General features: G+C 72.2%; 51 protein-coding genes, 1 tRNA gene and 2 pseudogenes (2 of these 54 only partly in view). 33 read left to right on the plus strand and 21 right to left on the minus strand.

The features are described 5' to 3' along the window. Positions 1 to 323 carry the 5' end (the start) of a sugar phosphate isomerase/epimerase family protein gene (locus tag ACN28F_RS04680; RefSeq protein ID WP_421357082.1) on the minus strand. It extends 463 nt beyond the left edge of the window, so only the first 323 of its 786 coding nucleotides appear in the window; its start codon is at positions 321 to 323; its stop codon lies off the left edge, out of view. Between the two features lie 195 nt (positions 324 to 518). Between ACN28F_RS04680 and ACN28F_RS04685 the strand changes: the two genes are divergently transcribed. Together ACN28F_RS04685 and ACN28F_RS04690 are read left to right on the plus strand one after the other, a co-directional pair. Then, positions 519 to 887 (plus strand): DUF805 domain-containing protein, encoded by a 369-nt coding sequence (locus ACN28F_RS04685; RefSeq protein ID WP_289206873.1) that lies wholly within the window; start codon positions 519 to 521, stop codon positions 885 to 887. A gap of 152 nt (positions 888 to 1,039) precedes the next feature. Further along, complete coding sequence (locus ACN28F_RS04690) at positions 1,040 to 1,891, plus strand: hypothetical protein (protein WP_289206874.1); 852 nt, start codon at positions 1,040 to 1,042, stop codon at positions 1,889 to 1,891. A gap of 128 nt (positions 1,892 to 2,019) precedes the next feature. Here the strand turns inward: ACN28F_RS04690 and ACN28F_RS04695 are convergent, their stop codons facing one another. Further along, positions 2,020 to 2,598: a TetR/AcrR family transcriptional regulator gene (locus tag ACN28F_RS04695; RefSeq protein ID WP_289206875.1), complete on the minus strand. Its 579-nt coding sequence runs from the start codon at positions 2,596 to 2,598 to the stop codon at positions 2,020 to 2,022. Positions 2,599 to 2,659: 61 nt separating this feature from the next. On the opposite strand from ACN28F_RS04695, the gene ACN28F_RS04700 reads away from it, so the two are divergent. Both ACN28F_RS04700 and ACN28F_RS04705 read left to right on the plus strand, forming a co-directional pair. Next, entirely contained in the window at positions 2,660 to 4,654 is a 1,995-nt protein-coding gene (locus ACN28F_RS04700) for an SDR family NAD(P)-dependent oxidoreductase (RefSeq protein ID WP_289206876.1), read from the plus strand. An 86-nt stretch (positions 4,655 to 4,740) separates the two neighbouring features. Beyond that, the gene (locus tag ACN28F_RS04705) at positions 4,741 to 6,372 is read left to right on the plus strand and encodes a glycoside hydrolase family 43 protein (RefSeq protein ID WP_421357083.1); all 1,632 of its coding nucleotides are present in this window, start codon (positions 4,741 to 4,743) and stop codon (positions 6,370 to 6,372) included. Positions 6,373 to 6,526: 154 nt separating this feature from the next. Here ACN28F_RS04705 and ACN28F_RS04710 read toward each other — a convergent pair whose 3' ends face one another. The 4 genes from ACN28F_RS04710 to ACN28F_RS04725 all read right to left on the minus strand — a co-directional run bounded on the left by ACN28F_RS04710 (position 6,527) and on the right by ACN28F_RS04725 (position 8,458). Continuing rightward, positions 6,527 to 7,102, minus strand: a complete 576-nt coding sequence (locus ACN28F_RS04710; RefSeq protein WP_289206878.1) for a PIN domain-containing protein — start codon at positions 7,100 to 7,102, stop codon at positions 6,527 to 6,529. A 3-nt stretch (positions 7,103 to 7,105) separates the two neighbouring features. Continuing rightward, positions 7,106 to 7,564, minus strand: coding sequence for an excisionase family DNA-binding protein (locus ACN28F_RS04715; RefSeq protein ID WP_421357084.1), 459 nt, complete (start codon positions 7,562 to 7,564; stop codon positions 7,106 to 7,108). 327 nt (positions 7,565 to 7,891) lie between these two features. Next, positions 7,892 to 7,966, minus strand: a tRNA-Val gene (locus tag ACN28F_RS04720). A gap of 60 nt (positions 7,967 to 8,026) precedes the next feature. Continuing rightward, a complete protein-coding gene (locus ACN28F_RS04725; protein ID WP_289211017.1) occupies positions 8,027 to 8,458 on the minus strand; it encodes a TIGR02611 family protein in 432 nt (143 codons plus the stop codon). A gap of 451 nt (positions 8,459 to 8,909) precedes the next feature. Between ACN28F_RS04725 and ACN28F_RS04730 the strand changes: the two genes are divergently transcribed. From ACN28F_RS04730 to ACN28F_RS04750, 5 genes are all read left to right on the plus strand, one after another. Then, entirely contained in the window at positions 8,910 to 9,341 is a 432-nt protein-coding gene (locus ACN28F_RS04730) for an SsgA family sporulation/cell division regulator (protein ID WP_282226643.1), read from the plus strand. A gap of 297 nt (positions 9,342 to 9,638) precedes the next feature. Then, the gene (locus tag ACN28F_RS04735) at positions 9,639 to 10,475 is read left to right on the plus strand and encodes a helix-turn-helix transcriptional regulator (RefSeq protein ID WP_421357085.1); all 837 of its coding nucleotides are present in this window, start codon (positions 9,639 to 9,641) and stop codon (positions 10,473 to 10,475) included. Continuing rightward, positions 10,430 to 10,885, plus strand: coding sequence for an RrF2 family transcriptional regulator (locus ACN28F_RS04740; protein ID WP_289206881.1), 456 nt, complete (start codon positions 10,430 to 10,432; stop codon positions 10,883 to 10,885). Before ACN28F_RS04735 ends, ACN28F_RS04740 begins: the two co-directional genes overlap by 46 nt. Positions 10,886 to 11,006: 121 nt before the next feature. Beyond that, the gene (locus tag ACN28F_RS04745) at positions 11,007 to 11,186 is read left to right on the plus strand and encodes a DUF4236 domain-containing protein (RefSeq protein WP_282226640.1); all 180 of its coding nucleotides are present in this window, start codon (positions 11,007 to 11,009) and stop codon (positions 11,184 to 11,186) included. Between the two features lie 113 nt (positions 11,187 to 11,299). Next, positions 11,300 to 11,866 (plus strand): potassium channel family protein, encoded by a 567-nt coding sequence (locus ACN28F_RS04750; RefSeq protein ID WP_289206882.1) that lies wholly within the window; start codon positions 11,300 to 11,302, stop codon positions 11,864 to 11,866. Here the strand turns inward: ACN28F_RS04750 and ACN28F_RS04755 are convergent. Continuing rightward, positions 11,820 to 12,797 (minus strand): hypothetical protein, encoded by a 978-nt coding sequence (locus ACN28F_RS04755; RefSeq protein WP_289206883.1) that lies wholly within the window; start codon positions 12,795 to 12,797, stop codon positions 11,820 to 11,822. The two genes, ACN28F_RS04750 and ACN28F_RS04755, sit on opposite strands and share 47 nt — an antisense overlap. 47 nt (positions 12,798 to 12,844) lie before the next feature. Further along, positions 12,845 to 13,366, minus strand: a complete 522-nt coding sequence (locus ACN28F_RS04760) for a VOC family protein (protein WP_289206884.1) — start codon at positions 13,364 to 13,366, stop codon at positions 12,845 to 12,847. A 50-nt stretch (positions 13,367 to 13,416) separates the two neighbouring features. Here ACN28F_RS04760 and ACN28F_RS04765 point away from each other — a divergent pair, with 50 nt between their 5' ends. Together ACN28F_RS04765 and ACN28F_RS04770 are read left to right on the plus strand one after the other, a co-directional pair. Beyond that, a complete protein-coding gene (locus ACN28F_RS04765; protein ID WP_421361256.1) occupies positions 13,417 to 13,890 on the plus strand; it encodes a MarR family winged helix-turn-helix transcriptional regulator in 474 nt (157 codons plus the stop codon). A 58-nt stretch (positions 13,891 to 13,948) separates the two neighbouring features. After that, positions 13,949 to 14,788 (plus strand): annotated as a pseudogene (locus ACN28F_RS04770) (tetratricopeptide repeat protein); the annotation flags it as partial. A gap of 1,805 nt (positions 14,789 to 16,593) precedes the next feature. Here ACN28F_RS04770 and ACN28F_RS04775 read toward each other — a convergent pair. Both ACN28F_RS04775 and ACN28F_RS04780 read right to left on the minus strand, forming a co-directional pair. Further along, a complete protein-coding gene (locus tag ACN28F_RS04775) occupies positions 16,594 to 17,997 on the minus strand; it encodes a sensor histidine kinase (protein ID WP_421361258.1) in 1,404 nt (467 codons plus the stop codon). Positions 17,998 to 18,050: 53 nt separating this feature from the next. Next, positions 18,051 to 18,707 carry a response regulator transcription factor gene (locus ACN28F_RS04780; protein WP_282226635.1) on the minus strand — a complete coding sequence of 219 codons (657 nt, stop codon included), beginning with the start codon at positions 18,705 to 18,707 and terminating at the stop codon, positions 18,051 to 18,053. Positions 18,708 to 18,845: 138 nt separating this feature from the next. On the opposite strand from ACN28F_RS04780, the gene ACN28F_RS04785 reads away from it, so the two are divergent. The 3 genes from ACN28F_RS04785 to ACN28F_RS04795 all read left to right on the plus strand — a co-directional run bounded on the left by ACN28F_RS04785 (position 18,846) and on the right by ACN28F_RS04795 (position 22,249). After that, a complete protein-coding gene (locus ACN28F_RS04785; RefSeq protein WP_289206885.1) occupies positions 18,846 to 20,030 on the plus strand; it encodes a LolA family protein in 1,185 nt (394 codons plus the stop codon). Between the two features lie 262 nt (positions 20,031 to 20,292). After that, positions 20,293 to 21,681 carry a cellulase family glycosylhydrolase gene (locus tag ACN28F_RS04790; RefSeq protein WP_421357086.1) on the plus strand — a complete coding sequence of 463 codons (1,389 nt, stop codon included), beginning with the start codon at positions 20,293 to 20,295 and terminating at the stop codon, positions 21,679 to 21,681. A gap of 145 nt (positions 21,682 to 21,826) precedes the next feature. Next, positions 21,827 to 22,249, plus strand: coding sequence for an NUDIX hydrolase (locus ACN28F_RS04795; protein ID WP_421357087.1), 423 nt, complete (start codon positions 21,827 to 21,829; stop codon positions 22,247 to 22,249). On the opposite strand, the gene ACN28F_RS04800 is transcribed toward ACN28F_RS04795, so the two are convergent. The 5 genes from ACN28F_RS04800 to ACN28F_RS04820 form a co-directional block, all read right to left on the minus strand. Then, on the minus strand, positions 22,250 to 22,945 hold the full coding sequence (locus ACN28F_RS04800; protein WP_289206888.1) for a DedA family protein: 696 nt from the start codon (positions 22,943 to 22,945) through the stop codon (positions 22,250 to 22,252). A gap of 210 nt (positions 22,946 to 23,155) precedes the next feature. Beyond that, the gene (locus ACN28F_RS04805; protein ID WP_421357088.1) at positions 23,156 to 24,685 is read right to left on the minus strand and encodes an alpha-N-arabinofuranosidase; all 1,530 of its coding nucleotides are present in this window, start codon (positions 24,683 to 24,685) and stop codon (positions 23,156 to 23,158) included. Positions 24,686 to 24,900: 215 nt separating this feature from the next. Beyond that, on the minus strand, positions 24,901 to 25,728 hold the full coding sequence (locus ACN28F_RS04810) for an SAM-dependent methyltransferase (RefSeq protein ID WP_421357089.1): 828 nt from the start codon (positions 25,726 to 25,728) through the stop codon (positions 24,901 to 24,903). A 238-nt stretch (positions 25,729 to 25,966) separates the two neighbouring features. Further along, positions 25,967 to 26,473, minus strand: coding sequence for a hypothetical protein (locus tag ACN28F_RS04815; RefSeq protein ID WP_289206891.1), 507 nt, complete (start codon positions 26,471 to 26,473; stop codon positions 25,967 to 25,969). Positions 26,474 to 26,542: 69 nt separating this feature from the next. Then, positions 26,543 to 27,208, minus strand: a complete 666-nt coding sequence (locus ACN28F_RS04820; protein ID WP_289206892.1) for an HAD family hydrolase — start codon at positions 27,206 to 27,208, stop codon at positions 26,543 to 26,545. A gap of 145 nt (positions 27,209 to 27,353) precedes the next feature. On the opposite strand from ACN28F_RS04820, the gene ACN28F_RS04825 reads away from it, so the two are divergent. The 9 genes and pseudogenes from ACN28F_RS04825 to pflA all read left to right on the plus strand — a co-directional run bounded on the left by ACN28F_RS04825 (position 27,354) and on the right by pflA (position 37,254). Then, positions 27,354 to 28,214: a universal stress protein gene (locus ACN28F_RS04825; RefSeq protein ID WP_289206893.1), complete on the plus strand. Its 861-nt coding sequence runs from the start codon at positions 27,354 to 27,356 to the stop codon at positions 28,212 to 28,214. Positions 28,215 to 28,361: 147 nt separating this feature from the next. Next, positions 28,362 to 31,055, plus strand: coding sequence for a pyruvate, phosphate dikinase (gene ppdK / locus ACN28F_RS04830; protein WP_421357090.1), 2,694 nt, complete (start codon positions 28,362 to 28,364; stop codon positions 31,053 to 31,055). 64 nt (positions 31,056 to 31,119) lie between these two features. After that, positions 31,120 to 31,554, plus strand: coding sequence for a hypothetical protein (locus ACN28F_RS04835; RefSeq protein WP_289206895.1), 435 nt, complete (start codon positions 31,120 to 31,122; stop codon positions 31,552 to 31,554). Between the two features lie 75 nt (positions 31,555 to 31,629). Next, positions 31,630 to 31,923, plus strand: a pseudogene (locus ACN28F_RS04840) (helix-turn-helix transcriptional regulator); the annotation flags it as partial. Positions 31,924 to 32,288: 365 nt separating this feature from the next. After that, on the plus strand, positions 32,289 to 32,738 hold the full coding sequence (locus ACN28F_RS04845) for a universal stress protein (protein ID WP_421357091.1): 450 nt from the start codon (positions 32,289 to 32,291) through the stop codon (positions 32,736 to 32,738). Positions 32,739 to 32,753: 15 nt separating this feature from the next. Beyond that, complete coding sequence (locus ACN28F_RS04850; protein WP_421357092.1) at positions 32,754 to 33,629, plus strand: universal stress protein; 876 nt, start codon at positions 32,754 to 32,756, stop codon at positions 33,627 to 33,629. A 13-nt stretch (positions 33,630 to 33,642) separates the two neighbouring features. After that, positions 33,643 to 34,191 carry a universal stress protein gene (locus tag ACN28F_RS04855; RefSeq protein WP_421357093.1) on the plus strand — a complete coding sequence of 183 codons (549 nt, stop codon included), beginning with the start codon at positions 33,643 to 33,645 and terminating at the stop codon, positions 34,189 to 34,191. Between the two features lie 98 nt (positions 34,192 to 34,289). Then, positions 34,290 to 36,518, plus strand: a complete 2,229-nt coding sequence (pflB, locus tag ACN28F_RS04860) for a formate C-acetyltransferase (protein ID WP_421361260.1) — start codon at positions 34,290 to 34,292, stop codon at positions 36,516 to 36,518. A 1-nt stretch (position 36,519) separates the two neighbouring features. Next, positions 36,520 to 37,254, plus strand: coding sequence for a pyruvate formate-lyase-activating protein (pflA, locus tag ACN28F_RS04865; protein WP_421357094.1), 735 nt, complete (start codon positions 36,520 to 36,522; stop codon positions 37,252 to 37,254). Positions 37,255 to 37,258: 4 nt separating this feature from the next. Here pflA and ACN28F_RS04870 read toward each other — a convergent pair whose 3' ends face one another. After that, positions 37,259 to 38,587, minus strand: coding sequence for an FAD-dependent oxidoreductase (locus ACN28F_RS04870; protein ID WP_421357095.1), 1,329 nt, complete (start codon positions 38,585 to 38,587; stop codon positions 37,259 to 37,261). A gap of 197 nt (positions 38,588 to 38,784) precedes the next feature. Further along, positions 38,785 to 39,273 (minus strand): cyclic nucleotide-binding domain-containing protein, encoded by a 489-nt coding sequence (locus ACN28F_RS04875; RefSeq protein ID WP_421357096.1) that lies wholly within the window; start codon positions 39,271 to 39,273, stop codon positions 38,785 to 38,787. Between the two features lie 216 nt (positions 39,274 to 39,489). On the opposite strand from ACN28F_RS04875, the gene ACN28F_RS04880 reads away from it, so the two are divergent. From ACN28F_RS04880 to ACN28F_RS04900, 5 genes are all read left to right on the plus strand, one after another. Further along, entirely contained in the window at positions 39,490 to 40,512 is a 1,023-nt protein-coding gene (locus tag ACN28F_RS04880; protein WP_421357097.1) for an Acg family FMN-binding oxidoreductase, read from the plus strand. Further along, the gene (locus tag ACN28F_RS04885; protein WP_421357098.1) at positions 40,502 to 43,198 is read left to right on the plus strand and encodes a cation-translocating P-type ATPase; all 2,697 of its coding nucleotides are present in this window, start codon (positions 40,502 to 40,504) and stop codon (positions 43,196 to 43,198) included. Before ACN28F_RS04880 ends, ACN28F_RS04885 begins: the two co-directional genes overlap by 11 nt. A gap of 16 nt (positions 43,199 to 43,214) precedes the next feature. After that, positions 43,215 to 44,300, plus strand: a complete 1,086-nt coding sequence (locus ACN28F_RS04890) for an Acg family FMN-binding oxidoreductase (protein WP_421357099.1) — start codon at positions 43,215 to 43,217, stop codon at positions 44,298 to 44,300. 12 nt (positions 44,301 to 44,312) lie between these two features. After that, positions 44,313 to 45,197: a universal stress protein gene (locus ACN28F_RS04895; RefSeq protein WP_421357100.1), complete on the plus strand. Its 885-nt coding sequence runs from the start codon at positions 44,313 to 44,315 to the stop codon at positions 45,195 to 45,197. Between the two features lie 84 nt (positions 45,198 to 45,281). After that, on the plus strand, positions 45,282 to 46,955 hold the full coding sequence (locus ACN28F_RS04900) for a GAF domain-containing protein (RefSeq protein WP_421361262.1): 1,674 nt from the start codon (positions 45,282 to 45,284) through the stop codon (positions 46,953 to 46,955). A gap of 18 nt (positions 46,956 to 46,973) precedes the next feature. Here ACN28F_RS04900 and ACN28F_RS04905 read toward each other — a convergent pair whose 3' ends face one another. Then, a complete protein-coding gene (locus ACN28F_RS04905; RefSeq protein WP_282226610.1) occupies positions 46,974 to 47,612 on the minus strand; it encodes a response regulator in 639 nt (212 codons plus the stop codon). A gap of 137 nt (positions 47,613 to 47,749) precedes the next feature. Between ACN28F_RS04905 and ACN28F_RS04910 the strand changes: the two genes are divergently transcribed. Next, positions 47,750 to 48,727 carry an Acg family FMN-binding oxidoreductase gene (locus ACN28F_RS04910; RefSeq protein ID WP_421357101.1) on the plus strand — a complete coding sequence of 326 codons (978 nt, stop codon included), beginning with the start codon at positions 47,750 to 47,752 and terminating at the stop codon, positions 48,725 to 48,727. Beyond that, the gene (locus tag ACN28F_RS04915; protein ID WP_289206906.1) at positions 48,724 to 49,599 is read left to right on the plus strand and encodes a universal stress protein; all 876 of its coding nucleotides are present in this window, start codon (positions 48,724 to 48,726) and stop codon (positions 49,597 to 49,599) included. The genes ACN28F_RS04910 and ACN28F_RS04915 overlap by 4 nt, the downstream gene beginning before the upstream one ends. A gap of 38 nt (positions 49,600 to 49,637) precedes the next feature. Here the strand turns inward: ACN28F_RS04915 and ACN28F_RS04920 are convergent, their stop codons facing one another. From ACN28F_RS04920 to ACN28F_RS04930, 3 genes are all read right to left on the minus strand, one after another. Then, positions 49,638 to 50,741, minus strand: coding sequence for a Vms1/Ankzf1 family peptidyl-tRNA hydrolase (locus tag ACN28F_RS04920; protein ID WP_421357102.1), 1,104 nt, complete (start codon positions 50,739 to 50,741; stop codon positions 49,638 to 49,640). Positions 50,742 to 50,870: 129 nt separating this feature from the next. Next, positions 50,871 to 52,904 (minus strand): glycogen debranching N-terminal domain-containing protein, encoded by a 2,034-nt coding sequence (locus ACN28F_RS04925; protein ID WP_421357103.1) that lies wholly within the window; start codon positions 52,902 to 52,904, stop codon positions 50,871 to 50,873. After that, on the minus strand, positions 52,901 to 53,275 hold the full coding sequence (locus ACN28F_RS04930) for an SCP2 sterol-binding domain-containing protein (protein ID WP_289206909.1): 375 nt from the start codon (positions 53,273 to 53,275) through the stop codon (positions 52,901 to 52,903). The genes ACN28F_RS04925 and ACN28F_RS04930 overlap by 4 nt, the downstream gene beginning before the upstream one ends. Positions 53,276 to 53,685: 410 nt before the next feature. Here ACN28F_RS04930 and ACN28F_RS04935 point away from each other — a divergent pair, with 410 nt between their 5' ends. From ACN28F_RS04935 to hydA, 3 genes are all read left to right on the plus strand, one after another. Continuing rightward, the gene (locus ACN28F_RS04935) at positions 53,686 to 54,756 is read left to right on the plus strand and encodes a lytic polysaccharide monooxygenase auxiliary activity family 9 protein (RefSeq protein WP_289206910.1); all 1,071 of its coding nucleotides are present in this window, start codon (positions 53,686 to 53,688) and stop codon (positions 54,754 to 54,756) included. A 294-nt stretch (positions 54,757 to 55,050) separates the two neighbouring features. Next, entirely contained in the window at positions 55,051 to 55,893 is an 843-nt protein-coding gene (locus ACN28F_RS04940; RefSeq protein ID WP_421357104.1) for a nitrilase-related carbon-nitrogen hydrolase, read from the plus strand. A 16-nt stretch (positions 55,894 to 55,909) separates the two neighbouring features. Beyond that, positions 55,910 to 57,281 carry the 5' portion of a dihydropyrimidinase gene (gene hydA / locus ACN28F_RS04945; RefSeq protein WP_421357105.1) on the plus strand. The gene runs 35 nt beyond the window's last position, so 1,372 of the gene's 1,407 nt are visible here — the first part of the coding sequence; the start codon lies at positions 55,910 to 55,912; the stop codon falls past the right edge of the window.

A 57,281-nucleotide genomic window follows, 5' to 3' on the forward strand; every position in this document is an offset into this window, starting at 1 on the left:
GAGCCGAGGTCACCGGCCCAGATCCGGACACGGGGGGCGCCGAGCGCGACCGCGCTGGCGAGTACGGCCGGGAAGTCCTCGGCCGGGTCGGCACCGACCCGGTGGTAGGAGCCGTACGAGGCGACCGTGACACCCCGGTCCCGGCCGGCGTCGCGCACTTCGGTGGCGGCCCGAACCTCCCCCGGCGGTACGTGCACGTCGGCACCCCACTCGATGCGGTGCAGGCCGGCGCGGGCGGCGACATCGAGTACGGCGAGCGCCGACTCCTGCCGCAGGGTGACCGAACACATGCCACTGTGGATCTTCGGGCTCGTCGCCGGCACGCGCCCTCCTCGCTGGGTCGGGAAGCGCTTTCCGCGAGACCCTAGAGCAGCGGTTTGGGCGAACGCAACCACTACGGTCGACCGCCGCAGGCCCAGCTCGTCGAACGAGGTACGGGCGCACGGCTCTCAGCCTGACGCCACCTTCGCGTAGCCTGACGCCGCACTGCTCGACTTTTCCAAATATGGAGTCCCGATATGTCGTTCACCGCAGCTGTCCGCTCGGCGCTCACCCGGTACGTCGGGTTTCGCGGGCGAGCCCGCCGTGCGGAATACTGGTGGTTCGTCCTTTTCACGGCCATCGTTGCCGTCGTGGCGTCGATCCTCGACGTTACGCTGGGCACCGGCTTCGAAGGAGAGGGCATCGGCGTCTTCTACATGATCGCCATCCTGGGGATCGCGCTACCTTCGCTGGCGGTCGCCGTACGCCGCCTGCATGACACCGAACGATCCGGCTGGTGGGTGCTGATCTCGCCAGTCCCGCTGATCGGCCCCCTCACGATGTTGATCTTCACCGTTCAGGAGGGATCCCCCGGCCCCAACCGGTTCGGTCCCAGCCCGAAGTAGGCCGACGAGACCACCGAGCACCGACCTGAAGTCCGGTGGCCCAGCCACAGTGACGGGTTCGGCCGCCCATAAAGGATCTTGCGGAAAGTTGTTGGCGGCCGGGCCACGTCGTGCTCTCACCTGTGTCAGATCCCACGACAAGGGAGAACACAGTGAACAATCGACTGGTACGACTCACGCTGGCCGCGCTGGTGGTGGCCGCAAGCACCCTGGTCGGGGTGGCGGTGGCCGCTCCGGCGTCGGCGGTGCCCGGCCTGGTCTTCGTCAGCGGCGTCAGCGCCAACAACTCGACCAGCAGCAAGGAGGCACTCGCGGTCTGCCCGGCCGGCACCCGGATCCTCGGCGGCGGCGGCTTCATCAACGGTGGCGGGCGACAGGTCGGGTTCACCCGACTGCAGGCCCTCGGCAGCAGCGACCGGTTCGCCGCCGGTGCGGCGGAGAACGGCGGCTACGCCGGCAACTGGCAGGTGCACGCGTACGGCATCTGCGGCCAGGCCCCGGCCGGGCTGCAGTACGTCAGCTTCCAGACGGCCAGCAACTCCAACAGCTACAAGGCCGCGACGGCGAGCTGCCCGGCCGGCAAGCAGCTGATCAGCGTCGGTGCCCGCACCCTGAACGGTGCCGGCAACGTGGTGATCGACGACCTGCGGCCGAACGGGGCGCTGACCAGCGCCACGGTCACCGGCTACGAGGACGAGGCCGGCTACGCCGGCAACTGGAGCCTGTGGTCGTACGGCGTCTGCGCCAACCCGCTGCCCGGACTCCAACTGGTCACCACGACCTCGGCGGCGAACTCCACCGACAAGGTGGTCGGTGCCTCGTGCCCGGCCGGCAAGCGGCTGCACGGACTCGGTGCCGAGACCAACGGCGGGGTGGGCCAGGCCATCCACACCGGCACCTACCCGGACGCCACGCTGACCAGCGCCGTCGACATCTCGCTGGAGGACCCGACCGGCATCCCCGGCAACTGGTACACCCGCGCGTACGCGATCTGCGCGACCTGACCTGACCGGTCACTGTCGATGATCACCGGTGCGGCCGGCCCGTCGGGTCGGCCGCACCCTGTACGCCGCGGCTGATCCTGCACTGCCGCGTCGACGGGCACCGGATGCCGGCGAGCGCACCACCGTCGTCACTCGGGGAGATGGGCGACGGTCGCGGAGACGACGCGGGCGACGTACGTGTCGAGGTCCTCGCCGTCCCTGGGGTGCACGCTCCCCTCGACCAGCAGGGCGCTCAGCCCCTGGATCAGCGCCCACAGCCCGGTGTAGAACGCCTCCTCGGCGGCGGTGACCGGCTCGTCGCCGCGGCCGCGTACCGCGACGAGGACCGCGACCCGGACCCGGCCCAGTGCCTCGACGACCGCCGGGCGCTGACTGCACAGGTGGCCGGCCATCAACCGGAACACCTCAGGTCGCTCCTGAGCGAACCGGACGGCCTGCTGGGTCATGCCGACGAGCCGGTCCCGGGCGGTGTCACCGGTGACGCCGGTGATCCGTTCGAGCAGGTCGTCGCAGCCGTGGCAGGCGAGCGCGGCGAGCAGGTCGTCCTTGTCGGCGTAGTGCCGGTAGGGGGCGTTCGGGGAGACGTCGGCGGCCCGCGCGACGGCCCGTAGCGAGAGCCGGTCGGCGCCGTCGGTCTCCAGCAGGTCGAGACCGGCGGCGAGCAGGGCGGCGGCCAGGTCTCCGTGGTGGTACGTGCTCCGACCCATGTTGACACTGTACACACAATCGCGTATGTATACACCGCACACATTCGAAGAAAGGGACGTCATGACCGACCCCGCAGCGCCACTGACCCTGGCCCACGGCCCCGCACTGCCCAACCGGATCGCCAAGGCCGCGATGGAGGAGTTCCTCGCCGGCGACCGCCACCTGCCCGACGACCGCCTCGAACGCCTCTACCGGCGCTGGTCCGACGGCGGCGCCGGGCTCCTGATCACCGGGCACGTGATGATCGACCGACGCGCCATGGCCGACCCACGCGACGTCCTGCTGCAGGAAGGCACCCCGCTCGACGGCTTCCGACGCTGGGCGCACGCCGCGAAGGCCGGTGGCGCCCGCGCCTGGATGCAGATCAACCACCCCGGACGGGTGGTCCCCGGAGCGTCCGTCCGTACGTGGTCCGCCTCCGACGTCCCGATCGACGCCGGACGCTGGTCACGGCTCTACCCCCGCCCCACGCCCATGACCGAGGCACAGCTGACCGAGACCGTCGAGCGGTTCGCCACGTCCGCCGCCCTCGCCCGGGAGGCCGGCTTCGACGGCATCGAGGTGCACGCCGCACACGGCTACCTGCTCAGCCAGTTCCTCTCCCCGCTGACCAATCGCCGCACCGACGACTGGGGCGGCAGCCTCGACAACCGGGCACGCCTGCTGCTCGACGTCGTCGACGCCGTACGCGCCGCCGTCGGCGACGACTTCACCGTCGCCGTCAAACTGAACACCGCCGACTTCCAGCGCGGCGGCTTCGCCGAGGACGACGCCCGTCAGGTGGTCGCGATGCTCGCCCGGCACGGTGTCGACCTGGTCGAACTCTCCGGCGGCTCAGTCGAGAGCCTGGCCGTCAACGGTCACCCCGCCGACGGCCGGACCCTGGCCCGTGAGGCGTACTTTCTGGAGGCCGCCGCCGGAATCCTGGCCGACGCCCCGCTGCCGATCATGCTCACCGGCGGGGTGCGGCGGCGCGCGGCCGTCGAGAAGGTCCTCGCCAGCGGCGCCGCTGTCGCCGGTGTCGGCAGCGCCCTCGCCGTCGACCCTTCGGCGCCCCGGCGCTGGCTCGCCGGCCAGGACGCCGAGGTGGGCGCCGTGCGGGTGCAGTGGCGGGACAAGATCCTCGCCGCCGGTGCCGAACAGGCGCTGGTACGCCACCGCCTGGCGCAGTACGCCCACGGCGCCGAGTCCCCGGCGTCGCGCGGGCCGCTGCGGACGCTCCTCGCCGACCAGTTGCAGCGACGCCGCCTGGCCCTCCCACCACTCAACGGCACCACCGCCCTGCTCACCGGTGCGTCCAAGGGTCTGGGCGCGGCCCTGGCGGAGGAGTTGGCCGCCCGGGGCGCCGACCTGGTGCTGGTCGCCCGGTCGGCTGCGGCCCTCGACGAACTCGCCGCCACGCTGCGCACCGCCCACGGCGTACAGGTGCGGTCGGTGGCCGCCGACCTGGCGGCGTCCGACGGCGCCGACCGTGTGATCGCCGCGTTGGACACCCCGATCGACCTGTTGATCAACAACGCCGGAGCCGGCCCCGCCGGACCGTTCCTGGCCAGCCCGTTCGACGCCGCCCGCGACGCCGTCGACCTCAACGTCCACGGCCTGCTCGCCCTGACCTACACCGTCGGCACCGCCATGATCGCCCGTGGCACCGGCACCATCGTCAACGTCGGCTCCACAGCGGCCTTCCAGCCCATGCCCTACCAGGCCGTCTACGCGGCCACCAAGGCGTTCGTGCTCCACTTCACCGAGGCCCTCACCGAGGAGACGCGCGGCACCGGCGTCCGCGTCGTCGCCGCCCACCCGGGCGCCACCGCCACCTCGTTCTTCGATGGCACCACGGCCCAGGGGGCCCTTGCCGGCGCCGTTCCGGCCCGACAGGTCGCCGCCCGCATCCTTGACGACCTGGCCCGGGGCCGCGCCGCGTCCTACCCCGGTCGGGCCGCCGACCGTCCCTCCACCTGGGCCGCCCGCGTCCTGCCGCGCGGCGCGGTGACCCGCCTGACCGGCCGGCTGAACCGCTCGCTGGGCCTCGACGCGGTGCGTCAACTCGGATAACCCACCACCCCCTCGTCGATGACCGTCGATGAAAAACGTGGCATCGTCGAGGAGGCCGGTTCGGACGGCCCACGTACCGACGAAAGGTGACCGCCGCAGTGACCGCAGAACCCCCTGCCAGTACGCACACCTTCGGTAACCCGGTCGTCGCCGGCTTCCACCCCGACCCGAGCATCTGCCGGGTCGACGACGACTACTACCTGGTCTGTTCGAGCTTCGAGTACTTCCCGGGCGTACCGATCTTCCACAGCCGGGACCTGGTCGACTGGCGACAGATCGGCAACGTGCTCGACCGTCCCAGCCAGCTGCGGCTGCCGGCCGACACGCACGCCTCCGGCGGCGTGTTCGCGCCGACCATCCGGCACCACGACGGCCGATTCTGGCTGGTCACCACCAATGTGAGCATCGGCCGCCACCTGCTCGTCACCGCGACCGACCCGGCCGGGCCATGGTCGGATCCGGTCCATTTCGACCTGCCCCACGTCGACCCGTCGCTGGTCTGGGACGACAACGGCGACTGCTGGCTGACCGTCTCCGGGGTGCAGTCGTACCGCATCGACCCGACGACCGGCGCGGTCCTGGAGGGTCCGGTGGCGATGTGGTCGGGCAGCGGCGGCCAGTACCCGGAGGCACCGCACCTGTACCGGATCGACGGCTGGTGGTACCTCCTGGTCTCGGAGGGCGGCACGCACACCGGTCACGCCGTCTCGATCGCCCGGTCCCGCGACATCCGGGGGCCGTTCACGCCAGGCCCGGACAATCCGTTCCTCACCCATCGGGGGACCGACCGTACGGTGCAGGCCACCGGCCATGCCGACCTGGTCCAGGCCGCCGACGGCAGCTGGTGGATGGTGCTGCTCGGCATCCGCGCCAAGGGCCAGTGGCCGCCGTACCACGTGCTCGGCCGGGAGACCTTCCTGGCACCGGTACGGTGGGTCGACGGCTGGCCCGTCGTCGACCCGGTCGAGGAGACCATGGTGGCCCCCGCCGGCACCGCGCCGACCCTGGCCGCCCAGCCAGCCCCGGCCGCCCAGCCAGTCCTGGTCGGCGGCGCCGAGCCGGGCGGCTACCGCGACGACTTCGACGACACCCGGTTGGCGCACTGCTGGGTGTCGCTACGGGAGCGCCCGCCCACCAGCTGGTCACTGACCGAACGCCCGGGCCGGCTCACCCTGCACGCCGCCGGCACGACACTGGACCGCAGCGGCGCGACCGTCATGGCGTACCGGCAGCGGCACCACGACTGCCGGGTGAGTGTCCGGCTCGACCCCGGCACCGGCCGGGCCGGTCTGACCTTGCGCATCGACGAGGCCCACCACTACGACCTGGAGGTCGGCGACGGGGTGGCCCGCGTCGTCGGCCGGGTCGGACCGTTCCGCCAGACGTTCGGCGAACATCCGGTCCCCGCCGGTGACGTCACCCTGACGATCGCCACCAGGACCCGCCACCTGCTGCCTCCGACGGTGACGTCGGCGGCCGAGGCGGCGGCACCGGGTGCCCCGTTCGGGGTCCGGCCAGCCGGCAGTGACATGGTCAGCTTCGAGATCGCCGGTGACGCCGGCCCGGTGGTGCTCGCCGAACTCGACGGGCGGTACCTGTCCACCGAGGTCGCCGCCGGGTTCACCGGACGGGTCGTCGGCATGTACGTCACCGCCGGCAGTGCCGCGTTCGACTGGTTCGACTACCGGCCGGAGGATGGTTCACCGACTCTCAGCTGAGTGGTTCCGACACCACTGCGCCCACGGTCGCCCCGCCCCTGATTCGACGACGCTCGGGCGCAGCGCGAGGCACTTCCTCACGAATGGCCCGTCGTAGCGCCGTGCTCGAGAACGACGGCTTCGGTCAATTCCACGCTCAAGTGATCCGGCGCGGTCACGGCACATCTGAGACGCCGGACAGCGGCGACACACTTTGCCGAGCAGCCGCAGCGAACCGGCGCGCCCCAGCGCTGGCCAAATGATCGAGGACCTGATGGACCGTCAGCCGCGTACCGCGACGACCGGTGCTGGCTGCCTGCTCGCCAAGGACCCGCAGCAGTGTCCGCGGCTCACGGGCCCACATGCCCAGCAGAACCGCATCGGGATGTTCGGCGACCACTCCGTGGGGTTGGCAGGCGGCAAGCGGGAAGTCCCGCAGGTTGCAGGTGATGATCGAGTCTGCCCCGGAAGCTACCGCCGCAGCCAGCACATGACGATCCTTGGGATCGTTACCCATCTGGTCGATCAGCGACTCATACCCGGTGACCAGCGCGTCCTCGAACGCGACGTTCATGAACGCGATTCGTCGTTCGATCGCCGCCGGCGACACCGGCACGTGCCGTCGGACCTCGTCCAGAATGGCCGGTGACCAGCGCGGCAGGTACAACTCTTCCTCAGCCAGCCTCAGCAGGAAGTCACACAATGCATTGGGGATCAGGACGTTGGCGTCCAGAACCGCGAGCGTCGTCACGTGTCAAGCCGCGTCATCTGTCTCGACCGGTGCGGGCTGCCCGTACATACCCATCTCGACTGCGTCGGCGGTCAGCTCGTCGAGGATCGCCCGCCGGGCTTGACCACGCCGGTCCCGGTATGCCAGCACCTGGTCCAGCGGGATCCGGCGGGAGGAGTTCGGCCGCGAGTAAGCGATCTCACCGGCCTCCAGCAACTTGATCAACGTCGGCCGAGACACGCCGAGCAACCCGGCCGCCTCGGTGGTCGTCAACTCCCGGTCGACCGGCACGACCGCCACGCCACGGCCAGAGGCCAGCACATCGGCGATCCTGGTCAGCACGTCCCGCACCGACACAGGAACCTCCACCTGCGCGCCGCCGCGGCGCACTGCCAACTCCCCCGCACCGTCGTGCAACAAGCTGGCCAACTCGGTCAACGAGGGACGTTCACCATCCCCCGGCATGATCGCTTCCGTGGACATGAAAACCCTCCCGTCTGCCCGCCGGCACCGACCACCATCATCCCTCAAAGTGAAAAAAGTGCAAGCATTCCCGCCGACGTTCCGCTGATCGCGGGGAGCGTGGCTCGCAAACGGCCCATGGCGCGTATGACCAGGACAGAACGGGTGTGGGAACGTGCCGGAGGACCGATGGTCGGATACCGGCGCGGTGTTTTCGTCGGCACAGCTACGGCCAGTCCCGCTACCGGGGCGCGCACCTTGGATGAGATCTTCGGACCCGACGAGGAACCAGCCGTGGAAGCTCGAAAACTCAGGGGCCATGTCGAAGAATCGACATGGCCCCTGAACTGGTGGGCGATACTGGGATCGAACCAGTGACCTCTTCGGTGTGAACGAAGCGCTCTCCCGCTGAGCTAATCGCCCTCAGCGCGGACGACTGTACCTGATCGTCCCGCCCTGGCGCACATCCGGGGTGACCGGAGGTCAGTTCGTGGCGAGGTAACGCAGGAAGCTCGCGATCACGTCGATGCCGAGGCCGACCTTCAGCGAGATCGCCAGCACGACACCGACGAAGACCAGGCCGACGCCGGCGATGCCCAGCCGGACCGGCCAGGTCTGCCGGGTGGCCCATCTGGTCCACCGTTGCACATGTCGGCGCGCGAAGGCGAGCAGCCGCTTCGCCCAGTGGAACTCGACGCCCCAGATCGCCAGGCCGCCGAAAACGATCAGCCAGCCCGGACCGGGCAACGGGATGAGCAGCAGGCCGAGGATCACCACGAGGGCGCCGAGGACACCGACGCCGACCTTGAGGGCGATCCGGCCGGTCGGGTTGGACCGGATCAGCGCCAGGGTCACCCGGACCCGGTGGCGCAGGCCGGTGGGCGTACGGGGGGCCTGCGGACCCGGTCGGTCCACGACACCGACCGCCGAGGCTGCGCCGCTGTGGTGCCCGTTGGAGTGTGGGTGCGACTCCGGTTCCACGCGTACCCCTTTCGGCCCGGCCTCGCCCTCAGCGTCGCCGGCAGGTTCGTACTGCGCGTGACCCGGCGCTGAATTCTCGGTCATCCGCTTCGCGGAGGAGGGTTTTATGGCCATTTTGCCCCTCATTGTCGCCTGCCCCGTCACCACAGGGCACCACTGGACGTTACCGGAGTGAGTCGACGTCCGAGACCACCCGACGCCGGACACATCCAGTTACCCAAGCAGAACCGGACAAGCCACCTAAACAAGACATTCTTGGTGCGTCCCGGAGCCGCTTCCCTCTACTGGGTGAGATCAGCGTTAGACGGAGCGTAATCAAATGCAGGACCTGAGTATGGGGAAAGCGGGGCGGGCGTCCCGCAGCGGTGCCGGGGGGAGAACGTCCATGAGTGTCATCCGACCAACGACCGTCGAGGTCGAGACGTCACTGCGGCTCATCGCGCCGGACGCTACCGCGCTGCCGGTCCGGGCCAGCCTGCGCTATGAACCTACCGATCCGTACGCCGTCCACGTGCTGTTCCACGCGGAGTCGGCCGGCGGCGAGGCGGTCAGCTGGTCCTTCGCCCGCGAACTGCTGGTCACCGGACTGGACGAACCAGCCGGTATCGGCGACGTCCGGGTCTGGCCATGGGCGACCCCGCGCGGCGACTACGTCGCGCTCGCCCTGAGCTCGCCGGACGGCAACGCGCTGTTCGAGGTGCCCCGCAGCGTCCTGGTCCGTTTCCTGCGCCGCACGTACGTGGTGGTGCCCCGCGGCCGCGAGTCCGAACACCTGGACGTGGACACCGCGGTCAACCGGCTACTCGCCGGACGGTGATCGGAACGGTCGGTTCCCGCCGGTCACGGCGGCGAGCCCGGCCGTTTCGCGTGACGGGAGTACGGCGATGCGCCGTACTCCCGCCGCCGATGGCGCTGTCGAACCGCCCGACGACGCCGTCGAACCACCCGAAGCCCGGTCCGCCGGTCGCAGCGGATGCGCCGGTGGCGCGAGCCGGTTACGGTCGAGGCGATGGTCCCACCCGATCAGCCCGCCCGCCGGACTCCGACCCACTCGCCGGAGCCACTGGGCAGGGAGATCAGCGCAACTACCCTCAGTAGTGCACGCAGCACGGAAGTGCCACCGCGACCTCGACTTCTGGCCCACGAGGAGCTGGTGCTGGTCACTGCCGGTCACGGTAGCCACGAGATCGATTTCGTCCCGTACCCCTGCCGACCCGGCACCCTGCTGCGGGCCCGCGCCGGTCAGGTCACCCGTTCGGGCGGTCAGGCCGGGCTCGACGCGATCGTGGTGCGGTGGACCGTGGACGGGCCGGCGGAACCGTCGGCGGCGGACCGGCCCGCGTACTGGCAACTGGTCGGCGAGGACGCCGACGCGCTGATCAACGAGGTCAGCCAACTGGTGGTGGACAGCGACCGACCACGCCGCTCCTCCGTCGTCGACGACCTGCTGCGACACCAGCTGCAGGTAATCCTGCTGCGGGTCGCCCTGCTCACCGACGAGAACCCGCAGGTCGACCCAGTCGGCGACGCCTCGGTGCGCGGTGACACCTTCCGGCGCTTCCAGGTGGAGGTCGAACGCGACCACGCCCGGACCCGACGGGTCGAGGAGTACGCCGAGCGACTGTGCTGCGCGGTACGCACCCTCACCCGGGCCAGCCTGAGCGTGACCGGGCGGACCGCCAAACAGGTCATCGACGACCGCGTCACGTTGCAGGCCAAACGACTGCTCGCCGCCACCGATCTGCCGGTCGCCGAAATCGGGCAGCGGCTGGGGTTCGGCGAGCCGACGAATTTCGGGCGGTTCTTTCAACGCGAGGCCGGCTGCAGTCCGGGTACGTTCCGCGCGACAGTCGGCGAGCACCCTCCGGTGGCCGAGCTGGTCGCGACAACCGGCATGATGGGGGCGTGCAGATCTCCGCGCGCGGCGACTATGCGGTACGGGCAGCACTGATCCTGGCTGCGGCGTACCCGACGCTGATGTCCACCCAGGCGATCGCGGCCGAGCAGGACATGCCGCGCAAGTTCCTCGAAGCGGTCCTGGCCGACCTGCGTCGCGGCGGGGTGGTCCGCGCCCAGCGCGGCGCGGAGGGCGGCTACACGTTGACCCAGCCGCCCCGCGACATCACGATCGGGGCGGTCCTGCGGGCCGTCGACGGACCGTTGGCGGGGGTACGGGGTCTGCGCCCGGAAGAGACCCGCTACGACGGTGCCGCCGAGAACCTGCCCCGGCTGTGGGTCGCGGTACGGGCGGCGGTACGCGAGGTCGTCGACGAGGTCAGCCTGGCCGAGGTGCTCAGTGGCCGGATGCCGGCGCACGTACGCAAGTTGACGTTGAAGCCGGACGCCTGGGAGTCACGCTGACGGCCGCTCTCCCTCAGCGGGCACCGGCTGGCGCGACCGCGCACAGAGGACGCGTTTGCCGATCGACCCGCCCGGGAATTGTCGACGCCATCCGCAGTCGGCGATCGAAGGGAGCAGGGCGATGGGTGTGATGTTCCGCAAGCGGAAGCGTTTCGGTCCGCTGCAGTTGAACTTCACGGAGAACGGCTTCTCCTCGTGGACGATCCGGATCGGCAAGTGGTCGTGGAACTCGCGGGCGCGGGCCCACCGCTACGACCTGCCCGGACCGTTCTCCTGGAAGCAGGACAAGTCCCGCAGTTGACGCCCGGTCCGCCGGTGCCCCACCGGTGACGCGGACGGTATGCGGCCGCAGGTGGTCGGGGTGTGACGAGAGTTCCTCGCCGCACCCCGACCACCTGTGGCAATAATGACTTTATGTCCAAAATCTCCGGTACGGCGGACGAGCCCGCATCCGAACCGTCGCAGGCCGAGCAACGTCGGCACCGGGCCGAGGTGTGGCACACCACCCTCATCTGCCTGCTGATGGTCGCGCTCTACTACCTGGTGCCGATCGAACCCGACGTCTCCGGGGTGCACCGCGTCGTCCGCGCCGTGATCACCACCGTCGGCGTCGTACTGGTCGCGACGATGGTGCTGCTCCAGATCCGCCGGCAGATCACCGTCGACCCGTCGGACATGCGGCTCGCCCGGCTGGCGATCACCCTGGTCGGCGGCGTCATCGCCTTCGCCCTCGCCGACCTGGTCATTTCCTTCAGCGACCCCGGCCAGTTCGTCAACATGACCACCAAGACCGACGCGCTCTACTTCGCCATCGGCACCCTGACCACCGTCGGGTACGGCGACGTGCACGCCAACGGTCAGGTCGCCCGGGCCGCGGTCTGCGTACAGATGCTGTTCAGCGTCGGTGTCCTCGCCACCGGCGCCTCGCTGCTGGTCAAACGCTGGATCGAACGGGCGGACCGGCAGCCGGCAGCGCGCTGATCCGCACGTCCCCGCCGAGCCGCCCGGCCACCGGATCCCGCCGGACCAGGTCGGCGTCGAGCAGCTCCCCCAGCGCCCGGTTGACGTGCGCCGGCCGGTAGACCGTCCGGGTCACCGCGACGCTGCGCAGCTCGGCCACGGTCTGCGGGCCGTCGGCGGCCAGCAGGTCCAGCACCACGCGTCGCAGCGGTTCGAGCTCCCCTGGCCCGCCGGGGGTTGTCGGCACCGGCGCGGCGACCTGCTCGCCGGGAATCCGTAGCGCCGCACCGGCCAGCGCCCCGGCCCCCCACAGGGCGTCCTTGAACGCCTCGATCCGCCGGCCCGACCCGGTGGCGAAGGCGATCAGCGTCGTCGTCGCGCCCCGGGCCGGCGGCACCGCCGGCCCCGGCTCATCCGGTAGCACCATCTCGACCTCGGTGACCAGCGGGAACCCCGCCCGGGTCAGGGTCGCGCGCAGCGACACCGACGGTGGCGCGCCGCAGATCAGCAGTTCGGCGGGGCGCCCGACGGTCAGTGCCGCCCACGGCGGTGGCTCCGGCGCGGGTGCACCGGCCAGGTCGACGTGGCAGAACAGCGGCGCCCAGGCGGCGGTCGCCGCGGTCAACGCCACCGGGATCATCGCGGGGCCGCCGGCCAGCAGGTGCAGTGCCACGGTCCGGGGCAGGTCCGCCTCGGCGGCACCGAGGCGGGTCGGCAGGTCGACCGGGTCCGACGTCCCCCCGGCGAGGGTGACGATCGTCAGCTGCCGGTCGGGGCGCGGACCGGCGGCGGCCACCGCCCGCAGCGCCCCGTCGGCCGCGCCGCCGTCGGCCCCCTGGTACGCCTGGACGAAGGTGGCCCGCCGGGACTCCCGCAGGGCGGCCGGCACCCAGCTGCCGAGATGGCGGGCGAGCAGTTCGCGGTGGACGGCGTCGGAGCGGTCGGGTGTCATGCGTACCGTTCTACCGGCCGCCCTCGCGGTCGCTGCCGGCAGGCCGGTCAGCCGGGCACCGAGACCCCGACGCCGCCCCGGGTCTGGGCACCGTACCGCTGCTTCTCCCGACCCAGGTCCAGCGGTCGGATCCGCTTGCGCGCGGTGAGTGCCTGCTCGTCGAGCTGGTCGGCCGGCACCAGCCAGACGATCTCGAACTCCAGCCCGTCGGGGTCCTTGCCGTACAGGCTCTTGGTGGTGCCGTGGTCGGAGGTGCCGACGAGCGCCCCGGCGGCGGCGAGCCGGGTCGCGAGCGCGTCGAGGGCGTCGAGGGTGTCGACCTCCCAGGCCAGGTGGTAGAGGCCGACGGTGCTGCGCCCGGCGCCGGAGGGTCCGGCGTGCGGGCCGATCTCGAACAGGCCGAGGTCGTGGTCGTTGGTGGACCCGGGCGCCTGGAGGAAGGCGGCGCCGGTGAACCCGTCCGGGGTCATCGGGACGACCGCGAAGCCGAGGACGTCACGGTAGAAGGCCAGGCTGCGGTCGAGGTCGGCGACGAAGAGTACGGCGTGGTTGAGGCGGTGGATTCCCATGTCACGAACAGTAGCGCGATTTAGTTGAACCCTCAACCATTGCCGGTATGATGGGCGTCATGACCCGCTGGCTCGACGACGACGAACAGCACACCTGGCGCGCGTACCTGCACGCCACCCGCGCCCTCAACGCGACCCTGGACCGGGAGCTGCAGAGCCAGGCCGGGATGCCGCACGCCTACTACCAGATCCTCGTACGGCTGTCCGAAGCGCCGGGGCGCACGCTGCGGATGAGCGAGCTGGCCGAGGCAACCGACTCCTCGCGCAGCCGCCTGTCGCACGCCGTGGCCCGGCTGGAGGAGAACGGCTGGGTACGCCGCGAGGACTGCCCGACCGACCGGCGCGGCCAACTGGCGGTGCTGACCGCACCGGGCTTCGCCGCCCTGGCCGCGGCCGCGCCCGGCCACGTCGAGGCGGTCCGTCGACACCTGTTCGACCAGCTCACCCCGGATCAGGTCGATCAGCTGCGGAACATCAGCGAAGCGTTAGTCAAGCATCTGACGGGTAACAATCCGCCATCATGAGCGAACTGTCCCACATCAGACCCTTGTACTGACCGTCGTCGGACACGCACGATGGGACGTGTCTCTCGGCCTGGGCGAAATCACCACGCAGGCGCACGGCCTGATCGGCGTCGGCGACCTACCCGCCGCGCGGAATCTGCTCGCCGCCGCGCTGGCCGACACCGACCCCCGACCGGCGAACGCCAGCGCCGAGCAGGCCGACGCCGCCGGCCTGCTCGCCCGGGTGCTGGTAGCGCTCGGTGACGCCCCGGCGGCCCGGGGTTGGGCCGCCTACGCGTACTCGGCCAACCAGCGGATGCACGGCCTGACCGACGAACGCACCATCGGTGCCGCCGCGACCCTCGCCGCCGTCCTGCACCGGGTCGGCAGCCACGCCCGCGCCGCCCACCTGTACCGGGAGGTGATCGACGAACTCTGCGCGATCGACGGCCCGGAGTCGTTGCGGGTCCTCGCCGCGCACGCCGACCTCGCCACCGTCGAGTTCGCCCGGGGCCAGTGCGACATCGCGCGGGACCGCCTGGAGGACGCCTGGGAGCTGCACCGCGAGGTGTACGGCGACGGCCACCCGGCCGGGATCAGGATGCTCGCCCGGCTCGGTGCGATGCAGCGTGACTGCGGCCGGCTCACCGAATCCGACATGAGTCTCTCCCTCGCCGTCGACCTGTGCCGGGCCCACCTGCCCGCCGACCACCCGCTGACCCACCAGGTACGCACGCTGACGGAGTCACCCTCCGACGCCACCCACCGCTGCGGCGGCGACGGTCCCGCCCACGACGACGTGCCGGTGCTGCCCGACGACGCACCCGGGCCGGGCGGCGGCGACGTCGGCGGGCCTGGCGGGCCGCCGGTTCCCCGGGCCCCGGCTGATCCACCGCCTGGCCACACCGTCGGCGCACCCGCGACGGCCAACGGACACCCGACGGCCAGCGGTCACTCGACAGCCGACGACCAGATGGCGGCCAACGGACGCCCGGCGGAAGACGACCGGATGCCGGCCGACGGCCAGGCGGCCGGCCGGCACGAGCCGCCCTGGGCCCACGCCGATCCGCCCTGGGCGCAGGCCGGTTGGATCGAACCGGAGCCGCCCTCGGCCGAACTGACGGACCCGACGCTCGCCCCCACGTTCTGGGCCGAGCAGCCCGAACCCCAGGTCGCCCAGGATCCGGTCCACAGCGACACGTCCGGGCGCGGCGCTGACCGGCACCGGATCGACCCGCCCTGGCTCGACATGCCGGCCCCGCCACCGCCGCTGCCCGAGTTCGACACCGACGCGCCCTGGGCCCATCGCGGCTGGATCGAACGGGACCCGGTCCGCACCGACGCCGACGACCCCGTCTGGTCGCCCACCGGCTGGTTGGCCGAGGAGACCCGCTCCGACGCGGCGGCGCCGGCCGGGTCGGCGACCGGCAGCACCGGCGAGCGACCCGACGACGGTACGGACCTGCTGGACCCACCGCACGGACCTGGGTCGGAGGCAACCGACCAGCCCGGGGCGGCGGCACACGAACTCGGGCCGGAATCGACCGAGAACGGCCGTGCCACCATCCCGCCGCCCCGGGTGCCGCTCGACGTACCGCCCGGTGGCCAACGCCCGGACGTCGGCGCCGGCACGGATCCCGACGCCGACGGCGGCCGGTGGCTCTTCGACGAACCCTGGTGGCCGCCGGAGCTCGCCGGCGACGACGAACCACCGCCGGTGCCGCCGACGGCGGGTGAGTCCGGCCCGTCCGGCCCGGTCAGCCCGTTCGGCCCGGTCCGCTACCGGGCCACCGGCGGCGCGCCCACCGAGCCGCCCGCCGGCGACGGGTCGGCGACGGCCGACCGGGGCGGTGCCTCGCCTGAACCGTTCCCCCCGGACGTCCCCGCGTTCGTGCCGAACCCCCGGGCCCCCCACTCGGCCGGCCACTGGTCGGCCTCCACCACGACCGAGGCACCCGCCAGCCCGTACGGCGACGAGGTCACCGCCGATCCGGGGCACAACGGCCACGGCACCGACGTCGACGCCACCAGCGGCCGACGGCCCGACGACGGGTCTCTCGTCGTCGGATCGGCGGCCGCCGAGAGCGGTACCGGCGGCCGCACCGCGTCGTCGGGGACGCTGTCGCGGCTGCCCCGACGCGAGATCAGTCGGCTCCCGGACCGCCGTAGCCGGTTACCGGTACGGCGTCAGCGCGGACACCTGGTGCCGGTCCCCCGGCCCGCACCGAGCCCGCCACGACCACGTGCGCCGATGCTCGTGCTCACCGGCGTCGTGGTGGTGCTGCTCGGCGCTGCGGCCGTCGTCGCCGGAGTCAGCCTGGTCGGTGACACCGGTTCGCCGACGACCGCGCCCTCGGCGGCCGGTACGCCGCCCGCGCCCGCCAGCGAACCACCGCCCCCACCGGCACCCGGCACCCCGCCCAGCGAGGTCGGCATGCGGGACAACCGGGACAGCGTGACGTTGACCTGGACCTATCCCGCCGGCGCCGAGGGGCAGGTGCTCATCTCCGGAGGCAGCAGCGACCAGGAACCCCGGGCGTTCATGACCCTGCCCGCCGGGTCGAACAGCTTCGTGGCGTACGGGCTGGACCAGTCGATCGACTACTGCTTCACCGTCGCGGTCGTCTACTCGGCCGACGTGATCGGCCAGGCCGCACCGGTCTGCACCGATCGTGGCCAGGCCAGGTGACCGACGGCGGCCACGCCCGCCCCGACCGTCGCTGGTCAGTCGACGTCGACCGGATCGACGTCGCCGAGGTCGACCGGTAGCCGGACCCGGACCCGCAGACCCCGGTACCCGACGTCGCGGTCGGGCTGGGCGTCGGCGAGGTCGACGGTGCCACCGTGGCGACGGACCAGCTGAGCCACGATGGCCAGCCCCAGCCCGGTGCCGCCGGCGTCGCGGGCCCGGGCGTCGTCGAGTCGGGTGAACCGGTCGAAGACCCGCTGCCGGTCGGCCGCCGCGATCCCCGGACCGTCGTCGACCACCATCAGCTCATGCCAGTCGTCGTCGCCGGGCCGGGCCGTCACCAGCACCCGGCGGTCGGCGTGCCGGACCGCGTTGTCCAACAGGTTCGCCAGCACCCGCCCCAGCGCGTCCGGGTCACCGGCGGTCCACAACGGCTGCGTCGGCGGCACCACCCGTACCGGCGGCTGCGGATAGCGGGCCGTGACCTGCGCGATCAGCTCGCCCAGCTCCACCGGACCGACCGGACCGAGCAGCGAACCCGGCTCACCCGTCGGCTCCTGATCCGCCCGGGCCAGCAGCAGCAGGTCGTCGACGAGCCGACCGAGCCGCTGGCTGTCGGCGAGCAGCCCTTCGGCCAGCACCGGCCAGTCGGCGCGGGCCCCGAGGCGCTGCGCCACCTCCAGCTGCGTCCGCAGGCTGGTCAGCGGACTGCGCAGCTCGTGGGCGGCGTCAGCGACGAAGGAGCGCTCCCGGGTCCGGGCCGCCGCCAGCCGGTCGAGCATGTCGTTGAGCGTGACCGCCAGCCGATGGATCTCGTCGCCGCCGGCCGGCACCGGCAGCCGACCGGACCGCTCCCCGCCGGTGAACCGCGCGGCACCGGCGCGCAGCCTCTCCACCGGCCGCAGCGCAGCGCCGACCGCCCGCCACACCATCACCCCGACCCCGGCCACCAGCAGCGGAACGGCGAGCAGCACGATGAGGCGCACCAGTGCCACGCTGCGGGAGATGTCGGCGATGGACCGCCCGACCAGGACGGTCCCCGGATTCTCGCCGTCGGTGGGCACCGCGACCACCCGGACCGGCCCCTGCAGACCGAGCCGGTCACCGGGGATCACCAGGGCGTCGCCGGGGTCGGCGGCCAGTTCGTCGCGTTCCTGCGCGTACAGCATGGGGACGAGCCGGTCGGCGCCGATCGACGCGGCCCGCACCCGGCCCTGATCGTCGAGCACCTGGACCCGTACCTCGTTGCCGGCGACCGGCAGCGGATCGGGCAGTGCGTCGGCGGCCACCAACTGGGCCACCGCCTCACCCGTCGTCCGCGCGTCGGCGTCGGCGCTGCCTTCCAGAGCAAGTGCCAGTACGGCGGTCAGTCCGAACCCGCCGGCGACCAGCCCGACGGCCAGCCCCAGCACGCTGATGACGGCCAGCCGGGAACGCAGGCTCAGTCGCCACCCCCGGTGTGGGCGGCGCGTCGGTGGGGACGGTGGCCCGGTCACGGCCGGAGCCGGTAGCCGGCGCCCCGGACGGTCTCCAACCGGTCCCGACCGATCTTGCGGCGCAGGTAGCCGACGTAGACCTCGACCGCGTTGGGGGCGGTGTCGACGCTGGCGTCCCAGACGTGGTCGAGCAGTTCGATCTTGGAGACCACCTCTCCCGCCCGACGCATCAGGTACTCGAGCAGGGCGTACTCCCGGGCGGTCAGGGCGATCTCGGCATCGGCCAGGGTGACCCGCCGCCGCGCCGGGTCCAGGCTCAGCTCGCCGACGGTGAGCACCGCCGGCCGCTGTGGGGCACCGCGCCGCAGCAGCGCCCGCAGCCGGGCCAGCAGGACGACGTACGAGAAGGGTTTCGTCAGGTAGTCGTCGGCACCGCAGTCGAGGCCGTCCGCCTGGTCGTACTCGCCGTCCTTCGCGGAAAGGATGAGTACGGGCAGCCAGTTCTCCTCGGCCCGCAGCTGACGCACCACCCGGTAGCCGGACAGCCCCGGCAGCATCACGTCCAGGATCATCGCGTCGTACCCGCCAGACCTGGCCGATTCCAGCCCGGCCGGGCCGTTCGTCACCACGTCGACCGCGAACCCTTCCTCCTGCAGCCCCCGCCGCAGGGCATCAGCCAGCCGGACCTCGTCCTCCACCACCAGCACCCGCACCGGTCCAGGGTGCCATCATGGGTACCCGGCCCGCCGTACCCGGCGGTGTCCGAGCTGAGCGCGTTCACAGCTTGATCCTCCGCTCTCAGCGTCGTCTCAGCCCGTCCGGTGCAGCATGGGTCCCAGGAGGTGCCGAAGATGTCGGTATTCACAACCCGGCCAGCGATGCGCTGGCTGGTGCCCACGGCCGCGGCGGCGGTGCTCATCGGGGGCGGCGCGGCCGTCGGCGCGCTGGCCGCGTCGGCCGACCCGGTGCTGCCGCCGCGCAGCGCCGAGCAGCTGCTGGTCGACCTGCAGACGGCCCAGGTGGACGGCATGTCCGGAACGGTCGTGCACCGCGCCGAGCTGGGGCTACCGGGGGCGTTGAGCCTGCTCGGACAGGCCGGCGGCGCGGGCCTCGGCTCACTGATCGACGGTACGCAGACCGTGCGGGTCTGGTACGCCGGGCCTGACCAGGCTCGTCTGGCCATGGTGCGGACCCTGGGCGAGACCGACGTGATCCGCAACGGGCGCGACGTGTGGATCTGGTCCAGCCAGGAGAAGCAGGCCACCCACTTCGAGCTACCCGAGGAGGCGGCCGAGGTGGACCCCACGACCCTGCCCGAGGCGTACGTCACCCCGCAGGCGGCGGCCGCCGAGGTGCTGGCGGCGATCGACCCGAGCACCGAGGTCTCGGTGGGCCGGGCGGCGGAGATCGCCGGACGCACGGCGTACGAGCTGGTGCTCGACCCGCGGGACACCGCGTCGCTGGTCGACGAGATCCGGATCGCGATCGACTCGGTCGAGTACGTGCCACTGCGCCTGGCGGTGTACCCGGTCGGTGCCGAACGGGCGGCGATCGAGACGGCCTTCACCCAGGTCAGCTTCGACCGACCGGACGCGGAGCAGTTCACCTTCAACCCGCCGCCGGGCACCGAGGTCACCGAGGCGGGCGAGGACCACGCCGACCGTGACAAGCCGGGGCAGCGACCGGACGGGCTGCCGGGCGGCGACGACGCCGACTCGCAGCTACCGGAGCTCCTCGACTCCTTCGCCGCCGACGACAGCGCGGTCCGTACGGTCGGCGAGGGCTGGGGCACCGTCGTGGTCGTGGCACCGCCGGCCGAAGTGAGTGCCGAGGCACAGCAGCGGGCCGGTGGGTCGACCGAGGGGGCCGAGGCGCTGCAGATCCTGGGCGACCTGCCGCAGGTCGACGGGGCGTGGGGCAGCGGCCGGCTGCTGTCCAGCGCGCTGTTCACCGTGCTGCTGACCGACGACGGCCGAATCCTGGCCGGCGCGGTGACGCCGGAGCGGCTCTACGAGGTGGCCACCGAGACCCGCTGACCGGGCGGCACTTGACCGGTCCACTACCGGCACCGACACGGGTTCACCCCGGGTCGGTGCCGGTAGTCGTATGCGGAGGCAGGAGGGCGGCGACGGCGAGACGTCGACACCCGGCGGGCCAACTTAACCGGTTGCGTAGCTGGAAGACATCGGTCTAATCTGATGCCTGCGCGAAGGGCCGGGTAGTTGCCGACATCATGCTGACCGAGGTCAGCGGTGTCTCACCGCCCGTGACGACACGGGCCTCTACCCGAGGTAGGTCATGAAGACACGTCTGGGCGTCGCGGCCGCGACGCTACTCGCCCTGGTCGCCTCCATCGTCGTACTCGTCCCACCCGCCCACGCCGCCGTCGGCCTGCACATCAGCGGCGGCCGACTCGTCGAGGCGAACGGCTCGCCGCTCGTGCTGCGCGGGGTCAACCACGCCCACACCTGGTACGCCAGCCAGACGAGCTCCTTCGCCAACATCAAGTCCCTCGGCGCGAACTCCGTCCGGGTCGTGCTGAGCAACGGTCACCGGTGGACCCGCAACGACGCCACCGACGTCGCGAACGTCATCTCGCTGTGCAAGGCGAGCCGGTTGATCTGCGTGCTGGAGGTGCACGACACCACCGGGTACGGCGAGGAGGGCGCCGCCGCCACCCTGGCCTCCGCCGTCGACTACTGGATCAGCCTGGCCAGCGTGCTGCGCGGCCAGGAGAACTACGTGATCATCAACATCGGTAACGAACCGTTCGGCAACAGCGGGTACCAGAACTGGACCAGTCACACCACCAGCGCCGTCCAACGGCTGCGGACCGCCGGCTTCGAGCACACCATCATGGTCGACGCGCCGAACTGGGGGCAGGACTGGACCTTCACCATGCGCGACAACGCCCAGTCCGTGTGGAGCGCCGACCCGGCCCGCAACCTGCTCTTCTCGATCCACATGTACGGCGTCTTCGACACCGCCGCCGAGATCAGCGACTACCTCGGGCGGTTCCGGTCAGCCGGGCTGCCGATCGCGGTCGGCGAGTTCGGACACAACCATTCGGACGGCAACCCCGACGAGGACACCATCCTGTCGTACACCCAGCAGCACGGCATCGGCTGGCTCGGCTGGTCGTGGAGCGGCAACAGCGGCGGCGTCGAGTACCTCGACATGGTCACGAACTTCAACGTCGACGCCCTGACCTCGTGGGGTCAGCGGCTGTTCAACGGCGCGAACGGCATCCGGCAGACCGCGCGGGAGGCGACCATCTACAGCGGCGCCACCCCGACGACCGCGCCGCCAACGACCGCGCCGCCGACCACCGCACCCCCGACCACCGCACCCCCGACCACCGCGCCGCCGACCACTCCACCGCCGGCTGGTGCCTGCTCCGCCACGTACACGATCGTCGGTCAGTGGCAGGGTGGCTTCCAGGGCGAGGTGCGGGTCACCGCCGGCGGGTCCGGCACCACCGGTTGGCGGGTGGTCTGGACCTACGCCAACGGGCAGACCGTGAACCAGGCCTGGAACGCCACGGTGACCCGAAACGGATCCCAGGTGACCGCGACCAACGTCAGCTACAACGGCACCCTGAGCCCCGGACAGAGCACGACGTTCGGCTTCATCGGCAGCTGGACCGGCACCAACAGCATCCCGCCAGTGGCCTGCAACGCCCTGTAGTCAGCAGGCCGGACACCACACCGAGGGTGTGACCGGTGGCCGGGCGGGTACTCCGTCCGGCCACCGGCAGACCGGCGTCGACACAGGTCAGGGCCCGGTTCGCCGGCGGCGACGAGCCGATGATGCTACGACCTGGAGGTGTACGGTGAGTGAAGGTCCTCGTCTGCGTGTCGGCGCCTACGCGGTGATCGTGCGTGACTCGTCGGTGCTGCTGAGCCGATTGTCCGAAGCGTCCCCGGTGTTCGCCCCCGGGGCGTGGCATCTGCCGGGCGGTGGTCTGGACCCGGGTGAGCAACCGGGCGACGCGTTGTCCCGCGAGCTCCAGGAGGAGGCGGGTCTCGACGTCACCGGATCCCGGCTGATGGACGTGCGCTCGTACTCGGCCCACCGAAACGGCACCGACTGGCACGTGGTCGGCCTGCTGCACGCCGCCGAGGTGCGGCCCGGCGACCCGGTGATCACCGAGGTCGGCGGCAGCGCGGACGCGATCCGGTGGGTGCCGATCGAGGAGATCGGCGACCTGGCGCTGTCCCACCGACGGCGGACGGCCTGCGGATGGCCGAGCTGATCAGCTGAGGTCGCAGGGGCGTCCGCCACGGGTGCGCCCCTGCCCCGCTGAGTCGGCGCCGGGCGGGTCGGCGTGGGCGGGGTCGGGCCGGCACTCGCGGCGCGCCGACCGGATCCGCCAGACCACGAACGCGCCGAGCGCCAGCACCGCGACCACCACCGCGGCGGCCCGCCCCGCCACCCGCTCGATCGCGGCGTACGAGGTGCCGGCGAGGTAGCCGATGGCCACCGTACCGATCCCCCAGATCAGCGCTCCGGCGACGTTGTAGGCGAAGAACCGCCGGTACGGCATCCGTGCCGCCCCGGCCAGCGCCGGCATGACCGCGTGGAAGAACGTGACGAACCGGCCGACGAAGACCGCCATCCCGCCACGCCTGGCGAGCTGGTCCTGGGCCCGCTGTACCCAGGACTGCCGGCGGCGCAGGAACCGCAGCCGCAGCAACCGGGTGCCGAACACCCGGCCGATCAGGTAGCTGGCGGTGTCGCCGGCGATCGCGGCGCTGACGACGACCACGGCGATGCCCGGCAGCGACACGGTGCCCAGGCTGGCGGCCACCCCGCCGAGGATCGCGGCGGTCTCGCCCGGGAAGACGAACCCGATGAACAGCGCGTCCTCGGCGAAGACGAGCAGCCAGACCAGCAGGTAGATCAGCTTGTCGTCCATCGACAACAGCTGCTCGAGCCAGTCAGTGAGCACAGCAACCCCCGCTCGCGGGGGGCTGCTGACACCGAACCTAGCACCGCCGGGGTGCCAGGAAGGCTCACCCGGCGGAGATCGTCGACCGGCCGGGCGCCCGTGACGGCCGGCAGGTGCCCGCAGGCGGCGTCACGGGCGTCCTCCCCACCACAGAGAGTCCTCCCCATCACAGAGAGGCGACACCGGCTCGCACTTAACCGATTAAGAAACCTACGCGGTCACATCGACCCTCGTCAAGCGCAGCATCGTCCAGGACACCGGCGGTAGGGCCAGAGCCAACCGGCCCTGGTCGACGGCGGCACCGGCCACCGTCTGCGGCCGCACCCGGTCTGGCTCCGCCGAGGTGTTACGGGCGTACGGATCGGGGTCGTGCAGCACCACCTGCTCGGCTAGCCGGTAGCCGGGGAAGGCGCGCAGGTCCATGTCGATCGTCGCCGGCTCCCGCTGGCCCCGGTGCACCGCGAAGACCACCAGTTCGTCGGCGTCGTCGTCGTAGGTGGCGACGACGTCCAGCAGCGGGACGTCACCGTACCGGGCGGTGTCGGTGGTCGGCGCCGACGTGCACTCCACCCGCAGTACGGTGCCCCGGGCGTACCGGGCGGTCAACGCGAACGGGTAGAAGATCGTCTGCCGCCAGGCCGGGCCGCCGGGCTCGGCCCGGATCGCGGCGATGGTGTTGACCAGCTGCGCCTGACAGGCGACGGTCACCCGGTCGCTGTGCCGCAGCAGCGTGATCAGCGACGATCCGACCACCACCGCGTCGGCGACGGTGTAGTCGTCCTCGCTCAGCGGCGGCGCCTGCACCCATTCGGTCGGCACCCCGGTGGCGAGGAAGTCGCGCATGTACCAGACGTTCCACTCGTCGAACGAGATGTTGATCCGCTTGCTGCTGCGGGTCCGGGCCCGGACGTGGTCGCAGGTCGCGACGATGTCGTCGATGAACTGGTCCATGCCCACCGACGAGGCCAGGAGGCTGGCCAGGTCACCGTCGCGCTCCTCGTGGTAGAGGTGCGCCGAGACGAAGTCGACCTGGTCGTAGGTGTGCTCCAGGACCGTCGCCTCCCAGGCGGCGAAGGTCGGCATGTCCGGCCCGGAGCTGCCGCAGGCGACCAGTTCCAGCGTCGGGTCGATCATGCGCATCGCCCTGGCCGTCTCGGCGGCACGCCGACCGTACTCGTGCGCGGTCTGATGGCCGAGCTGCCACGGCCCGTCCATCTCGTTGCCCAGGCACCACATCCGGATGCCGTACGGCGTCTCGCGCCCATGCGACCGGCGCAGGTCCGACAGCCGGGTGCCGCCCGGATGGTTGGCGTACTCCAGCAGGTCCAACGCCTCGCGGGGCCCACGGGTGCCGAGATTGACCGCGAGCATCGGTTCGATGCCGGCCGCCTGCGCCCAGGTCATGAACTCGTCGAGGCCGAACGCGTTGGTCTCCACGCTGTGCCAGGCCGGGTCGAGCCGGGTGGGGCGCTGATCGCGCGGCCCGACCCCGTCCTCCCAGTGGTAGCCGGAGACGAAGTTGCCGCCCGGGTAGCGGACCACGGTGACCCCCTGCTCCCGGACCAGGTCGAGCACGTCCCGGCGCAGCCCGACCGCGTCCGCGCTGGGATGGTCGGGTTCGTAGAGGCCGCCGTAGACGCAGCGGCCCATGTGTTCGACGAAGGAGCCGAAGGTCCGCCGACTCACCGGGGCGATCCGGAACGCCGGATCGATGTGCACCGTCACCGGTCGGTCAGCCATCAGCCCGTCCCTCCGTCCGTCGACGCGGAAAGGCCGCGCCACGCCAGCGGGCTGGTGACGGCGTTCGCGCATCGACGCTTGCGCACGCCGGGTCGGCCCGTTGTCGGACGCTAACATGGGCCGGCCCATGGCGTCTGCGACCGGTACACGGCGGCGCGCACGCCGCAGATCGGGCGCGATGATCAGGGTTGACCTAGGTGCCGGCCGGGACCGGGTCAGGGTTTGCGGGCGAGCCCACCGACGAAGGTGTAGTAGGTGTCGGTCTGCTCCGACGGCTCGTCGTCCGGTGCCGGCCGCCAGTCGGGCAGCGCGATGACGCCCGGCTCCAGCAGTTCGAAGTCACCGAAGTACCCGACGATCTCGTCGTGGCGACGCCACCGGCCGGTGCCCATCGTCTGGTTGAAGATCTTCTCCACCATCAATGCCTTCTTCGAGGCGTCCGGGTGCGCGTCGCCGGGGTCGTGGAAGTGCGAGATGGCCAGGTAGCTGCCGGGGCAGACCGCGTCGCGGTAGACCGCGGCCACCGCACCCGGGTCCTCGTCGTCGGCCAGATGATGCAGGATGCCCAACATCAGCACCCCGACCGGCTGAGTGAAGTCGATCATCGAGCGTACTTCGGGGTTGTCCAGGATCTGCTCCGGGTGACGGACGTTGGCCTGGATCACCGTGGTCATCGGGGAGCTGGCCAGCAGTGCCCGCCCGTGCGCCAGCACCATCGGGTCGCTGTCCACGTAGACCACCCGGGCCTGCGGATCGATCTGGTGGGCGATCTCGTGCACGTTGCCCTGGGTCGGCAGCCCGGACCCGATGTCGAGGAACTGCCGGACGCCGGCCTCGGCCACCATGTGACGGACGGCCCGGCGCAGGAAACCCCGGTTTGCCCGGGCCGCCAGCGGGCCGTCCGGGGTGATCTGCAGCGCCATCTGGCCGGCCTGGCGGTCGACCGCGAAGTTGTCCTTGCCGCCGAGCATGTAGTCGTACACGCGGGCGACACTCGGTCGGGTGGTGTCCACCCCGACCGGGGCTCGTTCCTCACTGCTCACGGCGGGATCCTCCGAGGGGTGTCGGTCGGGGCGCGACCGGCTGGGAGCGCTGCCGCAGTGGCGTCTAGAGGACGCCGACAATCGCCGACGGCCCGGTCGGCGCGGTCGTCAGACCGCCGGCCGCAGCGCGTTCAGCACGAACTGATCCAATGTAGCCAGATTGACACCGCCAGCCACAGTGGCTTCGGCGACAGCGGCGGCACGGTGGGATCGCCCGCTGCGACCGGACCCGGATGCGTCAGCGCGTGACCGGGTAGGGGAAGTGGTCGGCGACTGGGCCACAGTAGAAGCGCTCCGGCGCCAGGAGGGCCACCCGGCAGACCTGCGCCGTCACCCGGTCGATGTGGCTGACGCTGGTCGCGTCGCCGAGCGTGAGACCGAAGCGGACCGTGCCGTTGTCCACCCGTACGGCCTGTTCGTCGAGCACGGTCCGACCGTTGTACGCGGTGAGCCGCAGGTAGCTGTAGTACCCGTCGTCGCCGCACCGCGGATCGACGATCGGGCTCGGCAACGGATTGTCGACCAGGGTGCCCTTGACGTCGACCTGGGGATACACCGGCGGGCGAGAGAACCGCCAGGCCAACGCCCCCTCCGCCTGGCCGTACCGGCACCGGTCGCCGGAGTCGACGGCGAAGGGCTGGGCCTGGGTGGGGTCGGCGGAGGCGGGGGCCGGTACGGCCGCGAGGCCGACGACGGCCAGGGCCACGACGACGACGGACCGGTGCAGAAACGGCAGCACACGCATGGGAGATCCTCGGCGGAAGTCGGGACGACAGCCTATCGACGATGCCGCAACATATCGATGTTGTTAAATTTAGCGTACCTCGTCGCCGAGGGCGAGTACCCGGTCGACCGTCAACTCGTCGAGCCGGTCGACGACCAGCGACGCCCCGGCCAGCGCGTCCGGCGCCGGCGGGTACGTCCGGTGCGGTACCGCCACCACCGCCATCCCGGCTGCGGTCGCCGACCGCAGCCCGTTGCTGGAATCCTCCACCGCACAGCAGGCGGCCGGGTCCACCCCGAGCCGCCGCGCCGCCACCAGATACACCTCAGGATCGGGCTTGCCGGCGGTGCACTCCTCGGTCGACACGGTGGCCCGGAACGCGTCGGTGACGCCGGCGCTGGCGAGCACCTGGTCGATCAGTCGACGCGGCGAGGAGCTGGCCAGGGCGAGCGGGAACCGGGAGCCCAACCGGTGGATCGTCGCCACCGCGCCGGGGATCAACGGCAGCTGCGCCCGGTACCGCGCGGCCATCTCGTCGATCACCTCGTCGGCGACCCGCCCGACGCCCCGCCCGACGCCGAGATCCGCGTTCAGGTAGCCGGACCACTCCGGGGTGCTCATCCCCATCAGCCGACTCTGGGTGTCCGGCAGCCACCGGCCGCCGGCGCGCGCCACGTAGGCACGGCGGACCTCCTCCCAGACCGGCTCGGTGTCGACGAGCACGCCATCCATGTCGAACACGACTGCGCAGATCATGGCCGCCATCCTGCCCGGTCCACCCGAATCGCCCCCCGGCAGGGTCACCCAGAGCTACCCTCGCAGGCAGGCTCCCTCATCGACCACCGGCCGGACGCGTCACCAGCACCGGACCGACCGGGCACCACCGGCGAAAGGAGCACCGATGCCGCGGCAGACCGCGCCGGGCCACGACCGCATCGTGGTCGGGGTGCACGACTCCCCTTCCAGCTGGGCGGCGGTCCGGCTGGCCGCCCGGGAGGCGGCCGGCCAGCACCGCCCGCTGCGGCTGCTGTACGCACTCGGCTGGATCCCCGACGACCTGTCCGACAGCGACGAGCAACCCGAAACCGACGCCCACGCACTCGTCGAACGGGCCGCCGGTGTCGCCACCGACGCCGCCGCCGGGATCGACCTGCTGACCGAGATCTCCGAGAACGCCCCGGCCACCGCCCTGCTGCGGGAGTCGCGGATGGCGTCGCTGGTGGTGATCGGTGACGGTGACCTGGCCCGCTGGACCTGCCTGCCGCTGGACGCGCTGGCCGTGCAGATCGCCGCCCGGGCGGACTGTTCGGTGCTTGTCGCCCGGGCACAGCCACAGACGGCGACGGCCACCGCGCCGGTCCTGGTCGGGGTGGACGGCTCGGCAGGCTCGGAACGCGCGCTCGGCTTCGCGTTCGACGCCGCCGCGCAGCGCGGCACCGACCTGATCGTGGTCCGGGCCGGTGAGAGCGAACCGGGCTGGGCGGACACCTCGGCCAGCATCGCCGACGAACTCGCCACGGCACTGGCGCCCTGGCGGGAGAAGCACCCTGACGTACCGGTGCGCCAGCAGGTGGTCGACGGCCCGCCGGCCCGGGTCCTGGTCGAGCGGTCCGGACAGGCCGGTCTCGTCGTGGTCGGGGCCCGTGGCGACCATCCGCTGCGGGTGCCGCTCGGCGCGGTCAGCCAGGCGGTGCTGCACCACGGCCGCTGCGACACCGCGATCGTGCGGGAGTGCGCCCCGCCGCCGCCGGCCGGCGACTGACCCCGGCCGCGACCCACCCATCGCCCGCCGCACCGTCGGCGGGACCTTGGCCCCGTTCACCAGCCCGTCCGGCCCTGTCCCCGCCGTCGACGGTGCTGATACCACGGAAGGAGAAGGATTCGCCGACCGCATGAGGAGGCGGGCGCCATGCCGAAATTCGTCTACGACTTCATCGAAGGCAACCGGGAACTGACCGATCTGCTCGGCGGCAAGGGCGCTAACCTCGCGGAGATGACCCGGCTCGGGCTGCCGGTGCCCCCCGGGTTCACCATCACCACCGTGGCCTGCCGCGCCCACCTCGCCGCCGGCGCACCGCCCGCCGGAATGTTCGACGAGGTCAACCGGCACCTGCGGGCGATCGAGGCGCGGCTGGGCAAACGACTCGGCGACCGGCACGATCCACTGCTGCTCGCCGTGCGCTCCGGCGCCCGGTACTCCATGCCCGGCATGATGGAGACCGTCCTGGACATCGGACTCACCGACGCCACCGTGCACGGGCTGGCCGCCCAGAGCGGCGACGAACGCTTCGCCTGGGACTCCTACCGCCGGCTGGTGCAGATGTTCGGCCGCACCGTGTTCGGCGTACCCGACGAACTGTTCGCCGCCGAACTGAAGACGGTCAAACGCACCGCCGGGGTCACCGCCGACCCGCAGTTGGGCGCGGCCGAGCTGCGCGGCCTCGTCGAGGCGTACCAGAAGGTCTTCCACCAGCACACCGGCCGCGACTTCCCGCAGTCGCCGCACGAACAGCTCGACCTGGCGATCCGGGCCGTCTTCGACTCGTGGAACTCGCCCCGCGCGGTGCTCTACCGGCGTCAGGAGCGGATCCCGAGCGATCTCGGCACTGCGGTCAACGTGATGGCGATGGTCTTCGGCAACCGGGGCCCGGACTCCGGCACCGGGGTGGCCTTCACCCGCGACCCGGCGACCGGCGCACGTGGCGTGTACGGCGACTACCTGGCCAACGCCCAGGGCGAGGACGTGGTGTCCGGGGTGCGCAACACGGTCCCGTTGCAGGAGCTGGAGCAGATCGACCCGCGCAGTTTCCACCGGCTCATGACGATCATGGACACCCTGGAGCATCACTACCGCGACCTGTGCGACGTCGAGTTCACCATCGAACGCGGCACGCTGTGGATGCTGCAGACCCGGGTCGGCAAACGGACCGCCGAGGCCGCCTTCGTGATCGCCGCGCAACTTGTCGACGAAGGGGTCATCGACCTCGACGAGGCGCTGGACCGGGTCACCGGTGCCCAGCTCGGGCAGCTGATGTTCCCCCGGTTCGACGCCGCCGCCGCGCCCGCGCCGCTCGCGGTGGGCGTACCGGCCGCTCCCGGTGCGGCCGTCGGCCGGGTGGTGTTCGACTCCGACGCGGCGGTCGCCGCCGCCGGCCGGGGCGAGCAGGTCATCCTGGTGCGCCGGGAGACCAACCCGGACGACCTGCCCGGGATGATCGCCGCCGCCGGCATCCTGACCAGCCGGGGCGGCAAGACCTCGCACGCCGCCGTGGTCGCCCGGGGCATGGGCCGCACCTGCGTCTGCGGCGCCGAGGCGCTGACCGTCGACGCGACCGCCGGCGAGATCACCATTGCCGACCCGGCCGGGGCGGCACCGATCGTCCTGCGGGCCGGGGATCTGATCTCGATCGACGGCGCCACCGGCGCGGTCTACGCCGGAGCCGTCCCGGTGCACCCGTCACCGGTGGTGCGCTACATCGAAGGTGAGCTGACCCCCGAGGCGGATCCGCTGGTGGCGGCGGTGCACCGGCTGCTGGGACACGCCGACGTGGTCCGCCGGCTCGGGGTGCGCGCAAACGCGGACACCGCCGCCGACGCCCGCCGGGCCCGGGCCTTCGGTGCCGCCGGGATCGGCCTGTGCCGTACGGAGCACATGTTCCTCGGCGACCGCCGGGAACTGGTCGAGCGGCTGATCCTCGCCGAGACCGACGCCGAACGCGAGGCGGCGCTGGCCGCGCTGCGCCCGCTGCAACGGCAGGACTTCGAGGAGCTGCTGGCCGAGGCGGACGGCCAGCCGGTCACCATCCGGCTGCTCGACCCGCCGCTGCACGAGTTCCTGCCCGCGCTGGACGAGCTGACCGCCCGGGTGGCCCGCGCCGAGGCGCTCGGCGAGGACGCGGGGCACGACGGGCGGCTGCTCGCGGCGGTCCGCCGGATGCACGAGGCCAACCCGATGCTCGGCCTGCGCGGAGTCCGGCTCGGGCTGGTCGTGCCGGGGCTGTTCGCCATGCAGGTGCAGGCGATCGCCGAGGCCACCGTCGCCCGGCGGCTCCTCGGCGGCGACCCCCGCCCGCAGATCATGGTGCCGCTGGTCGGTGCGGTCCAGGAGCTGGAGGCGGTACGCGAGCAGGCCGAGGCGCTGCTCGCCGACTTCGACACACTGGCACCGATCCCGATCGGCACCATGATCGAAGTGCCCCGCGCGGCGTTGACCGCGAGCGCGATCGCCGAGGTGGCGGACTTCTTCTCGTTCGGCACCAACGACCTGACCCAGCTCGGCTGGGGCTTCTCCCGCGACGATGTCGAAGGCGCGTTCTTCGGGCGGTACCTGGAACTCGGCATCTTCCCGGTGTCGCCGTTCGAGTCGATCGACACCGCCGGCATCGGCCGGCTGATCGGGATCGCCGTCGCCGACGCTCGGGCCACCCGGCCGGACCTGGAGATCGGGGTCTGCGGTGAACACGGCGGCGACCCGGACTCGGTGCGGTTCTTCCACGACGCCGGATTCGACTACGTCTCGTGCTCGCCGTACCGGGTGCCGCTGGCCCGGCTGGAGGCCGGACGTGCGGCGGTACGTCTGGCCCACCGTTCCGACACCCGGTGACACCCCGTCCGCCGGGGCCGCGGGTACGCGGCCCCGGCGGGCACCACCGCTGAGGGAGAGCAGCATGTTGAGCGCAACTGTGGTCGATCCGCCCCGTACCGACCCGGACACCGGTGGCGGTGACGCGCCGCACGGCCCGTTCGGCCCGGTGCTCGGCACCGGCGGCGCGGACCCGACGACGGTGATCCCGGTGAGCCGGGGCGGGCGACCGCTCGGCGTGTTCGTGGTGACCGCCGGTCGGGTCCGCTACCGGCCGGTGGTGGCCGCCGACCGGATCGCCGTCACGGTGCTCGCCGCCACGGTGCTCACTGCGGTGAGCGCGGGCGTGGCGGCGGTGGCCGCCAGCCGCCGCCGCCCGCCGACGGTGCGCACCATCACGATGGGTCCGGGCGGCTGGGTGAGTCTCAAAGGGCTGCCCGGTGCCGCGCCCCGGGTCGTGGCGGACGGACATCGTCCCTGGTGGGCACGGATGCTACGGGCGCGGCGGCTGTCCGGGTAGGGCGATGGCCGGGGCCGGCGGGCGGCATCGCCGATGTGGACGATGTTCACGTATTGGTACTCATATCATTACGCTGTGACAACCCCCGACACGTGGCGCCTTCCGGCCTGGACCCTGCTCAGCAACCACGGCCACGTCCTGCTCGCCATCGCTCGCGACCCGCAGGCCCGGTTGCGGGACGTGGCGGCCCGGGTCGGGATCACCGAACGCGCCGCGCACACGATCGTGACCGACCTGGAGGCCGCCGGCTACCTGACCCGGCACCGGGTGGGACGACGCAACGAGTACACGGTCGATCCGCAGGTGCCGTTCCGGCACCCGGCCGAACGCGACCACCTGGTCGGTGAACTGCTCGCCCTGTTCACCGCCGGAGACCCGGCCGCCGGACCACCGACCGCCGGGGACCCGACCGCCGGGGACCCGACAGCCGGGGACCCGACAGCCGGGGACCCGACAGCCGGGGACCCGACAGCCGGGGACCCGACAGCAGCGGACCCGACCGTCGATCGGCCGGCCACCGGATCGCCGGCCGGGGATCCGGCATCCCCTGCCGGGGACCCGGCGCCGCCGCCACACCCGGGCACGGTCCACCGGGCGACCGCACCGGCGCAGCGGCCGGTCGACGCCGAGCGGCCGGGGGGACCCCAGTCCCGCAACGGCGGGCCTTTCGCACCTGCCCCCCACCCGGCACCGGGTGTGGACTGTAGGCAGGTGCGATTGAAGGAGTGAGAACGATGAGCGCCAGTCACCTGATCGTCGTCGGCGTCGACGGCTCCGAGGGCGGCCGCCGAGCACTGGACTGGGCCGCCAAGGAAGCAACCAACCGGGGCGGCGCGCTGCGCGCCGTCATCGCCTGGCGCTGGGACGGCGGCACCGCCGTCAGCCCGATCGAGGAGCGTCAGCGCGCCAACGATCTGCTCGACAGCGAACTCGCCGCAATGACCGCACGCTACGGCGCGGCGGTGCCGGTCGTCGGTGAGGTCCACGAGGGCCGCGCCGCCGAGGTGCTGACCCTCGCGGCCCGCTCCGCCGACCTGCTGGTGCTGGGCAGCCACGGCCACAGCCGGCTGCAGCACACGGTGCTGGGCTCGGTCAGCGAGGAATGCGTCCGCAAGGCCACCTGCCCGGTCGTGGTCATCCCCGTACCGGCGTTGACCGCGTCGGCGACCGGCACCACCAGCTGACGGGAGGCGATCACGATGAACCGCCCGATACTGGTCGGCTACGACGGCTCGGCCAGCGCCGATGCCGCCCTGGCCTGGGCCGTCGCCGAGGGGGTACGGACCTCGACCCCGGTCGTGCTCGGATATGCGTTCGAATGGCCGCCCGCAACGGCTCCGATCATCTCCGCTCCCGAGGTCTGGCCGGACGCGGTATCGCGGCGCGACGCCGAGAAGATGCTGCAGGTCGCGGCCGCCGAAGCCGTCGAGGCCCACCCGGGAGCCGAGATCACCACCGTCGTCCTCGACGGACCCGCCGCGATCCGGCTGCGGGAGAAGTCCCGCGACGCGGCCCTGCTGGTCGTCGGCAACCGGGGGCACGGCGGCTTCGCCGACCTGCTGCTCGGATCGACCAGCGTGGCGGTCTCCGCCCACGCGCACTGCCCCGTCGTGGTCGTCCGCGGCGAGCCCTACCCGGACGGCCCGGTCGTGGTCGGAGTGGACGGCTCCGAAGCGTCGCTGCTCGCGCTCCGGTTCGCCGTCGACCACGCGGCCGGCAGTGGGGTCGGGCTGCGGGTGCTGCGGGCCTGGAGCCCGCCCGCGCAGCGCTGGCGACCGCCGGCGTTCGATCCACGGGAGATCGTCGCCGCCGAGCGTGCGCTGCTCGACGACGAGGTGGCACCGTGGCGGGAGAAGTACCCCGAGCTCACGATCACCGTCGAGGCGGTCGGCGACAGCCCGGGTCGGGTCCTCGTCGACGCCACCCGCACCGCCAGTCTCGTGGTCGTCGGTTCCCGGGGTCGGGGCGGCTTCACCGGGCTGCTCCTCGGCTCGGTGTCCCAGCAGCTGCTGCACCACTCGCACAGTCCGGTGGCGGTGGTCCGCGAGACCGCTGTCCTGGCGGCATCGCACTGAGTCGGCGGCCGCCATGGACCCGCGCCGGATCACCGTCGGGCTGGACCGCTCCCCGGCCGCCCGGGCCGCGCTGGCCTGGGCGGTACGCCGGGCCGGGCGGTGCGGCGCGACCGTACTGGTGGTCACCGCCTGGCCGGACGTGGACCGGGCGGTGGCCAGGTCCGACGGCACGTTGCCGGCCGGTCAGGTCCGGTTGCACCGGATGCAGCGCGACGCGATCGCGACGGCACTGGCCGGTCTCGACACCACACCACTGGTGGTCCGGGAGACCATCTACGCCGCGCCGGACGCCGCCCTGGCACACGCCGCCGCCGGCGCCGACCTGCTCGTCATCGGCGGCGACCAGGGCACACCGGGACGGTTGGCCGACGCCCTGCGCCGCCGGCTCGACGGCACCCGCGTCGTACGGGGCAGCGCGGCGCAGCTCGTGGTGGTCCGCGCTCCCGACGTGGCGCGGACCACCACGGCCCGGCCGTTCACCCCGGCCCGGCCGACCACCCGGGGCACCCCGAACCGACCGACCGCCCCGCCCCGACCGACCGCGCTGGGCGCGGCCGCCTGAGCGATCATCCACGATGGAGGATTGACATGTTCGTCGAACAGCTCCGCGACGGCGCCGAGCAGATCCACGACGGAACCGCGCAGATCCACGACCCGCAGATAGGCGACCCGTGGCGCGGCTTCGCCGGCCAGCGCTGGCGGGACACGGTCGACGTCGCCGCCTTCGTCCAGGCCAACTACACCCCGTACACCGGCGACGCCGGTTTCCTCGCCGGCCCGACCGACCGGACCCGGGCGATCTGGGACCAGCTCAGCCAGATGTTCGTCGAGGAACGCGACCGGGGCATCTACGACGTCGACGCCGCGACCCCGTCCACCATCACCGCGCACGCCCCCGGCTACATCGACAAGGAGCGGGAACTGATCGTCGGGTTGCAGACCGACGCACCGCTGCGTCGGGCGATCATGCCGCACGGCGGGCTGCGGATGGTGGAGAACGCCCTGGCCGCGTACGGCTACGACGCCGACCCGCAGGTGCACCGAATCTTCACCGCGTACCGCAAGACCCACAACGACGCCGTCTTCGACGCCTACCCCGCCGACGTGCTGCGGGCCCGCCGGTCGCACATCATCACCGGGCTGCCCGACGCCTACGGGCGCGGTCGGATCATCGGGGACTACCGGCGGGTCGCCCTGTACGGGGTCGACCGGCTCGTCGCCGAACGACGCGCCCACCGTGCCGCGCTGGATCTGGTGCCCTCCACCGACGAGGTGATCCGCGACCGGGAGGAGCTGGCCGAGCAGATCCGGGCATTGGGCGAACTGGCCGAGATGGCCGCCGCCTACGGCTACGACGTCGCCCGGCCCGCCGCCGACGCCCGGGAGGCCGTCCAGTGGCTGTACTTCGCGTACCTGGCCGCCTGCAAGGAGCAGAACGGGGCGGCGATGTCGCTGGGGCGGACCGCCACCTTCCTCGACGTCTACCTGCAGCGCGACATCGAATCCGGCCTGCTGACCGAGCTGGGTGCCCAGGAGCTGATCGACGACTTCGTGATCAAGTTGCGGATCATCCGGTTCCTGCGCACTCCGGAGTACGACCAGCTCTTCTCCGGTGACCCCACCTGGGTGACCGAGTCGCTGGGCGGCACCGGCGCCGACGGACGCACCCTGGTCACCCGCACCACGTTCCGGTACCTGCAGACCCTGTACAACCTCGGGCCGGCCCCGGAGCCGAACCTGACCGTGCTCTGGTCGCCGTCGCTGCCCGCCGGGTTCAAGCAGTTCTGCGCCCAGGTCTCGCTGGACACCAGCGCCATCCAGTACGAGAACGACGACACGCTGCGCTCCTGGTACGACGACGACACCGCGATCGCCTGCTGCGTGTCGGCGATGCGGGTCGGGCGGGACATGCAGTTCTTCGGCGCCCGCGCCAACCTGGCCAAGGCCCTGCTGTACGCGATCAACGGCGGTCGTGACGAGGTCACCGGCGAACAGGTCGCGCCGAAGACCCCGCCGGTCGGCGGCGAGTACCTCGACTACGACGAGGTCGTCGCCGCGTTCGACCGGACGCTGGACTGGCTGGCCGCCACCTACGTCACCGCGCTCAACGTCATCCACCACATGCACGACAAGTACGCGTACGAGCGGTTGGAGATGGCGCTGCACGACTACCCGGTGCACCGCTTCCTGGCCTGCGGGATCGCCGGACTGTCGGTGGCCGCCGACAGCCTGTCGGCGATCCGCCACGCCCGGGTCAAGGTGCTGCGGGACGCGACCGGGCTGGCGGTGGACTACGTCGTCGACGGCGAGTTCCCGTGCTTCGGCAACAACGACGACCGGGTCGACGAGATCGCGGCCTGGCTGGTCGAGACGTTCATGGCGAAGCTGCGTCGGCAGCGCGCGTACCGCGACGCCGAGCACAGCCTGTCGGTGCTGACCATCACCTCGAACGTCGTCTACGGCAAGCACACCGGGCACACCCCGGACGGACGCCGGGCGGGTGAACCGTTCGCCCCGGGAGCCAACCCGATGAACGGCCGGGACCGGCACGGGCTGGTGGCGGCGGCGATGTCGGTGGCGAAGCTGCCGTACGACTGCGCCCGCGACGGCATCTCGTTGACGACCACGGTGACCCCGGCGGGCCTGGGGCGCACCCCGGCGGAGCGGGTGGCGAACCTGGTCGGCGTGCTGGACGGCTACACCGACGGCGGAGGCTTCCACCTCAACGTCAACGTGCTCGACCGGGCGACCCTGGAGGACGCGATGGCGCATCCGCAGCGGTATCCGCAGCTGACCATCCGGGTCTCCGGGTACGCGGTGAACTTCGTCCGACTCACCACCGAGCAGCAGCGCGACGTCATCTCCCGCACCTTCCACGGCGGGCTGTGAGATGACCACCACCGGGGCGGTCCACTCCTACGACGTGTCGATCGGGGTGGACGGCCCCGGTACCCGGTTCGTCGCATTCCTTGCCGGCTGTCCACTGCGCTGCCAGTTCTGCCACAGCCCGGACACCTGGTTCCGCCGCAGCGGGACCCCCACCACCGACGACGCGCTGGTCACGCAGATCCTGCGCTACCAGCGGTTCATCTCGGTCGCCGGCGGCGGGGTGACGCTCAGCGGCGGTGAGCCGCTGATGCAGCCGGACTTCGTCCGCGCGGTGCTGCGCCGGTGTCACGACGCCGGGCTGCACACCGCGCTGGACACCTCCGGGTTCCTCGGGGCCCGCGCCGACGACGCGCTGCTCGACGCCACCGATCTGGTGCTGCTGGACATCAAGTCGTCCGACCCGCAGACCTACCGGCGGGTGACCCGGACCGGCCGGGTGGACCCCACGCTGCGCTTCGCCCGCCGGCTGGCCGGCCGGGGCACCCCGATCTGGGTCCGGTTCGTGCTGGTGCCGGGATTGACCGACGCGCCGGACAACGTGGCCGGGGTGGCCGAGGTGGCGGCCAGCCTGGGCAGCGTCCAGCGGGTCGAGGTGCTGCCGTTCCACCGGCTCGGGGCCCACAAGTACACCGAGCTCGGACTGGACTTTCCGCTGGCCGACACCCCGCCGCCGGACGACGCGCTGCTGCAGCGGGTACGGCGACAGTTCCGCGACCGTGGCCTCACCGTCTACTGAGGCCTCACCGTCTACTGAGGTTCACCACGGACCGGCCGGCGTGGCCGGTGGCGGTCGCCGCGCGGCGCGGCCACACCGGTGGCCAGCGCAACGGATGGCTGGCGCTACGGCGGCGGTCGACGGCGGGTCCGGCGGCCAGCGCCGCGGTGACCTGGCGCACCTGGCGGTAGCCGGTGGCCATCAGGAACCCGGTGGACCGGCCGTAGCTCTTGACACCGACGACGAAGTAGCCGGGCTCGGGATGGCGCAGTTCGGCCACTGAGTGCGCCGGTGCCGGCCCGCCCCGGGGCCGGTCCGCGTCGAGCAGGGCGGCCAGCCCCCGGCTGGTGCCGAGCACCGGGTCGACGTCCAGGCGCAGCTCGGCGGCGAGGCGGTGGTCGGCGCGGAACCCGGTGGCGACCACGACCCGGTCGGCGACGATCGACCGACCATCGCGGCTGACCAGCCGGACCGGCCCGGCCGCCGTGCACCGCTCCACGCGATGGGTGACGAACCCGGCGGCCAGGGTGACCCGCCCGGTGTCGACGAGCCGGCGCAGCCCGGTGCCGATCGCGCCACGGGCCGGCAGCGCGTCGGCGTCGTCGGCGGCGAACACCGGGTCGGCGCCGACCCGCCGGACCGCCCAGGTGATCCGGGTGCCGGGCACGGCACCGGCGAGGTCGATCAGGTCGAGCAGGGAGTTGGCGGCGGAGTGGCCGGCTCCGACCACGACCGTGTGCCGGCCCGCGTGTGCCGACCGGTCGGTGCCGAGCACGTCGGGCAGAGCGAAGTCCAGGTACGCGGCGGCGGCCGACTCGCCGAGGGCGGGCAGGCCCTCGCCACCGAGGTGGTTCGGGGTGTGCCAGGTCCCGGAGGCGTCGATCACGGCCCGGGCGAGCTGTTCGGTGCCGTCGTCGAGGCGCACGACGAACGGGGTGTCGGCCCGGTCGGTGCCGGTCAGCTGGTCGGCACCCGCCAGCCGGTCGATGCCGAGCCGGGCGATGCCGGTCACCCGGGCGCCGTAGCGGATCCGGTCGGCCAGGGCAGGCAGACCGGCCAGTGGCAGCAGGTAGTCGTCGATCAGCTCGGCCCCGGTCGGGTACCGCTGCGGATCGGGCACCGGCCAGCCGGCGGTGTCGAGCAGCCGGCCGGCAACCGGGTCGATGTTGTCCCGCCAGCGGCTGAACAGCCGTACGTGCTGCCAGTTGCGGATCGCGGCACCGACGGTGTCGCCCGCTTCCAGCACCACTGACGGGACCCGGTGCCCGGCGAGATGGGCGGCGGCGGCCAGACCCACCGGGCCGGCGCCGATCACGACCACGGGCAGGTGCCGGGTGGCGTACTCGTTGCTCATCTGTCTCCCCTCGACGTCGTGGCGGCCAGCCGAGGCACGACGCACAGCGGTGAGGTCCGGGAGCCCGGCCGTCACCCCATCAGCTGAATCGATGCCTGTCGAGACAATGCATCATGCTGAACCGCGCCCTGAGCTCCGGCTTGGCAGACACGCTTCCAACGAGGGGGGTGCCGGAAGCGTTCGCACACCAGGTCCGATTACCCGCCGGTCACTTCGCCGACCGACGACGGTGCCGGCTGGTACAGCTCGATCAAGCGGGTCCGGGCCGCGTGCAACCGGTCGACCATCACCCGCATGAACCGGGTGGTCAGCTCCCGGCCGAGCGCGTCGTCCTCGGCGATCAGCCGGCGGGTGCCGGCCGCGTCGAACTCGATGGTCAACGTCCGCGCCACCGCGACCGCACCGAACTCCCACCGGTACGGGGCGAACAGCCAGGACCAGCCCAGGACGCTGCCGGCCGTGATCGTCTCGATGGCGATGTCTCCCCGACCCGGCACCTGGAAGTCCAGCGTGACCTCACCGGAGCGCAGCAACCAGAACCGGTCCGCCGCCCGGCCCTGCTGGAAGATCCGCTGGCCGGGGTGACGCACCCCCGGGCGGGCCTGATAGGAGAGCCGCTCCAGCCAGGGTCGGGGCAGCCCGTCCAGGAACGGATGGTCGTCGAGCAGATCGATGGTCCGGATCATCGGACTCCAATCCTCGCCTCGCGGGCACCCCCGTGGCAGCTGCCACGGACCTTCATGGCAGCCGACGACGCACCGTCGGCGACAGGGTCGGAGGTCCCGCCCGGGCGGGACGCAGTGCCTGCCGGCTTGCGGCGCAACGCCCCTGCCCGGCCGGGGCGATCTGGACGACAGTGGAGGCGGGTGAGGCGGTTCGCGCAGAAAGGGTGGTGGGTGGCGATGAACACCGGATGGGGCTGGAACGGCCGACCGGGCCCGCTGATGGCGGCCTGTCTGGAGGCGGCCGGCGCCGCGCCGTCGGTGCACAACAGCCAGCCGTGGCGGTTCCGGCCGCACCCCGACGGCGTCGACGTCCTGGCCGACCGGGCACGCCAGGTCGACCTGATCGACCCGGACGGCCGGGAGCTCACGATCAGCGTCGGAGCCGCCGTGTTCAACCTGCGGGTGGCGATGCTCGCCCACGGGCGGACCCCGGTGCTGCGGTTGTTGCCCGAACCGGGCCAGCCGGACCTGCTGGCCCGGATCACCGTCGGCGCGCCGATCGAGGCCGACGAGACCGTCCGGTTGCTGGCCCGCGCCGTCGCCCACCGGCGCACCAACCGGCGGCCATTCACCGACCTGCCGGTGCCGCCCGAGGTGCTCGACGAACTCGTCGCCGCCGCCCGCACCGAACACGGCCGGTTGGCCGTGGTCGACCCGCTGGCCGGCCCCTCGGTGGTGGCCCTGATCAGCACCGCCGAGGACCGGCGACGGGCCGATCCGGCGTACTGGGTGGAGCTGGAGCGGTGGACCCGGGAGCGGCCGGGTCGGCTCGACGGCGTACCGCCGCAGGCGTTCGGGCCGTGGCCGGTCCCCCGCACCGTGCCGGTGCGGGACTTCGGCCTGGTCTGGCCGGCCCGACGCCGGCGGGTCGCCGCCTTCGAGGACTCCCCCGTGCTGGCCGTGCTCTACACCACCGCCGACGGCCCCCGTGACTGGTTGCGGGCCGGGCAGGCGCTGCAGCGGGTGCTGCTGACCGCGACGGTACGCGGACTGTCGACGACCCTGATGACCCAGCCGCTGGAGTACCCCGAGCTGCGGGACCTGCTCGGTGGCAGCGCCGACGGGCGGCGGGCGCAGGCGATCATCCGCATCGGCTACGGCCCGCTGAGCCCGCCGGTGCCGCGCCGGCCGCTCGACGAGCTGATCGACTCCGCACCGGGCTGGCCGGTCGGCGTCGCGGGGGTGACCAGTGTCGGTTGACACCCGTCCCGCCGTCGACCCCGGCGACGGCGGCCCGGCGGGACTCGACCCGGCGGGACTCGACGCCGCCGAGGTCGCCCGCCGAGGTGCCGCGTACGGACCGAACGTGGTCGCCGGCGGGGCGGCCCGGGTCGGACTGGCCCGCCGGGTGGCCCGCCAGCTGACCGATCCGCTGGTCGCGCTCCTGCTCGCCGCCGGGGTGGTGACCACCGCGCTGGCGGACTACCCCGACACCGCGGTGATCCTGCTCGTGGTGGTGGTGAACACCGCCATCGGCGTGGTGCAGGAGGTACGGGCGGACCGGGCGATCGCCGCCCTCGACCGGTTGGCGGCACCGGTGGCCCGGGTCCGCCGCGACGGCGTCGACCAGGTGGTGCCGGCGGCGGACCTGGTCCCCGGGGATCTGGTGCGGGTCACCGCCGGGGACATCGTCCCGGCCGATCTGACCCTGACCGACGCCTACCGGTTGCAGTGCGACGAGTCCATGCTGACCGGCGAGTCGGTGCCGGTCCGCCGTGGCGACGCAGAGCCGGCCCACGCCGGCACCGTCGTGGTGGCCGGGCGGGCCACCGGGGTGGTGGCCCGCACCGGCGCGGACAGCGCGCTCGGCCGGATGGCCGCCCTGATGCGCGACACCCGGCCCGGACCGACCCCGCTGCAGCTGCGGCTGACCCGGCTCGGTCGGGTGCTCGGGGCGACTGCGGTTCTCCTGTCCGGTCTGGTGTTCCTGATCGGACTCGGTGGCGGCCAACCTGTCGCCGATCTGGCGGTGACCGCCGTCAGCCTGGTCGTCGCGGCGGTGCCCGAGTCGCTGCCGGCGGTGGTGACCCTGGCGCTGGCGCTCGGCGCGCACCGGATGGCCAAGGTCCGCGCGGTGCCGCGCCGGCTGCACGCCGTCGAGACCCTCGGGTCGGTGACGGTCGTCGCCGCCGACAAGACCGGCACCGTCACCGAGGGCCGGATGGCGGTGCAGCGGGCGGTCACCGGAGTCGGCGGGTACGCGGTCACCGGGGCCGGCTACCAGCCGTACGGTCGGATCAGCCGCCACCTCGACGGCGCCGGCGCCAGCGCTGTCGACGGCGCCGGCGCTGTCGACGGCGCCGGCGCTGTCGACGGTGACGACGGACCGGTCGGCGTCGCGCCCGACGATCTGCGACAGCTGGCCCGCGCCGCGCTGCTGTGCAACGACGCGCAGCTGCGGGCACCCGACGACGACACCGGCGACTGGCGGGCGGTCGGAGATCCCCTGGAGGCGGCGCTGGTCGCCTTCGCCGGCCGGGTCGGACTGGCCGACGACGACGTACGCCGGGCCTGGCCGCGCGTCGCCGAGCACCCGTTCGATCAGGCACACCGCCGGATGACCACGGTGCACCGCACCTGCGACGGCCGGTACCTGACCGTCTGCAAGGGTGCCCCGGAGACGGTGCTGACCCCCGAGGTCACCGCCGCCGACCCGGACACCCTCGGCAGGTTGCTGCGGCACGCGCATGTCCTGGCCGGGCAGGGGCTGCGGACGTTGGCGGTCGCGGCCGCCGTCACGACGACCCCGCCGGACCCGGCCCACCCCGTCGGGCTGCGGCCGCTGGGGCTGCTCGGCGTCGGAGACCCGGTCCGGACCGACGCTCCGGCCGTGGCGCGGACCTTCGCCGCCGCCGGGATACGGTTGCTGCTGGTCACCGGCGACCATCCGGGGACCGCCGCCGCCATCGGCGGCCAGCTGGGCATTCACTCGCCGGGTGACCCGGTCGCCACCGACCCGGACGGCCCGGCCGGCGCCCGGGTGTTCGCCCGCATCCAGCCGGAACAGAAACTGGCCGTCGTCGCCACGCTGCAGGCCCAGGGGCACGTGGTGGCGATGACCGGCGACGGCGTCAACGACGGGCCGGCGCTGCGGCGCGCCGACATCGGCGTGGCGATGGGCACCGGCAGTGACGTCGCCCGGCAGGCCGCCGATCTGGTGCTGGTCGACGACAACCTCGCCACGGTGGCTACGGCGGTCGGCGAAGGACGGCGCATCTACGACAACATCCGCCGGTTCCTGCGCTACGCCCTCGCCGGCGGCGCGGCCGAACTGGCGGTGATGCTGCTCGGGCCGTTGTTCGGGCTGGCGCTGCCGCTGCTGCCGGCACAGATCCTCTGGATCAACCTGCTCACCCACGGGGTTCCCGGTGTGGCACTGGGCGCCGAACCGGCCGAGCCGGACGTGCTGCGCCGGCCGCCGCGTCCGCCGACCGAATCGGTGCTCGGTGCCGGGCTGCTCGCCGGAGTCGCCGCGATCGGGGCGGCGATCACCGCCGTCACCCTTGCCGTCGGGGTCGTCGCGTACCACTCGGGCCGCCCCTGGCAGACGATGATCTTCGTCACGCTCGGCCTGGCACAGCTCGGTGTCGCCCTCGCCGTACGGGCCCGCCGGCCTGCCTCCGGTCCGGGCGTGCGCCGGGCCAATCCCGCCCTGCCGGTCGCGGTGGCCGCCGCCGCGGTGCTGCAACTCGCCGGGGTGTATCTCGGCCCGCTGCAGGCGCTGCTGGGCACTGAACCACTCACCCTGGTCGAGCTGGCCGGCTGCACCGCACTCGCGGCGCTGCCCGCACTGGTGTTACATCTGTCCCGGAGCGGGAACGGAGGTAGCTCGGGTCCGGATTCCCCGCACCCGGCCGCCAACCGACCGGCCGTGGAGCAGACCTGACCAGAAAGGGCAGCAGATGGACGAGCCGACCACCGCCGGGACCCAGGCCACCACCGGGGCCGCAGCGACCGAGGACGCCGGCCCGGACGGCGCTGCGACCACCGCCGGGGCCGAGGCCGACCGGCCGATCGCCGCCGTACTGGCGCAGGCCGCCGCCGCCGCAGGTTACGCGCCGTCGGTGCACAACACCCAGCCGTGGCGCTGGCGGGTCCGGCCGGACCGGCTCGAGCTGTACGCCGACCGCAGCCGTCAACTGTCGGCGACCGACCCGGACGGCCGGCTGCTGGTGCTCAGCTGCGGTGCGGCCCTGCACCACGCCCGCATCGCGCTGGCCGCCCAGGGGTGGACCGCGCAGGTGAACCGGTTGCCGGCCGGCGACGGCCAGGACCTGCTGGCGGTGGTGCGGCCCACCCAGCGCATCACGGTGCAGCCCGACGTGATGCGGATGGTCCAGGCGATGCAGACCCGGCACACCGACCGACGGCCGGTCAGCGACGAGCCACTGCCGGTCGCCTCGGTCACCGCGATCACCGCCGCCGGCACCACCGTACGGATGCAGATCCTCTCCTCCGACCAGGTGCTGCAACTGGCCGCGGCGGCCAGCCGCGCCGAGGAGCTGGAGTCCGAGGACCCGCAGATCCGGGGCGAACTCGACTACTGGACCGGGCTGGCCACCCCGGCCGGCACCGGACTGCCGGAGCAGGTCCTGCCGGCGAGCCAGGCGCAGACCACCGTCCCCGGACGCGACTTCGGCCGGGTCGGCACCCTGCCGGTCGGCCCAGGCCACGACCGGGCCGCCGTCTATGCGCTGCTCTTCGGCGACGAGGACTCCCCCGCCGGCTGGCTGGCCGCCGGCGAGGCGCTGTCGGCGGCCTGGCTGACCGCGACCGAGCTGGGCGTGTCGGTGGTGCCGTTGAGCGGCGCCATCGAGGTCACCGCCACCCGGCAGACCCTGCGCGGCATCCTGGCCGAGCTCGGCTACCCGTACCTGGTCCTGCGGTTGGGCATCGCCAGCGCCGACCACGCCGGTCCACCGCACACCCCCCGGATGCCGACCACGCAGGTCGTCGACACCAGCGAGGTCCACGACACCGCACCCTGAGGAGGACACACCATGGACACCCAGGCACCCGTACTCGTCGGGGTGGACGGCTCCGAGTCCGCGGTGCGGGCCGCCCGGTTCGCCGCCCGGGAGGCCGCACTGCGGCACCGGCCGCTGCGGATCGTGCACGCCTTCGCCTGGCCGGTCATGCAGGCACCGATGGGCCTGGCCCCGGCGGTGCCACCGGAGGACGAGATCCGCCGGTACACCAAGGAGATCGTCGACGAGGCCGCGGCGGCCGCCGCCGCCACCGCGCCGCAGGTGCCGGTCACCGCCCAGGTGATCGACGGGGCGGCCGCCCCGGTGCTGCTGGCCGAATCACGCACGGCCGCCCTGGTGGTCCTCGGCGACCAGGGCTTCGGCCCGATCTCCGGCGCGCTGATCGGCTCCGTCGCCTCCCAGGTGGCCACCCACGCCGAGTGCCCGGTCCTGGTCGCCCGGGGCAGTGGCGCCGAGGACGGGCCGGTGATCGTCGGCGTCGACGGCTCGGAACTGTCCGAACGGGCCGTCGAGTTCGCCGCCGAGGCCGCCAGCCTGCGCGGTGCCGACCTGCTCGCCGTGCACACCTGGACCCATCCGCCGTCGATCGGCCCCGGCGACATGCAGCCGCTGGTCTACGACGCGGCGGCGCTGCGCGCCGAGGAGGAGGCGGTGCTCGCCGAGTCGGTCGCCGGGCTGCGCGAGCGGCACCCCGAGCTGGCCGTACGGCAGTTGTCCGTCGAGGGCCGCGCCACCAAGGTGCTGGTCGACGAGTCGTCCCGGGGGCAGTTGCTGGTCGTCGGCGCGCGCGGCCGGGGCGGCTTCACCGGTCTGCTACTCGGCTCGGTGAGCAACGCGCTGCTGTACCGCAGCGACTGCCCGCTGGCGATCGTCCGGGTCGCCAAGGACAAGGACTGACTCACGCCGTACCCGGCGGTTAGCATCATGGTCGTGGCCGCCAACCCCCCGCCCGAGGAACACCGCGACGTGCCGTCGCTCGGTCTGACGCCGCTGTCGCGGGTCCGGTTGGACGAGCTGCTGCAGGAGATGCTCGACCGGGTCGGCGAGGTCGTCACCAGCCGGGAACGGCTGCGGGCGTTGCTCGACGCGGTCGTCGGCATCGGCAGCGACCTCGACCTGCACAGCACGCTGCGGCGCATCGTCGAGGCGGCGTGCGGGCTGGCCGGTGCCCGCTACGGCGCGCTCGGGGTGATCGGACCGGACCGCCAACTGGTCGACTTCATCACCCACGGCATAGACCCGGCCGCCCACGCCGCGATCGGCGACCTGCCGCACGGCCGAGGCGTGCTCGGCCTGCTCATCGACGACCCGGCACCGGTGCGGATGCCGGACATCACCACCCATCCCCGGTCGTACGGCTTCCCGGCGCACCACCCACCGATGCACAGCTTCCTCGGCGTCCCGCTGCGCATCCGCGACCAGGTCTTCGGCAACCTGTACCTGGCGGAGAAGCAGGGGGCGGCCGAGTTCACCGACGACGACGAGGAGATCGTGGTGGCGTTGGCTGCCGCGGCCGGCGTCGCCATCGAGAACGCCCGGCTCTACGAGCTGGCCAGCCGCCGGGAACGCTGGCTGGCGGCCACCGCCGAGATCACCGGCGTGCTGCTCGGCACGGTACGCCGTACCGACGCGCTCACCCTGGTGGCGCGGCGGGCCCGGGAGGTCGCCGAGGCGGAACTGGTACTGGTGCTGGTGAACGACGACGAGATCGGCCAGTTCATCGTGGAGGTCGTCGACTCCGCGCAGGGGGTGGTCCCGGGTCTGGTCGGCGCGACGCTGCCGGCCGGTGAGACGAGCTTCGCCGACGCGGTGGCCAGCGGTGAGCACCGGATGGTGGAGAGCCTGGCGAAGGCCGCGCCGTGGCCGGTGCCGGTCACCGCCGGCCCCGCCGTGGTGTCGCCGTTGACGGTGGCGGACACGATGCACGGCGTGCTGGTGGTGGCGCACCGCGCCGACGCCGACGTGCCGGCCGACGGCGAGCTGCCGCTGCTGGCCAGCTTTGCCGGGCAGGCGGCGTTGGCCATGGAGCGGGCCCGCGCCCAGGAGGAACGTGAGCTGCTGGTGGTGCTGGAGGACCGCGAGCGGATCGCCCGTGACCTGCACGACGTGGTGATCCAGCGGCTGTTCGCCACCGGGCTGCAGCTGCAGAGCGCGATGCCGTTGACCGGCCGGCCGGAGATCGGGCAACGGATCAACGCGGCGGTCGACGACCTGGACTCCACGATCCGCGACATCCGCCGGGCCATCTTCGAGCTGCGTACGCCGATGAGCGCCGCACTGCGGACCGAGCTGCGGGAGGCGGTCGACCTGGCCGCCGACGGCCTCGGGTTCCGGCCCGCCCTGGAGTTGTCCGGCCCGGTGGACAGCGCTGTGCCGGATCCGGTCCGTCCGGACCTGTTGGCGGTGCTGCGGGAGGCGCTGTCGAACGTGGTGCGCCACGCCCGGGCCAGCCGGGTCCTGGTGCAGGTACGGGTCCTCGACGGCCACGTCGAACTGACGGTGGCCGACGACGGCGTCGGGGTCGACCCGGCGGCCGCCCGGGGCGGGCTGGTGAACATGCGTCAGCGCGCCGAGCAGCACGGTGGGACGTTCACCATCGCCACGGCGGACCCCCGGGGCACGCTCCTGACCTGGACGGTCCCGCTGCGGGACTGACCTTGCGGGCTGGGCTGCTCAGTGCCGGGGGCCGAGCAGCCGGGTGGCGAGGACCGCCGCCTGGGTCCGCCGCTCCAGGCCGAGCTTGGCCAGCAGGCTGGAGACGTAGTTCTTGACGGTCTTCTCGGCCAGGAACATCTTGCCGGCGATCTCCCGGTTGGTCAGCCCTTCGGCGACGTACTCCAGGATCCGACGTTCCTGCTCGGTGAGGGACTTCAGCTCGTGCGGCTCCTCGACGCCGCTGCGGATCCGCTCCAGCACCCGGCGGGTGACCGCCGGGTCGAGCAGCGACTGGCCGGCGGCGACCCGCCGCACCGCGTCGACCAGGTCGGTGCCGCGGATCTGCTTGAGCACGTAGCCGGCGGCACCGGCCATGATCGCGGCGAACAGTGCCTCGTCGTCCTCGTACGAGGTGAGGATGAGCCCGTTGATCGAGGAGTCGACGGCCCGGATGTCGCGGCAGACGTCGATGCCGTTGCCGTCAGGTAGCCGGGCGTCGAGGATCGCCACGTCGGGACGCAACGCCGGGATCCGCCGACTCGCTTCCTGGGCGGAGCCGGACTCGCCGATCACTTCGATGTCACCGCTGCTCTGCAGCAGGTCGGCGAGGCCACGGCGGACCACTTCGTGGTCGTCGAGCAGAAACACGCGGATCATCCCCCGTTTCTACCCGGTTGCGCACCCGGTTGCCAGGGTCCAAGGTCCCGCGTGGCGGGGTCCGGCGGGGCGGGGGGCCCATGAATCCGGGACATCCGACCCTGCCGCCGCCGGTGGGCAGGGCGGATCGTGTAGGCATGTTGACCACCACGTTCACCCTGGACCAGCTCCGCACCGCGGTGACCGCGGCGGTCCGCGCCCCGTCGCTGCACAACTACCAGCCGTGGCGGTTCCGGTTGGCCGACGGCGCGATCGAGGTACGGCTCGACCGGAGCCGGCTGCTGCCGGCCTGCGACCCGACCGGCTGGGCGGCCCGGATCGGCTGCGGTGCCGCCCTGTACAACCTGCGGCTGGCGCTGGCGGTCGGCGGCACGCCCGCGCAGGTCCGGCTGCGGCCGGAGCCGGCCGACCCGCATCTGCTGGCCCGGCTGGTGCCGGCGGCCCCGCACGCCGCCACCCCCACCGAGTGCCGGCTGCACGCGGCGATCCCCCGCCGGCACAGCAACCGGCTGCCGTTCCGGCCCGATCCGGTGCCGCCGCCGATCCGGCAACGGCTCATCGACGCCGCCCGAGCCGAGGACGGCTGGCTGGAGCTGGTGATCGGCTCGACCGCAGTCGGCGCGATCGCGGAGATCGCGATGAGCGCCCACCGGGTGCTCGACCGGGACCCCGCCTACCAGGCCGAGGTGGCCCGGCTGACCCGGCACTACCCCGCGCCGGACGGGGTGCCGGCGATCTCCGGTGGGCCGGTCGCCGAACCACAGGACCTGCTGCCGCAGCGGCCGTTCGGTGACTGGCTGCGGGTACCGGGGCGCGACTTCGAGTCGGAGCCGCTGGTGGCCGTGCTCGGCGCAGCCGGCAACACGCCCAGCGACCAGCTCATCGCCGGGCAGGCGTTGCAGCGGGTGCTGTTGACGGTGACCGACGCCGGTCTGGCCGCGTCGATGCTGTCCCAGCCGATCGAGGTGGCCCAGGCACGGGAGCAGCTCCGCCTGGCGCTGGGCCGGTTCGGTTCCCCGCAGATGGTCATCCGGATCGGATACGGTCAGCCAGGTCGACCGACGCCGCGTCGGGACACGACCGACGTGATCGACACGGTCCTGGAGGAAACATGACTGACCCGATCGTCGTGGGTGTCGACGGTTCGCCAGCGAGTCTGTGCGCGGCCCGGCACGCCGCCGGCGCCGCGGCACGCGGCGACGCGCCGCTGGTGCTGGTGCACGGATACCTGCACGCCTTCGGGTACGGGATCCCGATCAACCCCTACGACGGGGAGCTACCGGGCCCGAACGAGGAAGGTGAGCGGATGCTGGCCGAGACCGCGGCGCAGCTGCGGGCGCAGTGGCCGGGGCTGATGGTCGAGACCCGGCAGGTCGCCGCTGGCGGGGCACCCACCCTGATCGAGGAGTCGCGGCACGCGGAGCTGGTGGTGGTCGGCAGCCGCGGTCTCGGCGGGTTCACCGGGCTGCTGCTCGGCTCGGTCAGCTCCCAGGTGGCCGGGCATGCGCACTGCCCGGTGCTGGTGGTCCGTCCACCGGACGCGCCGGACGACACCGACCGGCCGGTGCTGGTCGGCGTCGACGGGTCGGCGCACGCCGAAACCGCCCTGTTCATCGCCGCCGACGAGGCCGTCGCGCGAGGCGTCGACCTGACGCTGCTGCACGTGTGGTGGCCGAACTCGATGCGCGACAGCGGCGAGTTCCCCGCACCGGCGCAGGCCGCCCGGGCCGAGGCCGACGAGGTTCTCGAGGAGGCCGCGGCGGCGGTCCGCCGCCGCCACCCGGACCTGGCAGCGGAGAAACGTCCGTTGGAGGGGGTGGAGGCAGACGCGGTGATGGTGGAGGCCAGCCGGACAGCCGGCCTGGTCGTGGTCGGTTCCCGTGGTCGGGGCGGGTTCACCGGGCTGCTGCTCGGATCGGTGAGTCAGACGCTGGTGCACCACGCACACTGCCCGGTGCTGGTGGCCCGCCCACATTCGCACCGCTGACCGGCCCGCCAGCCGGGTCGAACGTCCCTGCCGCCCGGTCAGACGGTGTAACGCAGGATCGCACCGACGCCGTCGGGCACCTGGTCGGCGAGCTTGTCCGGCACCACCACCAGCCGGGTTCCGCCGGCGAGGGCGGCCCGCACGGCGGCATCACTCAGCGGCACCTCGACGGGATCCGTCACGCCGAAAACGGCCACCGCGCCGACCGTGGCACCGACCTGGTCGGGCTGCGGTCCGGCGTACGCCGAACGGGTTGTCAGCTGCGGGTCGTCGACCAGCAGCAGGGTGTCGACCTGCCGGCGGGCGAGCGTCGCGAGCGTGTCCGACGCCCCAGCGGCGGCCCGGTCAGCCTGGCCGATCTCCCGCCAGTACGCCGCGACGGCGGCGGCCACGTCCGCGTCGGCGATGCCCTCCACCACGTCGACGGCCTGTTCGACCGCCGCGTCGGTGGTGTCGTAGGCGCCCTGCACCTCGTGCAGCAGTTCGGCGACCCGGGTCGGCGACTTGTCCCGTAGGAACTGCACCGCCCGGACGTCCCCGGTGACCACGACCGCCCGGGGTCGGACCTCGTCGACCAGTTCGGCGAGCCGCTCGGCCACCAGCGTCGCGTTGGCCTCCCAGCGGTCCTCGGCCCGCTGCTGGTACCGCCGCTGGGACCAGCCGCCCGGATGCGACCGGGTAATGTGCAACGTCTCCCCGGCGACCGACTCGGTCACCTCCACACCGTCCGGCTGCAGGGCGACGATCTCGGCGCCGACCCGGTCGGTCGCCACCACCAGAACGGGTAGCTGCCGCTGCTGCCAGCGCAACAGGGGCAACAGGTGCAGGATCGCACCGTAGCTGGCGATCTCCCGCTCCGGCGGTTCCGGCAGCTGACGCACCAGCCGCACCCGCTCTGCGTCGGCGATCACCACCAGGGTGTCCCCGTCGGCGTAGGCCCGGTTCGTCAGCCCGCCGATCACGTCGAGCAGTTCGCCAGGCGCCCCCGCCTCGGCCAGCCGTTGGCGGGCCGCCCGCCAGCGCAGCTGGACCTGCTCGCCGGTGTCCGGGGCCCGGCCGCTGGTGTCCAGGTAGAGCGACACGAACGGGCCGGGGACGGTGGCCAGGTCGGCGAGGGTGGTACGGGGCGTGGTCGAAGTCACCGTAGGTCCTTCCTTGGTCGTCGGCAGGTCGTCCCTTTGCGGTACCCGGTAGCCGCTGCGGATACTCCACCCGGCGTCGCCGGTGCCCTGCCTCGGGTTGACCTACCGGAGTCGGCTGCATGCGACGGATCAGTGCCCACGGCCGAACACGTCGACCAGCCCCCACCGACCGGGGATGTCCAGCAGCTCGATCCGGCCGATGCCGCGCGGCAGGTGCGGGCGGACGATCAGATGCTCGCCCTTCGGGTCGAGACCGAGCATGGAACACAGGAACATCAACACCGCCCCGGCCGACCAGGAGTGCGGGCTGCACGCAGCCGGCAGCTGAACCGGATACTTGGTCAACTTCCGGTCGTAGCCCGCGAACGCGCTGGGCAGGCGGCCGTCGAAGAACTCCGAAGCATCGATGATGGCACCCGCTACCCGGGCGGCTTCCTGATGGAAGCCGTACTGACGCATGCCGTGGGCGATGAGGGCGTTGTCGAACGGCCAGATCGCCCCGGTGTGGAAGCCGACCGGGCTGTACCGCCCGTCGCCCTCGGCAAGGGTACGGATGCCCCAGCCGGTGAAGAGCCGCTCGCTCATCAGATGTTTGACGACGTGCCGAGCCTTGTCCGGGTCGACGATACCGCTCCACAGCAGGTGCCCCATGTTCGAGGCGCAGGCGTCGACGTGGTTGCCATCGGCGTCCACGCCAAGCGCGTAGTAGCGGCCGTCGCGGATCCAGAACCTCTGGTTGAACCGGCGCTTGAGCTCGGCGGCCTGGGCTTCGAGCTCGGCGGCGTACGCCGGATCGTTCCACACCTCACGGGCCAACCGGGCACCGCGACGTTTGGCGTCGTAGGCATAACCCTGGAGCTCGCAAGTAGCCCGGGGGCCGACCGGTATCCGACCATCGCGGTAGGAAATGGCATCGGGCGTGTCTTTCCAGCACTGGTTCTCCACGCCAAGTCGGTCGTTGCGTCTGGCGTACCAGAGGTAGCCGTCGCCCATGATGTCGCCGTACTCGTCGATCCACCGCAACGCCCGTCGGGTGTGGAACTCGAGCTCCTGGGCGATCGAGGTATCTCCGGTCCATCTGTCGTACGCGTCGAGCAGGATGACGAACAGCGGCGTCGTGTCGGCCGCACCGTAGTAGGGGCAGGCGGCGATCTCCCCGAACCCGGCTCGCTCTCCGAACCGGAACTCCTGGAGGATCTTGCCGGGTTCCTCCTCGGCGAAGTCGTCGAGCCGGGTTCCCTGCGCGTCCGCGAGAAAGTGCAGGACGTTCGGCACCATCGACGGGATGAACGGCAGTAGCTGCAGGCAGGTTACGATGCTGTCCCGACCCTGCAGTCCCATCATCCGGGGCAGTCCGGCGGAGAACTGCTGTTCCCCACGCAGGTTCCCGGTAAAACGCAGTGCCGCCAGATCGGTGAGACTGCGGCGGTACGCCTGGTCGAGTGGGGCCGAGTCACAGCTCAGGGTGGGGGCGGCGGCGAGCCACTCGGCCAGCACCCGGCTCGCATCCACCATGCCCGGGGCGTCGAAGTTTGGCGCGGTCACCCGGATGTCCCGCCCATGGATGCCGCGCACCCAGTAGATCAGCTGCAGGACGGTCTCCCACGATCCGTGCGGCCCGACGCTGATGTCGAACGTCATCCCGTGGTCGTCAATCGCCGCCTCAGCGCTGCTGGTGATCACCACTTCACGGCACTGATTCTCCCGGGTGTAGTACATGTGCAGGGTGTCCTGCTCGACAGCGGTGGATATCTTCCCTTTCTTGCGCACGTTGGCGTACTCGGTGGAGTCTGCGAAGTCGGTGGCGATGTCGAGCCGGACCCGTAGGTCGACCGCGACTTCCTGGTGGTTGAGCACGGTCAGCTGCTCCACGAAGGCGCCACCACCGAGGCGACGCTGGCGGATCACCGACATGCTCGCGTCGACGTAGTGGGTCGGCTCGCCCGGAACAAGGAAGTAGCGCGATTCGAAGTACTGAAGGTCGTCAACGGACAGCACGGAGAGGCGTTCGCCGTTGACGGTGAGATTCCAGACGGACAGGTAGCGCATGTCGAAACCGAACAGCCCGGTAGGCATATCCGTCGAGGGCGACACGTCACCGCGCTCGTCGCTGACCATGAACAGGTTGCCTTCGAGGATGCTGGTGTACTTGAGGTTCGTCACCTGGCTTCCTTCCAACCCTCCGCCAGCTGCCGCGGATGCCGGGCACCCACCGTGTCGGGCAGCAGCCAGTTGAACATCGGCAGCAACGCGATCACGCCCTCCAGGGTGAGCCCGAAGCGGATGAATGCGGGGAAGAGTCGTTCCTTCCCGCACAGGATCTGTTCGAACAGCACGCTGTCGATGGCGACGACGCAATCCGCATCGGCACCGGACTGTTCGGCCCGCACGCGGCCCGCCGCGAAACGCAGCAGCCACTGCTCAGTGTGATCGCGGTACCGCACGTCGAAGCGCAGCGAGCCGTCGACTGCTGGGGGCAACCGAGGATCGCGTTCGTGGACGCTGGCGAAGAAGGCCTCCGTGGTCGCTGACAACCCGCCACCTCCCTCGCCTGCCACCTCCCTCGCCTGCTACTGGACGAGTCTGCCGCCAGGCCGGACGCGACATTGCCGATTGCGTCGGCAATCACCCGTCAGGGTGTTTGACGACGCCGTGGGCAGCTCACGCGGGTCCGCGCCGCCGACGCGGACCGCGGTCGGCAGACCCGCCGCCCTCATCGGCGATCCCCGCGCAGCCCCCACACACCACCGTGTATTGACTTTCGTTGATTTGAGCGTGATTCTTAGGTAGGACAGCTTCGGGAGCCGGCAGCCACGCGGGAGCAGGGCAACTCTCCGCAGGACCGTGACGCGCAGCGCACATCCGTGCGCGCTCGCGGGCGACGATCCGTGCTTTCGCTACCGCGCCCCGTACCGGCGCGCACCAACCGAGGTTGGAGTCTGTAATGCCCACACTCACCACCACCGGCCGGCGACCACTCGCGCTGTACGCCCTGGTCGTTGCCGTCGCCGCCGGGCTGCTGCTGACCACCGCACTGGCCAATGTCGCCTCGGCCCATGGATCAGTGCTCGATCCGGCCTCCCGCAACTACGGATGTCTCGACCGCTGGGGCGGGAACCACATGGCACCGGAGATGGCCACCGAGGATCCCATGTGCTATCAGGCATGGCAGGCCAACGCTGCCGCCATGTGGAACTGGAACGGCCTCTACCGCGAAGGCGTCGGCGGCAACCACCAGGGCGCCATCCCAAACGGCCAGCTCTGCAGCGGTGGACGCACCGAGGGCGGCCGCTACAACGCCATGGACGCCATCGGCAACTGGCGGGCCAAGTCAATCAGCAACTCGTTCAGCGTCCGATTGTTCGATCAAGCCAGCCACGGTGCCGACTACATCCGGGTGTACGTGACCCGGCAGGGCTTCAACCCGATCAGCCAGGCACTCGGCTGGGGCAATCTGGAGCTCGTCGCCCAGATCGGCAACACGCCGGCGTCGCAGTGGCAGAGCGTGCCCAGCGGGGTGCAGATCGACATCCCGGCGACCGCGCCGGGGCGCACCGGCCGACACATGGTCTACACCATCTGGCAGGCCAGCCATATGGACCAGTCCTACTACTTCTGCAGCGACGTGAACTTCGGCGGCAGCAACCCGCCGCCCACCACCGCACCTCCGACCACGCCGCCGCCCACCACGGCCCCGCCGACCACGCCGCCGCCCGGCTCGGCCGGCTGCACCGCGTCCTACAGCGTCGCCTCGACCTGGTCCGGCGGCTTCCAGGGTGAGGTCCGGGTGACCGCCGGCTCCTCGGCGATCAGCGGCTGGACGGTGACCCTGGCCTACCCGAGCGGGCAGACCGTGCAGCAGGCGTGGAACGCCACGGTCTCGGCCAGCGGGTCGACGGTGACCGCCCGTAACGTCGCCTACAACGGCAGCCTCGGCGCCGGTGCCAGCACCAGCTTCGGGTTCATCGGCTCGTCGTCCGGCGGCACCCCGTCGGTGACCTGCAGCGCCTCCTGACGGCGTACCGGCCACGCAAACACCCGACCGGGGCGGTGTCGCGACTCGCGACACCGCCCCGGTCGTCATGTCCGGCCCGCCACAGATCGACTCTCGTCGACAGTGGTCGACCACATAACACATTCGAAACAAGCGGTAACACGGACATGATTGTCAGCCATTGCCGGCGTGGTTACGGTCGTACCTTCTCGCCAGCCGGGAAGCGCAGCTCACGGCCGGCGGGCCGGGTCAGCCATGCTGTCCGCCAGTGGATCGACGGTGCCGGGAAACCGCCGCCGCAGAAGGGATCCGCCCATGTCAGGAGTCGTCCGCGCCGCCATCGTCCAGACCGCCTGGACCGGCGACAAGGAATCCATGATCAAAGCCCACGAGGAGTACGTGCGGCAGGCGGCCGCCGCCGGCGCGAAAGTGATCTGCTTCCAGGAGCTGTTCTACGGGCCGTACTTCTGCCAGGTGCAGGAGAGCGAGTACTACGCGTACGCCGAGTCGATCCCCGGGCCGACCACCGAACGCTTCGCCGCCCTGGCCGCCGAGCACGGCATGGTGATGGTGCTGCCGATGTACGAACGGGAGCAGGCCGGCATCCTCTACAACACCGCCGCGGTGATCGACGCCGACGGCAGCTACCTGGGCAAGTTCCGCAAGACCCACATCCCCAACGTCAAGGGCTTCTGGGAGAAGTTCTACTTCCGCCCCGGCAACCTCGGCTACCCGGTCTTCGACACCGCCGTCGGCCGCATCGGTGTCTACATCTGCTACGACCGGCACTTCCCGGAAGGCTGGCGGGCGCTCGGCCTGGCCGGCGCGCAGATCGTGTTCAACCCGTCGGCGACCAGCCGCAGCCTCTCGTCGTACCTGTGGAAGCTGGAGCAGCCGGCGGCGGCGGTGGCCAACGAGTACTTCATCGCCGCGATCAACCGGGTCGGCGTCGAGGCCTCCTACGGCGACAACGACTTCTACGGCACCTCCTACTTCGTCGACCCGGAAGGCAAGTTCGTCGGCGACACCGGGGACCCGTACCAGCCGGAGTTGATCGTCCGCGACCTCGACCTCGGGCTGATCGAGACGGTCCGCAACCGCTGGGCGTTCTACCGCGACCGCCGCCCGGACGCCTACGGCGACCTGGTCCAACCCTGAGCCGGCGGAGGAAGCCATGAGTCTGCTGATCACCGGCGGCACCGTCGTCGGACCGACCGGACCGTACGCCGCCGACGTGCTCGTCGACGGCGAGACGATCGCCGCGATCTTCGCCCCCGGCACCGGGCCGGCCGACGGCGTCGAGGTCCTCGACGCGGCCGGCAAGTACGTCATCCCCGGCGGCGTCGACGTGCACACCCACATGGAGTTGCCGTTCGGCGGCACGTTCGCTTCCGACACCTTCGACACCGGCACGAAGGCGGCGGCCTTCGGGGGCACCACCACGATCATCGACTTCGCCGTGCAGCGGGCCGGTGAGGTGGTCGGCGACGGGCTGGCCGCCTGGCACGCCAAGGCCGACGGCAACTGCCACGTTGACTACGGCTTCCACATGATCATCGGCGGGGTGGACGACGAGTCACTCAAGGCGATGGACTCCCTGGTCGCCACCGAGGGGATCACCAGCTTCAAGCTGTTCATGGCGTACCCCGGGGTGTTCTACAGCGACGACGGCCAGATCCTGCGGGCGATGCAGAAGGCCCGCGACAACGGCGCCATGATCATGATGCACGCCGAGAACGGCATCGCCATCGACGTCCTCATCGGCCAGGCCCTCGCCCGGGGCGAAACCGACCCGATCCACCACGGACTGACCCGCCCGGCCGCGTTGGAGGCCGAAGCGACCAGCCGGGCCATCGCCCTGGCCGGGGTCGCCGCCGACTGCCCGCTCTACATCGTGCACCTGTCCGCCAGCGAAGCCCTCGCCGCCGTCGCGACCGCCCGCGACGCCGGCCGCAACGTCTTCGCCGAAACCTGCCCGCAGTACCTCTACCTGACCCTGGAGGACCAGCTCGGCGCGCCCGGTTTCGAAGGCGCCAAATGGGTCTGCTCCACCCCGCTGCGCAGCAAGCACGAACCCCACCGTGCCGACCTGTGGCGTGGGCTGCGCACCAACGACCTGGCGGTGGTCTCCACCGACCACTGCCCGTTCTGCTTCAAGGACCAGAAGGAACTCGGCCTCGGCGACTTCTCCAAGATTCCCAACGGGATCGGCGGCGTCGAACACCGGGTCGACCTGGTCTACCAAGGTGTCGTCGACGGCAGACTGTCCCTGGCGCGCTGGGTGGAGACGATCGCCACCACGCCGGCCCGGATGTTCGGCCTCTACCCGCGCAAGGGCGTCATCGCCCCCGGCTCCGACGCCGACATCGTCGTCTACGACCCGGCCGGACGGACCACCATCTCGGCGGCCACCCACCACATGAACATGGACCACTCGGCGTACGAAGGGTTCGAAATCACCGGCAAAGTCGACACCGTGCTGTCCCGGGGCACCGTGCTGGTCACCGGCGACGGGGCGTACCACGGCCGCGCCGGCCACGGCCGCT

Source organism: Solwaraspora sp. WMMA2101, assembly GCF_049179175.1.
Classification (GTDB): Bacteria; Actinomycetota; Actinomycetes; order Mycobacteriales; family Micromonosporaceae; genus Micromonospora_E.

What these genes read in the sequence shown, in the direction of transcription:
- ACN28F_RS04685 (WP_289206873.1), top strand. Translation starts at nt 519, where the DNA reads ATGTCGTTCACCGCAGCTGTCCGCTCGGCGCTCACCCGGTACGTCGGG.
- ACN28F_RS04695 (WP_289206875.1), bottom strand. Translation starts at nt 2,598, where the DNA reads ATGGGTCGGAGCACGTACCACCACGGAGACCTGGCCGCCGCCCTGCTC.
- ACN28F_RS04700 (WP_289206876.1), top strand. Translation starts at nt 2,660, where the DNA reads ATGACCGACCCCGCAGCGCCACTGACCCTGGCCCACGGCCCCGCACTG.
- ACN28F_RS04715 (WP_421357084.1), bottom strand. Translation starts at nt 7,564, where the DNA reads ATGTCCACGGAAGCGATCATGCCGGGGGATGGTGAACGTCCCTCGTTG.
- ACN28F_RS04730 (WP_282226643.1), top strand. Translation starts at nt 8,910, where the DNA reads ATGAGTGTCATCCGACCAACGACCGTCGAGGTCGAGACGTCACTGCGG.
- ACN28F_RS04745 (WP_282226640.1), top strand. Translation starts at nt 11,007, where the DNA reads ATGGGTGTGATGTTCCGCAAGCGGAAGCGTTTCGGTCCGCTGCAGTTG.
- ACN28F_RS04750 (WP_289206882.1), top strand. Translation starts at nt 11,300, where the DNA reads ATGTCCAAAATCTCCGGTACGGCGGACGAGCCCGCATCCGAACCGTCG.
- ACN28F_RS04755 (WP_289206883.1), bottom strand. Translation starts at nt 12,797, where the DNA reads ATGACACCCGACCGCTCCGACGCCGTCCACCGCGAACTGCTCGCCCGC.
- ACN28F_RS04760 (WP_289206884.1), bottom strand. Translation starts at nt 13,366, where the DNA reads ATGGGAATCCACCGCCTCAACCACGCCGTACTCTTCGTCGCCGACCTC.
- ACN28F_RS04765 (WP_421361256.1), top strand. Translation starts at nt 13,417, where the DNA reads ATGGGCGTCATGACCCGCTGGCTCGACGACGACGAACAGCACACCTGG.
- ACN28F_RS04785 (WP_289206885.1), top strand. Translation starts at nt 18,846, where the DNA reads ATGTCGGTATTCACAACCCGGCCAGCGATGCGCTGGCTGGTGCCCACG.
- ACN28F_RS04790 (WP_421357086.1), top strand. Translation starts at nt 20,293, where the DNA reads ATGAAGACACGTCTGGGCGTCGCGGCCGCGACGCTACTCGCCCTGGTC.
- ACN28F_RS04805 (WP_421357088.1), bottom strand. Translation starts at nt 24,685, where the DNA reads ATGGCTGACCGACCGGTGACGGTGCACATCGATCCGGCGTTCCGGATC.
- ACN28F_RS04815 (WP_289206891.1), bottom strand. Translation starts at nt 26,473, where the DNA reads ATGCGTGTGCTGCCGTTTCTGCACCGGTCCGTCGTCGTCGTGGCCCTG.
- ACN28F_RS04820 (WP_289206892.1), bottom strand. Translation starts at nt 27,208, where the DNA reads ATGATCTGCGCAGTCGTGTTCGACATGGATGGCGTGCTCGTCGACACC.
- ACN28F_RS04825 (WP_289206893.1), top strand. Translation starts at nt 27,354, where the DNA reads ATGCCGCGGCAGACCGCGCCGGGCCACGACCGCATCGTGGTCGGGGTG.
- ppdK (WP_421357090.1), top strand. Translation starts at nt 28,362, where the DNA reads ATGCCGAAATTCGTCTACGACTTCATCGAAGGCAACCGGGAACTGACC.
- ACN28F_RS04835 (WP_289206895.1), top strand. Translation starts at nt 31,120, where the DNA reads ATGTTGAGCGCAACTGTGGTCGATCCGCCCCGTACCGACCCGGACACC.
- ACN28F_RS04845 (WP_421357091.1), top strand. Translation starts at nt 32,289, where the DNA reads ATGAGCGCCAGTCACCTGATCGTCGTCGGCGTCGACGGCTCCGAGGGC.
- ACN28F_RS04850 (WP_421357092.1), top strand. Translation starts at nt 32,754, where the DNA reads ATGAACCGCCCGATACTGGTCGGCTACGACGGCTCGGCCAGCGCCGAT.
- ACN28F_RS04855 (WP_421357093.1), top strand. Translation starts at nt 33,643, where the DNA reads ATGGACCCGCGCCGGATCACCGTCGGGCTGGACCGCTCCCCGGCCGCC.
- pflA (WP_421357094.1), top strand. Translation starts at nt 36,520, where the DNA reads ATGACCACCACCGGGGCGGTCCACTCCTACGACGTGTCGATCGGGGTG.
- ACN28F_RS04870 (WP_421357095.1), bottom strand. Translation starts at nt 38,587, where the DNA reads ATGAGCAACGAGTACGCCACCCGGCACCTGCCCGTGGTCGTGATCGGC.
- ACN28F_RS04875 (WP_421357096.1), bottom strand. Translation starts at nt 39,273, where the DNA reads ATGATCCGGACCATCGATCTGCTCGACGACCATCCGTTCCTGGACGGG.
- ACN28F_RS04880 (WP_421357097.1), top strand. Translation starts at nt 39,490, where the DNA reads ATGAACACCGGATGGGGCTGGAACGGCCGACCGGGCCCGCTGATGGCG.
- ACN28F_RS04890 (WP_421357099.1), top strand. Translation starts at nt 43,215, where the DNA reads ATGGACGAGCCGACCACCGCCGGGACCCAGGCCACCACCGGGGCCGCA.
- ACN28F_RS04895 (WP_421357100.1), top strand. Translation starts at nt 44,313, where the DNA reads ATGGACACCCAGGCACCCGTACTCGTCGGGGTGGACGGCTCCGAGTCC.
- ACN28F_RS04905 (WP_282226610.1), bottom strand. Translation starts at nt 47,612, where the DNA reads ATGATCCGCGTGTTTCTGCTCGACGACCACGAAGTGGTCCGCCGTGGC.
- ACN28F_RS04910 (WP_421357101.1), top strand. Translation starts at nt 47,750, where the DNA reads ATGTTGACCACCACGTTCACCCTGGACCAGCTCCGCACCGCGGTGACC.
- ACN28F_RS04915 (WP_289206906.1), top strand. Translation starts at nt 48,724, where the DNA reads ATGACTGACCCGATCGTCGTGGGTGTCGACGGTTCGCCAGCGAGTCTG.
- ACN28F_RS04935 (WP_289206910.1), top strand. Translation starts at nt 53,686, where the DNA reads ATGCCCACACTCACCACCACCGGCCGGCGACCACTCGCGCTGTACGCC.
- ACN28F_RS04940 (WP_421357104.1), top strand. Translation starts at nt 55,051, where the DNA reads ATGTCAGGAGTCGTCCGCGCCGCCATCGTCCAGACCGCCTGGACCGGC.